The organism is Bacillus cereus group sp. MG1, from assembly GCF_040460035.1.
Taxonomy (GTDB): domain Bacteria; phylum Bacillota; class Bacilli; order Bacillales; family Bacillaceae_G; genus Bacillus_A; species Bacillus_A cereus.
The window spans coordinates 346,029-403,699 of the sequence record NZ_JARVGY010000002.1 but is presented as its reverse complement, the minus strand read 5'-3'; the positions used below and the strand labels follow the sequence as shown (position 1 = coordinate 403,699).

The following is a 57,671-nucleotide window of genomic DNA, read 5'->3' as shown; positions in this document are numbered from 1 at the left end:
GTAATTTTAGCGCTTCTACATCTTCTGGTTGTGGTAACTGCTTTAATATACTCTCTACCTTCTCTTCATAATGAGATTCAATATGTTTTATTTTTTCTTCTAACTGTTTGGTTACCATTTTTTCAATAATTTCTGCAGTAGCTTGAAGGTTTAATTCAGTGGATACCTCATTTGTTTGATGTTCTGGTGACACTGGTCTTAAATCAAACTGGTGAGGTAAAAGGTCAATAATTGCATCTAAAGACCATTTCTCATCCCTTTTCTGCTTTATAAATAGAGCAATTTCAAGATCTAAAGCATTATAGAGTTTTTCATTTGTATTTTGAGTTCTTAAAGTTTCATGAAGTCCCTTTTCTTCTAGGATATTGAACCAATTATAAACTGTATTATGATGACGTCCTACTAGTTTTGAGAATTCTGTTATCCGCCATGCTTTTTCGAAAATATTATCATCTAATATATCATCATCGTTAATTTGATGGTCTTGTTTTTCATTTTTTTGCTCAATCATTGTAACTACCTCCTCAAAAATCAACTCATAAATAACTAATTATAATTAACATGTGATCTGAAATTAACATGTTAGCTAGTATTTCGATAATATTTGTGAAAATCCCTACTAATTCAGTGAATTACATGAAATATGAAATTGACATGTAAACATATACTTGTTAACAAAACGTTAACCTTCAGTATAAAATTCGGTTAAATTAGCAACTTTAGTACCAATTTGAAATATATAATTGGTAATGTTTTGTTAATGGGAATATATATATTATGTTAGTAGCACTACTGATAGTTGCTATGAGATTAACAAATTAGGCTACTTAATATTAATGATAAGGAAATAAAGCTATTTTGTAAATAAGTTATAAGGATATAATCCAGGTATATAACGGAAAATACTCATAGTAACGTCCAAAATGTAATTATCACGTATAAAAACTAGTAAAAAGTAAATAATATTAATGTAGATTTAGTATTGTTCAATAAACAAAACGGTATTTAAGGATATAGGAGCACAATCATAATACTTTGAAGAGGTTCGTTCCTGCTCCCTATTTACGTACTACATATAAGTTAGGATATACTTATGTATATTAAATTAGTATAGAATGTACAATTTAAGTTGCATATTGCATGTCATGATAGAAATCTATGTAGTTAGTATCAACAAAACGATCTTCATCAGTATTTAAGAGTAAAATGAGCCCGTGAATTAACATTGACATAAAACGCGACATTGACATGAAATCGACACTAAAACAACCTGCCAGCAACACACAAATACATATTGTTAATGTCTTGTTAACTATAATAGACGTATTAGCCCTGTGTTCACATGTTGAACTAAAAAGATTACCTTTTAACATGAAATGTGAATCGTAAACGAAGGGTTTTATGGGTAATTTTGAGGAAGTTTTTAAGATACTAAAGTTTGACGTAGAATAATCCTGATGATGTGTTTTTGTAGATATCCGATCTCTGGTACATACTTGTATATATTAATAAGATCATAAACAAGATGATGAGATTGATATGTGAACTGAAATTAAATAAGTATACGTCGAATACCCACGAAGATAACATTGACATGAAATGAGAAATCGCTATGAGATCAATATAACATTAACAAAGATTATTCAAACTAAGAACGGATCACCCTAGTTGTTAATGTCATGTCGATCAGAGATAAAAACTACCATTTAGACTTAGAGATACTAGTTATTCTAATGGGTGTTTATGACTTAAACTCCCTTAAAAATTAAATAAAAGTAATTGGTAATAAAATATAGCATGCGCTGGTTTGTTAGTTGTTACATCTCATTAACTAATAATAAATGTAGATCTACAAAATGTTTTTACGTTAATTCACATCTGAGTATCATAGTTTGATATAACATGTAAAATATTGATATGAAATTAACATCTATATATTTTTATCTCGTTTCATATCAATGTTAATTGATATATCAATTTCAATCAGGTGGATTAGTATCAGCTAATTGTTTATATGACATTAACAAATCTGGTTATGTACTTCAAATTGTGTTAAAAATTAAATGAAGATAGATTTTCTTTGAAACCTTCTTGATCAAGGCGGTTTATAAAAAGAATGGTGTAGCATATTTGAAATTTAGTTGTAAATAACAGTTGTAATGTTCAGGTATTAGACTTATTTAGTTGGGCATACTATAAGTATGAGTTCTTTTTTTTGATAAAAAGTACAGCTAATATCTTTACAATCTATAAATATAGATTGTAGTTTTTATAGTATTTAAGTGGAAGAAATGGTTTTGTACATCATTCAAATTTAAGTATGCACAAACTAAAAGTCATTTTAATTCTTATGAGGAAAACATGTTATGGATGTATATTCATCATTAGCATGCTCTTTTGTCTAATAGTTACATTAGAAACTCAAAAGCTATTTTATAATTTTTGTTTGCGAAATATGTAATTACTAAGTTGGCTTAGGTATGAACTGGATGAGTTAGTTTTACCTATATTCATCTCTCAATATGAAATTTCATGTCAATGTCAGTTGATATGTTAATATCAACTGAACGTGTTTGTACCACCTTATTGTTTACATAACATTAATATGTTTTAGTCGTTTGCTGTTAGTTATGCTATGAGTACTATAAAGATTGTTTTGTATCTAAAGTTCTCTAAGGTAAGGAATATATTAAATGAATGTTTTTTTACTTTTGAAATTTAGTTGTAAATATAAATCGGAATTTTGGTATGAAAACCCTGTACTTAGATATACTAATAGTATTACCTGAATTAGGTGATTAAATGACATATGCAAAAAAAGAAAAAGGTTAATCAATTAGAAGCATTATTTTTGTGACTTTAATTAATAATTGCGAAGTAGTATTGACATTTAGATATTATAGAGATAATCTTGTACATAAGTCTTATTGATTAAAATTAATATACGAATCGAGAGATATTTAATTCTTGCTAAACGGACACACCGAGGGCATATACCTGCCATTGGTGTGTCTTTTTTTTATTTAATAACTAGAAAATGATAAGGAGAGTATTAAAGAATGAATGAAATTATTAGTGAAAGCAAAAGAAGATTTGATAAATATTGTAAAGATAATCAAGTTTTTGAGGAGAGAATTAATTCTCTTATTAACTACTATTTTTTACTGCTTGCTGATCGTGTAAACATTTTACAAGATAGAGAATTTAATAACGAGGTCGAAGAGAAGCAATTTAAAAGCAATCTCAAAAGATTTGAAACATTATTTCCAGCTGCTGCTAAGAATGCATTTCTAAAAGGATATCAGCTTGGTTTAGAGTTTTTCAAACATCCAGAGACAGTGATTCCGGATTCTCTATTTATAAATCCTAATTTTGTACAAGATATTCCTTTTGCGATTGTAAATGCAGCGGAATTTAGCATTTATGAATTAGTTCGAACGGATGAAACACAGGAATTTAGTGTATTTGCTGTTCGAACGTATGAAGGCATTAAACCCATAATGGAGCAAGTATTTTGTGAAATTGCATTGTTTGGTGCGGAAATTTCGCTTGAGCATGAACGTGAGGAAAGAGGACTGAAAGTAGTTGAAGGAAAAACAACTACTTTTACAAATGTTCCAGTAGATCGTTTATTTACAATTACTCCATCTGTAGCTGCTAATGTTGTGCATGCGGACGGCCGCTGTGAAATCTGGAGTCTAAACTGGAATACAAAATTAACTTTAGATAATCCTTTTATTGAATTAGCACAAGTAACCATTGTTTACAAAGACAAGACAGAAATACAAAAAAATCTTCGGGATGGATTTATATATGAACAAAGTTTATTTAGTGCGATACCGTTAGAAGAAATAGAGGATCGTTTAGAGGTTAGAGTCAAATATAACCTTATTGATAATATGCCATGTAATTTGGAGGGGTTTGAAATAGAATCACTTCTCACCGAACTATTAACAAAAATACAAAACGCAACAAAAGTGCCTTTTGAAAACATGCTATTACTTTAAAGTGATTTTCTATCAAAGAGGAGTTTTTCATAATGAAAAAGATTGTATTAGCTATTAGTGATACTGTGTATACGGCATATTTACGTGAGGATTTTGTTGGTGCAGGATTTGAAGTAGCTGATAGTGATGTCATGCACATAAAGTATTTAGATGAAATTCTAGATACGGAGCAACCTGATATTCTATGTATTAATGACAAACGATTAAATATTGATGCGGGACACGAAGATAAGCGAGAATTAATTATTTTACAGAAGTTAAGAGACATTCGCTTTCAGCGGGATATTCGCATTGTAGTATTTACAGAGCGTGAAAATAATGATGAATTTTTAGCGAAACTGATTTATCTAGGTATCTATGACATTTTTAACTCTCGTAAAATTGATATTGATAATAAAGTCATCCCGCAGCTGCTACAGGAATCGGGTATTAAAAATGTGGTGGAAATTGTAGGAGCAAGTCAAGCACCGCAACATACGAAATTGCCTGAAGTTCCTTTTGATGAGGAAGAAGAGAAAGTATCAAGTGAATTAGAGGAAGGTAACAACAGTGAATCACACTCTACTTTAAAATTATTTAAAAACAAACAAAAGCGTAAGTCTATTCAGGAAGAAACGCCAAAAGCGCCAATTATAAAAAAACAGTATAAATTGGCTTTTGAGCCAGTATATGAGAAACAAATTGGTATTGCTATTCCAAGAAGAACAATTGTTGTGGCCAACATGAATAGGAGAAGTGGTGCCACTTTTGTTTCACATCTTTTAGCCGCTTACTTAAATGAACTACAGATTGATGTGAATTATATAGAGAATCTATATGATGATGGTTATACGTATCCGTTATTAAAGGGATATACAGAAGCGCCAGAAAACTATCGTAGTGAATTTATGTTGCAGCGATATAAAGAGATGCTACAGAAGGAATCTGATATATTATTAATTCCAAAATGGAAGCAAGGAAGAATAAATTATATTGTAAAGAATCCTATAGTTGACCAAGAGCTTCAAAACGAAACAGAGCAGGACTTCGACCATTTTATTAAGGTTTTATTGGCCAACCAAGAAGCACCTATATCTATTATTGATGCAGGGAGCGATTGGGATAAAGATTTATACCATGAGATATGTGAAATGGCGGATTACATATTCTTTGTAGCGGAACCAGATCTGCATCAATTGCTAAAGATAGCGCATCCTCTTACATCAAAAGAGAGAAAGCTCGTTTCTTACTTAGCTTTAGAGAAAACGAGAATCATTGGGAATAAGTTTTCTTCTACTCTTTTAAAGCATGAAGTAGTAGAAGAATGTTTTGGAGATAAGGTATTAACTGCCCTACCACCATATGAGATAGAAGATGTATTTGAATCTCAATTAAATAGTAGTACGTTACTATCTAGTCGGAACTATTACAAAGAGCTAGAAGGAATAATGAAGGAAATAGCAGAGGTATTGATACCAAATGAATTATTGAAGCAGAAGAAAAGTTCTATATTAAGTGGATTTCGATTTCGAAAGTCTGAAAGTTAAGGAAGGATGAAGAGGGATGCAAAAGTTTATTGTTGCAGCAAGCATGTTGTTGTTATTTGTAGGTTGTCTATTTTTTGTAACTGATATGGTGATTGGAGATACAACACATACTGATAATAAATCGTCTTTAGAAAGAGGTGGCGAGATAGCTTTGGCTAAGTCTGTAAAAATAGGTACTCTTCGTGCAGAAGAAGAAATAGCTATTGATGCAGAAAAAGCGAAAAAAGAATTTGAAAAAGCGTATAACAGTAATGCGGATTTTAAAGATCCTGCTTCAAAACGTAACTTCACTGTCCATGATGTACAGGAGAAACCAGCAATGGTTGCTGTCGAAGGTGATGCAGAAGCTGCTAGTTATTTTAGACAATTTGATGAGAAAAAAGAAACAATAAAGAGTAAAGCAAGAAGTATTATTATCTACGATACAAATGCAAAAGAAAAACAATTAGGTGGAAACGTAAAATAAAGAAAAAGAGTAGGTGCATTAAGAATGCAAAATACAGTAACTACAGCTCTATTCCTTACCCTTTCTTTATTATTAATCAGCCTTTTACCCGAAGGTGTTTTGTATGGAATACAGTTAGTGAAAGCACATAACTTTGCTTCTGATATGGTTGGAATCGCAGAGAATAATGGGGGATTTCAATATGATTACAATGGAAAAAGGGTTGATTTAATCCCAGGGATAGAGAAAAGGATGAAGGAAGAAAAGATGGATGGTTGGAAGTATGAGTATACAAAGGGACGTATTGATCATAATCAATCCCTTTCTTTTAAGGTTAAGGCAGAACACCATTTCTTCATATTTAAGCTGATTGGGGTAGATGGTATAAAGGCTCCAATATGGGCGAGTAAAGATGGAATGGGACAAGTGTATTTTAAGTAATAATAATTCAAAGATTTTCACTATAAAAGACTATACTGAAAAGTATAGTTTTTTTGCTAGAAAAATATATTTAAAAATAAATATATAAAAATACTTTACAAGCCTATTTCTATATGGTAATATTTTCCATATAGAACAGCGGTTATAAAAAAACGCTAATTAATAAATTAATATGTTAAAGTATCTGGATTTTATGTTTAAATTCGGTACAATAAAAGAATCTATAAAAAAACTAATATATTTGGAGGAACAAACAATGGCAAACAAATTTTTAAAAACAGCAACAGCATTAACAATTATGGGTACATCATTACTAGGAGCAGGAGCATTTACTGCTAAGGCTGATAACACAGATTCACTAAAGTTCAATGATGTCCCAGCAAATCATTGGTCTACAAAAGCAATTTATGATTTAACAAACCGTAAAGTAGTGCAAGGGTACGGAAATAATATCTTTGGCTTTGGTGACAATGTAACTCGTGGGCAAGTTGCTCGTATGATTTATATGTACGTTAAGCCAGCAGATGCAGATGCTAGCTTCAAAAATCCTTTTACTGATATTAAAGGACACTTGTTTGAAAAAGAAATCAGAGCACTTGCTAAAGCAGGACTTGTAAATGGATTTGGTGATGGAAAATATGGTCCAGATGATATTTTAACTCGTGAACAAATGGCACAAGTACTTACAAATGCTTTCAAATTCAAAGCTACTAAGACAACATCGTTTACTGACATTGATAAAAACTCATGGGCATTAAAAGCAATTAGTGCATTAGAAGAAAATGGCGTTACTATTGGTACTGGAGGTAATATGTATTCACCATATACACATGTAACCCGTGAACAATATAGCCAATTCTTATATAACTCTATTAATGCAGTAGAAAAAGAAACAAAACCAGAAGTGAAACCAGACCCGAAACCTGAAGAAAAACCAGAAGTGAAGCCAGACTCGAAACCTGAAGAAAAACCAGAAGTGAAGCCAGACCCGAAACCTGAAGAAAAACCAGAAGTGAAGCCAGACCCGAAACCTGAAGAAAAACCAGAGGTGAAGCCAGACCCAAAACCTGAAGAAAAACCAGAAGTGAAGCCAGACCCGAAACCTGAAGAAAAACCAGAAGTGAAGCCAGACCCAAAACCTGAGGAAAAACCAGAAGTGAAGCCAGATCCAAAACCTGAAGTACCAGCTGGGGTAGATGCAAATCTTGTACAACCAAATTTCAAATACAATCCTACGGTTCTTGAGAATCCAAATGTAAAACAGCAACTAGCTCCAGAGGCTCAAAATCTATTAAAAGAAATAAATAATAAATATAATACAAATCTAAAATATGATAATTTAAATGGTGCTGTGACTATACTAGATAAAGACATGTACTATCCAGAAGGTTCATATATTGGTGGTCAATTTGTAATAGAGGGTGGGGGGAATAAGTTTAAAATCGGATTCCTAGATAATAATGAAGCAACGGTAGAGTTAACTAAAAGATGGGTTACTTACTTAACGGGCCTAAACGTAGACCAAGAAATTCAAGAAACAATTAATGCAAAGGGAATTAACAACTATGTAAAAGGAAATTATAAGGTTCGTATAGGACAAACTATGGTACAAAATACAATGTATATTTACGTAGAAGCTAAATAATGATATAATTTCTGTAAAATGTTAAAAACTTAATATTATATTTAATAAAGATGCGGAAAGGACACACCTAACGTACCAGACTATGGTATAGGTGTGTCCTTTTTGTGTTTTAGGAGGAAAAACAATGAAATTAAAAAGAGGTTTATTGGTGCTTTGTACTTCTACCGCTCTAATTTATCCAAGTATAGTAAATGCAAAGAATAATGATGTGCCTTTTTATGATGGGAAAAATGATACCTTTCTTTCATCTAAGTATTTACAACTTCCTGGTAAATACTTTCGTCCTGGTAGTGGATATGCACCCAAAGAATCTTTATATAGAGCTGACATACATTTCCCTGCTGTATACAATGGTTCTTTTAATTGGGGTAATCCTAAAGAAAATTTGGTTCAAGCTGAAGATTCTTCAGAACCTTATATTCGAATTGCAAATGAGGGTTATTTAAACGGTTCAGTACCGGCCGGTGACCGCATGGTGACTGAAGTAGAACGGGTAAATAAGTATGTTATATCTGATAAGTATTGGGGTAATCCGGATTTTGTTTTAGACAATATAGATAACCACTCGATAAATACCTATGAAACTTATAAGGAACTAGGACAGTTTTATTGGATTCGTGATATTGCTTATCTTTCTGGTGGTTATGCGGGAGCGGGTGCTGTAGAGGGGATTGTGCGCCCATAAGGGCCTTGTAAACTCTGATTTAGTAAATCAGCGGGTGAAGTGAAACAAGATAACAACCCGACACCGGTAGCCTTATCCGTAATCGAAAGTGAGCGGGGAGTGTAGCATGGCTGCAACGGGATAAGTCACTCTAATGTCATGAGTGCGACTGAATTTCTAGGTGTACCGTGGTAAACAAGGTTGAATGCTAAACTGCGTGAAGGATAAATCAAGGGGTCTTATCGACGACCATATCGAAATAGACATTGAAACGATATGTCTCTAGTTCAGCTCATCTATTTTTTGTGGAGAGAGGTGTGTTTCACACTAGAGAACCAACTAAAGTACATTAGTAAAGATTGAAAGTCCCAACCGACATTACTACAAACTATTTACAAGGTACTAAATGGGGATTACCTAAGTGGAAGCGCCATTTATGGCTATAGAGGATGATTTCAAGGTAAAAACCAAGAAATGTGGCTCTTGAATATTCCATATGGTAACGGAGCCTTCGTAGTAGTCAGAGATAGGGAAAGCCTATCACACTAACGTATGACAAATTACGTTAGGTCATGGTTGTGAAATCAGGATGGCGAAGGAAGGTAGTCAATTAGTTCATGATGATAATAAACAGGAAGGAAGCGAGATGCTGATGAGAAATCCAGTTTATGTATTGAACACCTTGTCGAAGAATACTATTAAAGAAAACTATAAGTTCAAAAGATTATATAGAAATCTTTATAATCCAGAATTCTACTATAAAGGTTATCAAGAAATATATGCCAATCCAGGTAATATGACCAGAGGAACCATAAATAAAACTGTTGATGGCTTCTCAAAAAATAGAGTATCTAAAATCATCAACAACATTAAAAATGGTAACTATAAACCTACTCCTGTTAAGCGAGTATATATTGATAAAAAAGGGAGTAAGAAAAAACGTCCTCTTGGGGTACCGACATTTGACGATAAACTTGTCCAATTAGTAATAAAGTATATCTTAGAAGCAATTTATGAACCAAACTTCTCTGAGAACTCACATGGATTCAGGAAAAATAGGGGTTGTCATACAGCTTTGAAACAAATTAAAAAGAGTGGTAATGGAACTAAATGGTTTATTGAAGGTGATATTCAAGGTTTCTTTGACAATATCGACCACCATATCCTAATTAACCTACTAAGAAAACGTATCAATGACGAAACACTCATCGGATTAATATGGAAGTTCCTAAGAGCTGGGTACATGGAGGATTGGCAATTCCACAAAACATTCAGTGGAACACCACAAGGAGGGATTCTCAGTCCTCTTCTTGCCAACATATATCTAAACGAACTAGATATATACATGGAAAAATACGCTGAAAAGTTCGGAAAAGGTCAACCAAAAGACAGAGAAGTTGATAAAAGATATCAATACTTACACCTCAAAATAAAAAGAGGGCGTAAGAAAGCAGACTTACTAAGAGAACAAGGTAAACACAATGAAGCTCAGGAATTAATCGAGCAAGTCAACGAATGGGTTAAGGAAAGGGGACAACGTCCCTACTACAATCCAATGTCGGATAAATTTAAGTCACTAAAATATGTTAGATATGCTGATGACTTTATTGTAATGATAATCGGCAGTAAAGATGATGCCAAAGCCATTAAATCTGATATAGCTCAATTTCTCAATGAAGAATTAAAATTAACTTTATCAGAAGAAAAAACACTTATCACCCACTCTAGCAAGAAAGCAACATTTCTTGGGTACAACGTCAATATCACTAGAAACGAGTTATTTACCAAATACTCGGTGAAAGGTGCAAAAAGAAGACATCACAATCTAAAAGTAAGACTTGAAATCCCCCATGAAACATGGCGAAATAAATTACTTGCCCTGAATGTTTTAGAAATGAAGTATGTGAATGGGAAAGAAACTTGGAAACCAAAGCATAGACCGGAAATGGCACACCTAGATGATTTGGAAATACTACATAATTATGTATTACAGATCAGAGGGATGTACAACTACTACAAATATGCAGTTAATTCAACGGTACTCCAAAAATTCAGTTACGTTCTAGAATACAGCATGTATAAAACATTCGCCAATAAATATAAAAGCTCAATCGGAAAAATTAAGGGGAAATATTGCAAAAACGGTGTATTCATAGTCAATTACAAAGATAAAAAAGGCAAACAACACTCTCATTCTTTCTACAGGGAAGGATTTAGAACGGTTGATATAACTAAGATGAAAACACAAGAAAATAACATCGACAACTTGTTAGCCTCAAGAGTTCATATGTCAACAACTAGTCTTATGGATAGGTTGTCAGCCAACAAATGTGAACATTGTGGTAAAACCGATTCTAACTTAGTAATGCACCATGTCCGAAAAATGAAAGATGTTGAGAAAGGCAAAGCCAAATGGCAAAAATTAATGATTGCCCGTAGACGCAAAACATTAGCCGTATGTGAGGATTGCCATAATGAAATTCACTATGATATGAGAGTAGAACTTATAGCGAAAAACAGAAAAAAATAACTTTGACAAGCAATTGATGGAGAGCCGTATACTCTGAGAGGAGTACGTACGGTTCGGTGAGGGGTTTTGAGAAACCTATCATAGCAATATGACAAGGCGCTCGCTTCCTACTCTACAATAAGTACAGTTTATGGTATGTACGCACAAATAAGCCGGAATTAAAAGATTTCAAAGCTTCAAGTAGTACAAAGGATGTACCAGTTAAATTCACATTTAATGGTTTTGAATATGTAAGTAAAAATAAAGGATATAATGATCGGGATCCAAGTGGCACAACAGTAAATCCATATCAAGCAGCTGCAGGTGAACGGAACCGAGTTAAATGGATGTTAGATATTACGAAAGATGGTGAAACTGTGCATCATCAAGAAAATTACTTGCGTTCAACTCCACAAAAAGATAATGAAAGGTCCAATGAAGGAGATGCTGGAAAGTTTGTAAAAGATGATGTGAAATGGCAGCCGCAAATGTGTGGGCAATATACTGCGAAAATTAAAGTGCTTGATGCTGTTCAGAGGGAATCGAACGAGAAAAACGTTGATTTCACCATAGATGGTAACTGTGGTACAGAAGTAACACCTAATCCAGATCCAGGTGATGAAGATGATTTTAAATATAAAATTGATTTCTCAGCTGACAGAATTGAAGGAGAAACAGCAAGAGAAGGAAAGAATATTAAAACAAGAGTAGATGTATCACGTGATAATTTTAAACCAGAGCGTGATCAATATAGAGTAAAGGTAAACAACAACATTAATAAGTCTCAACAAGAAATAAATAGCTCTGAATTGGAAAGAGATGGCGCTCAATCTAGTCTAAGTTACTGTCGCCGCAATCCAATTCATGAAGTAGATGCCGAGGGAAAGGATCACTATTATGATAGAGACTGCTCTTGGGAAGAAAATAAACTAGATAGTGCGGCAAGTAAGCTAGATAATGCAAGACAGAAGTTCGAAAAAGAGAAGAATAAACTTAAAAAGTTAGATATTTTAGAAGAAAAATATACGAATCCTGAAACAGTAGTTGTGTTAAAACATAACGGACAACAAGTATCATCACAAAAGGTAAGATTAACTGAGGGAGAAAAGAAAACCTTAAACCTTGATTGGCAACATAAAGGGAAAGGAACAATTCAGGCAGAAATTAACCCTGCGGGTAATCGCATAGACATAGAGGAAACTACGTATAAAAATAATCCTATTAAAACAGCAATCTATGAACCTTCAAAAGAAAAGGCAATATGTGGTGTGACGAGTGTAAAAGGTGTAGTAGAAACAGTAAGTGAACGCGTATCAAAAGAAGATATAGTTGGGAAAATGTATTATGAAACCTTGACAGGGAGTATTGATAATTTAGCTCCTTCTAAGCTGCATTCTGGTTATGGATTTTCGTATGAAGTAAACGGAAAATATAAAAATGACTGGAATGAAAATTACCCTGGTGTATTTGCTGCTGCTAAGGCACAATATCCATTTGCAGACGAAGGATTAAAGTCTACTCAAGATTTAGAGAAGAAAGAACTTAAAGATAATACAGCGAAGTTCCTACCTAAAAATATGTATTTATCTGAAGCGACAGGACATGTTTTTGATAGTAAAAGACCAACTAAGTCTTTATATTGGGATGGACAAGAGAAAATTATTGATGGTGGCCAAAAATGGTATTCACCACTAAAGACAAAAGACGGTGTATATACCTTTAATGTAGAAACAGCTTCAGCAGGTATCAATGAAATGAGTTTATGTTTAACTGGGCAGGTAGAGATTAAGGGTGTTGCGTACGATGATTTCATAAAAAGAAGAGTATTTCCTGATGATCCATTCCCTGGAGGAAGTGGAGTAGGATGGAATTGGGTAGGGAATGAGGAACTACTTCATAAACTGACGGATTGGTATTACATGAAGACTGGGAAATAAACATAAAATATAGTATAATTAGGTGGGTCGACAAAATAATATATCCATCTTAACTAGTAGCTGAATGGATAAACCAAAGGCACATTCCTTAATGGGATGTGCCTTTTTTTTTCATAGAAAGGGGAAATTAGAGTGGATAAAAAGAAGAAACAACGTGTTAGACGTGTAATTATTATGGGGATTGTTGCAATGATTGCATCGCTTTACATTGGAAACGAATTTCAAGATCGGAATGGGAAAAGCTATGCTCCTGCAAAGTATTTTGAAACAGGAACGAAATTGATTTCGTATTAAAAGTACTTTGCTTTGTTTCATTAACTATAGTAGATGAATATACATGACATGTACTATAGTTGATGTTATAATATGTGTAGAAGTATTATAACAATAGTTTTTGCATAAACTAAAGAAGACGAAGTGCTGGTAACACTTCGTCTTATGTAACTGCTACCGCAAGGTGGATGGTTGCTAAAAAAGAGTTTATTTTTTCTTAGAATCACCCTTCAAACGCTTGCCGGCATTGTGGGTGGTTCTTTTCGTTTTTCGTCGCTTTTTTTGTATTTGCTTCCAAGACGTTGATAGGTATTTACCTACTCGTTTTGCAAAAAATACAGCGACTTCTCTAGCAATTACTTTCAGTATCTCAATTGCTATCGTGAAAAGTATATCCATTCGATCACCTCCTTTCTCCATAAAATGAAAGAGAAAGGATAGCAACCGACCACCCTGAAATATTCAGTTACGTTATATTCATTATACCATATTTATAGTTGGGTTAATAGCTTAAAAACCTTGATATGACAACGTTTTTAAGGTTTTTCAAGTTTTGGGATCAGAGATTTGAAATGGTAAAAATAATATTTTTTTTAGAAATGATTGACATGAAACTCTATATATCATAATATTGAAATTGTAATATTAAAGAAATCAAATCCAACATTTTCATATAGACTTTAGATTAGCTAAAAGGACACACCTAAGGCGCATTATGCCATAGGTGTGTCCTTTTTTTGCGTTTAAAGGCTACATAAGGAGGAATACAAACATTGAAGCCATCTAAGTTTCAAAAGAAGCAGATTGTTGCGGTAGGTCTAGCCGCTGCAACAGTAGCGGGTATCTATGGATACAATCATTTTGCAGTCGAAAATGCAGTAAAACCAACAAAGATCGTTGTAGCCGCAAAGGATATACCTGCACATACAGAGATTAAAGAAGACATGCTAGTGGAACGAACATTACCTGGTGATGCCATTCCACCAAATGCATTACGTGTAAATAAAAAAGAGGTTGTAGGTAAGTGGACAAATGATGGGCAGCCCATTACAGAAAATAGCTATCTCTTTAAAAACAAAGTAGTAAAGAAAGAAGAGTTACCGGACTCTGCTATTTTAAATTTGAAAGATGGAGAAGTTGCTTTCCCGTTACTCGTTGATTTGGAAACAAGTTCAGGGAATAGTATTATCCCAAATACGTATGTGGACTTGTATTTCAAACAAGTTGTGAAAGAAGGAGACAATGAGAAGGTTGTTTTTGGTGGTCTGTTCCAACGTGTACGTGTTACGGCTGCAAAAGATAGCAATACAGAAGATGCATTTGTGTTAGAAAAGAAAGAATCAAAAGAGGAACAAGAAGGAAAACAAAAGCCAAAAGTAACGCGATTATATACACTGGCTGTTTCACCTGAACAACTTCAATATCTAAACCGTGCGAAAACGCTTGGAGATGTCATTCCAGTTGCAGTTGGACAAAAAGTAGAACAAACAGGGAAAGAACTAGAACCTGCTGAAGGATTCTCGCAAATATCTGATCAAAAGAACATTTTAGACTATGTAGAGAAGTATTCGACCAATCCCATATCTAAAAACGTAAAAGAGTATGTAGCGCAGTATCTGAACGAATCTAAGTAAGAGAGGAGTTTTTAAGATGGATCGGCAAGTAAGAATCATTGCCTTTTATGCCACAAACGAAAACGTAGGAAAAAGTACGTTAAGTATTACGATGGCAAATGAGTTAGCTCATCTAGGGAAAAAGGTGCTTTATGTAGAAGCGGACCAGGTAAGACCAAGTTTTGCGGTTGGAACTGGTCTTAGCCATGAGAGTAAAAACATGTTAGAGCTTGTAAGAAAAGAAAATGAATACAATCTCTTGCAGTATATTTGTACGAAGCAAGATTTACTAGAGAAAAAAGTAAATCCAAGGTTGATACAAAAATTACACGATAAGATGGATTTTCTTGTATTTCCATCAGGATATAACCTAGCTCAATTCCCTGAGATTCAAAACAAAGAATTGTTTGTAACGACATTTATTGAATCACTTGTAGACACAGAATACGATTATATCATTCTATCGGTGCCGACTGAACTATCGGAGGTGTTGAGTTATCCAATCCTATACCAAGCAGACCTTGTTGTTCATGTGCTAAATGGCAATCCTCGTGGTGCATTAGCTATCAAACGTGAATTACAACTAATAGAAGATGCAAAGTTAACATTACCTCAAATGATTCATGTGCTAAATATGGCAGATGAGAATTATGTAGAAGATATTGAAAAGCTTTCTTCCCAAAAAATTGCGGTGACAATTCCGTATGACAGGGATCGTACGAGTTATGAATGGGGGATGCAATTTGGTTCCCCGCAAATTAATACAAAGGTCCATCACATTATGGAAGTAGCTGGTCTTAATATTCCATCTCAGCATACATCCTCTATGAAAAAGGGTCTCTTTGGTTTACGAAGTTAAAAGGGGGGACAAGGAGTATGTGGGGCTATGTACAGGAAAAACAAGTCGCCTTAAAGCGCAATCGAGTGGATTTATATCATTTTGGTTATAGGATTCGTGCCAAAACAGCTCGAAAGTTAGGTACAACTACAGCTCAGCAAATAAAAGATATAACGGATGAAATTCGTGCATTTTTGGTGAAAGACCATCGTGATATCTTAAGTGAATCTTTTATGAATAAAGAAAAGAGAACAGCTGTAGAACAAATTGTTAAAAGCTTTCTATTAAGCAATCAAGTCGTCATTTCAGAGGTACCTTCTGAACAGTTACTAAATATGGTGTGTGACGATATTGTGGGGTTTGGGATTATAGAACCTTTAAAAGAAGATCAGGATGTCACCGATATTTATATCAATGGCACAAAAGAAATCATTTACGAAAAAATTGGAGAGGGAGAATGTACCTTCCCTTACCGATTTGAGACGGAAGAAGAAGTGAAAGCTCTGGCTTATAAGATGGTAAACAGTACATCAGAGTCATTAAATACAGCAAAGCCATATGTTGACTGCGTGTTTCCGTATATCCGTATCAATATTGCGTTAGATGAACTTGGGGGACTTGGAACAACAATAACGGTTCGTAAGAATGCAGATCACCTCCGTGCCTCTGAAGAACGTATGTTAACTACCAATCAAGCATCAAAAGAAATGCTGAACTTTTTGGCCGCAGCTGTGAAAGCCAAAATGAATATTCTAGTTGCTGGAGCTACAGGTACCGGAAAATCAGAGTTTATGAAATATCTTGCCTCTCACATTCCGAAAGGAAAGAAAAAAGAACGTACTCTTGTAGTAGAAGATAACCCTGAATTATATTTGCATCGCATTTTTCCGGAACATCATTTTGTTCCGATGCAGTGTAGGGCATCCGAAGTTGAAGAAAATGTAATCGATTTTGATAGGTTGTTAACAAATGCTTTACGTCAAGGACCAAAACGTTTAATTGTAGGGGAATCGAGGGGGAAAGAAGCATTGAAAATGATTAACTTCTTCCAAACAGGACATCCTGGCTTTACCTCTGTCCATGCAAGAAGTGCAAAAGAAGCAGTTAGACGTTTAATGCTCATGTGTCTGCAGAGTGGTGCGAATATCGATGCTCAGTATTTATATGAATTAATTTCTCAGACATTTGATGTGATTGTCTTTTTAGAAAAGAAAGATGATGGGAATCGCTATATTACAGAGATGATTGAATTGTTGGATTATCAAGGCGATATACAGTTCAATCAGCTTTCTCAATTTATTCCATCGGGTGAGGAATACGATGAAATGAATGAGAGAGTAGGGAAGATTCATGGAGATCATATCATTACAGCAAAAATGTCAGCCGAAATGGAGAAGAAATTCCGTTCTTCTACTGTAAATCCAGCTCTTTATGCGCCATTCCTTTCACAACAGGAGGTGCAGTATGCATAGTTTGTTGGCTTATGGATGTATATTTTTAATCTTTATCAGTGTAGGATTGCTCGTTTTACTTTTTTCAAAATCTAAGGGTTCTGCTCTTTCCCAATTTGTACATGAAAATGAGAAAGAAGAAAGGCGCTTGGAATTAAGAAATATTAAAGGCATACGAATGTATCTACCGCAATCCGTTATCCAAGAAGCTCAAAAGTACGAATGGAAATTGACGAAGAGTATGTACTGGATATATACGATTCTTTCTGGGATGAGTGTTGCAGCGGTGTTCTATTTTTCATTTGGACAAGATCCTTATACACTGATTACCGTTTTATGCGGCTTTTTAGTTCCAAGATTTCTTCTTTATCGAAGAAAAAAACGTTACTACTTGGTTGTCATAGACCGTCTTTCTATTTATATGAAGGCAGTTGCAAATGCACTTCAAATTAGTAACAATGCAAAACGGGTGTTAGTTCAGGTGAAGCCAATGATGCATGAAAGCATTCAAGAAGAAATAGAGAAAGTTTCTCTTTTATTAGAAGGTGGAACCACAATGCATCGTGCATTTAGAGGATTCAATGAAACGTTTAACTTTAGAGAATTGGTATTCTTTCATGAAATGTTGGAAGTGTGTAGCCGAGAAGGTGGTGCAAATTCGGTGCAAGTCTTACTGGATATTGCAGAAGATTTCGAAAAACAAAAGCTATACCTGGCAAGGTTACGTTCTAGTTTGTCGCAAGCACAACGTGCTTTTGTACAGAACTGCTTAATCGTTATTGCCATGCCGATTGTGATTATGTTGATGTCAAAAGAAGCATATGGATTTTTAGCAGGTTCTATGATGGGTAAAATCGCATTAGCGGTAAATATGTTCATTGTCTTTTTCTTAGCAACCCGTGTAGAAAAGATTGCAAATTATAACCCAACAGAAAGAGGGGAATAAGGTGGCTACGATTTTAGTTGTAGTGGTATTCGTTGTCATGTACTGGGTATTCTCTACCTTTCTACAAAGTAAAAAAGACAGCGGTAGCTTACTTACGAACTATGTAGAAAATGCAAAACGAATTGAAAAGAAGAATTTAAATCAGATGATGCTCGCGCCCTTCCAGTCGTTATCACATAAGTACCTGACAGAAGAAAAGAAAGAGCAGATTCAGAAAAAATTAGAAGAAGCTGGCCTGGATACGAAACCAGAAGAATATTTAAAGATGAAGGTAGCATATCCCATCATTTTCACCTCTGTTTTCTTGATATGTACGGTGTTCCATGATTACTACTTATTTAAAGTGGGAGTTTTGATTTCACCACTGCTTTATTTCTATCCTGATTATCTATTAAAGAGAAGAATCAAGCAGGCCATAGAAGCTAGGAAGTTTGAATTACCAGAGTATCTAATACCTATGCTGCAGCTGTTAAAAACACATACAACATTAGAAGCAGTAAAAAAGGCAGAGATATATGCTGGAAGACATCTTCGTCCGTATGTATCTACACTCACTGCGGAGTTAGAAATGTATGCGGGCTCGGATCAACCATTTCGAAACTTTGCTGCTGCTTTAAATAGTCCAGAAGTAAACACCTTTACGATTGCGTTGCAACAAGCGCAAAAAACGGACAAGGTACAAAGTCTTCGTATTATGGACGCACAGATTAAAATGATGCGTGAGTTAAAACATGAGAACTATAACCGTCTCATTCAAAATAAACCAATGGAAATGAATAAATTTAACGTCGCAGTTATTGGATGTATTGTAATTTATCCAATGGTGATTGTGATTCAATCTTTAATGCAAGGATTTGCAAGTTTATAGAAGACATTATCAAAAATGGAATAGGTAAAGGAGCAAAATACATGTTAACGAAAATGAAGAATTGGTTAAGAAATGAAGACTCACAATTATCATCAGAAAATGGTATGTTAATCGCCTTGGCGGTGATTATCGTATTAGTAATTGGCCCGTTTGTATGGAAAGCAATCCAAGGTGGTTATGACTCAATTCTAGCTCGATTTACAAAAGCATCAAGCAATGCAGATGTGAATTCTTGGAACAAGTAATAGAAGTTTTAAATGAACGATGTTTATTACGTATAGCTCAAATAAATGGATAAGGGAGATTCAATCATGTTAGCAAAAATGAAGAGTTGGTTAAAAAATGAGGATTCACAGTTATCATCAGAAAACGGTATGTTAATTGCTTTAGCGGTCATTATCGTATTAGTCATCGGCCCGTTTGTATGGAAAGCAATCCAAGGTGGTTATGATACGATCCTGGCAAGATTCACAAAAGCATCAAGCAATGCAGACGTAAATTCTTGGAATAAGTAATTAAAGATTTAAATAGATAAGTTCTAATTTTAATAGATTCTTAAAATCGCTATATAAAGGAGACGAAATGAAATGTTAGCAAAGATGAAAAGTTGGTTAAAAAATGAGGATTCACAGTTATCATCAGAAAACGGTATGTTAATCGCTCTGGCGGTAATTATCGTATTAGTCATTGGCCCATTTGTATGGAAGGCAATCCAAGGTGGCTATGATACGATCCTGGCACGATTCACAAAAGCATCAAGCAATGCAGATATTGATTCTTGGAATAAAAAATAAATGTAAAAATAAACGAGGGGGCTACTCTAAAAGTGGTTCCCTTTTTTACACAGCATTTTTTATGAAATTAAGAGGGGAGTAAAGAAAATGGGTCTGTATATTGTGGGATTATTACTAAGTTACATGTTCCTAAATGTATTTACTGATTTGAAATATAGAAAAACAAAGAATATGTGGCATCTACTATTCTTAATATTAGGGATAGGAATTACGTACCTTGCCGGAATAAGAACAGGGAAAGAGATTGCAATTGTACTAGTCATGGCCTTAGCGTGTGGTTTATTGCTAGAGACATTTAAATTCTCTTCACCTGGTGATACCAAGATGCTTGTGGTGGTAGCTTTATATATTAGCAATGTAGTAGAAGAATCGGCTATGCTTACTGCCATTACATTAACAGCTTTCCATTTGCTATTCTTTTGGATTGCTAGTGTGTATCGATTAATTAAAATTTTAGGGTTTGTGGGAGCGATTAAAGACCAATTGGAGCATGCTGCTTCTATATTTGGGGCAAAACTACCAAAGAAAGAAATAAAGCTGATACAGAGCTTTCCTGGGGCTTGTTCTATTTTACTAGGGGCAATGGTGTATATTTCGTTCACTATCTATCAAAACGGAGGTATGTTAGCTTGAATAGTAGAATTATTCATCAAAGAGAAACATATATTTATTTCACGATATTCGTACTAGTAGGGGTGCTTATTGCAAATATGTTTATTCATATGGTGTTTGTATTAGCGTATCCGTTACTTATTGGATTAATTGTGCAGGTTATCTTGTTGCAGAAGATAAAGAAGCCATTTTATCGGAGCGGAAAAGAATTAACGGAACAATTAAAACTAAAAAATATATTTCTAGTAGAATCAAATATTTTAGGAGATGAAGAAGGAGCTGTTTATGAGGTGCATCAAATGCCTTTTGGATTCTCTAATGGATTAATTAATAAAGATAAGAGTTATAAAGTCATAAAACAAGAGTATGATAGAAAAGTCAAAGAGGATTTAACGAAAATTGCAAAATGGCAAGTTATAACAAAAGCTAGACTTGTTACGACAACACACTTTCGTTTATATACAATTTGGCAGAAAAATAGTACAGGTTATCAATTGAAAAAATTAGAGGATTGTGTTGATCCGTATGCAAAAATGAATCTCATACAATGGATGATTGCATCATTCTGTACGACTGGTCGTATCAAATATGATAAGAAACCAAAAGAGTGGGAAAGCTACGAATGGATTGCGTTAAAATAAAAAGACAAAAGTACATAACTTTTGTCTTTTTATTAATTTATACAGCTCAATGAACTATGCATTTTTTTTAGCTAGTTCTAAATATGCTTCATGTTTAGTTATTTCACTGATATCAAGTCCGAAATCAAAATCATCCTGTTTTGATTGGTAACCATAAGATACTAAACCGGAATCTTTATGATTCTCAGGGAAGTAAATTAGTACTTTTGCATTTTTATAGTCTTTTAAATGCAATAATTCGTACAGTTTTTCAATTAAATATTCGCTAATTAGGTTAATAGCACTTGTTCCGCCAACAATAGTATAAAGGTCATCATAAATGTGCAATGCATGATTTTTTCTATCAACGAATAGTAAAAAGTGATTGTAACCTACGTGGAAGTTTTCTATTACTAAATGGTATTGCTCCTCATGGCTAGTAGGAAATAAGAAAATATCAAATGAATCTTTAGTTACCAAAATAGCTGTTTCTTCATTTTTTGGGTCCTTTTTGAACATTTTAAACATGAAAATCCTCCTCTAAAGAACGTGTGTTTGTTCTGATTGTAACACGAATTGGATTTAGTTAATAGTAAATAAAGGAAGAATAAAAAATAAGGCCTTATTTTTTATATAGGCCTTATTAAATGACGAATGAGATATGACTCAATATCTCGTGTAGGATAATTTTATTATACATAATTTTCGAAAAAAATAAAATAAATAAGTTCAATTTTGTGATAAAATATAAAGTTATTGAAATTTAGATGCGAATTGATTAATATAAATATATATTTAATGTTTAATTGATTCCGTTTATTCCCACACCTTATTGTGTTGTGGTTGAGTTGTAGAAGCAAGTTGCGTCTTGTTTCATTTTTGAAAGGGCTTCTTTGAGCCGATTAGTGTATATATAGCTTATTTTGCTATGCACATTTTTAATCGACTTGAAGGAGCCCTTTTTGTGTTGTTTTCAAGTTAGGAATCACTTGTAAAAGGTATTTAGATTTAGGTATACAAATAAAAAACACTGTGAGAAAAACACAAGATTTGTGCTTTTTTGCTTTGGAAGGGGATCATTATAATGAAATACGAACATGCCATTACACTAGATAAACCATTACTATCATTAGACGAGATAATAAAAATTTTTCAGAGGAATGAAGTTACTAAACCAATTCGAGAGCGTGATTCTAGCATTAGCTATGATACAGAAGATTATATCGCAGATAAAATGACAGCCTTACACATCAACTCTGATGAGTATTACAATACGATTTTTTTACCAATTTTAAACCATGATTGTGAAGAAGATTGTTATTTTCCATTTGAAAGGAAGTACTGTTTAGAGGTGTATGGCTATCCATGTACGTTAGAAGATGCGTTTAAGGAATGGGGTCTTTATATTATTAACAAAATGGATTGTACATTAGAAACAGTAATGTTTGAGTATGTAGAGGTTACAAATCCTTTATTTGATCCGACTGTAGAAGAATTGGCCAGAATTATTAAATATAACAAAGAGCGTACTAAGGAGTGTAGTAGATTATTTAATATTTCTCTTGAACCATTGAAGAAATTATTAAAGGAGTCCCCCCATACCGTTATTGAGATCATTCAAAACATTGAAATGGAGGACATATCAAAACTTCCTACACACTTAGGTGTTCAATTTGCTTATAGAAGGGAAACGAAAGAACTTTACATGTATTATGGAGAAAAACATTTGCCGTGGCTTTATCGAGTATTACTTTTTCTTCATATTTTTGAGTTATCTATTCTAAGTGTAAAGTAATCAATTGTTGTGAAGTAGAAAAATAATAAATATATAACCAGGGGGAACCTTAAATGAAAATGAGTTATGAAGTATCTATATTTTGTTCTGCACATCCAGATGATTTTATGCCAAATTTGCGTGCATTACGAATGAGAGTTACAAAGGAAGGAGCATTTTGGGAACGAGATTGTTATCAGTTTTCCATTAAACCATCAAACTTGTCACAGCGAGCAGCCAAACAAGCAGGGGAAATCTATTTGTATCATGTCTATTTCAATGGATGTATACGAGATTTCCTTTTTTTATTGGAGCGATGTTTCAGGGGGACAAGTTATCGCTTTACTGCGATCCGCGGTTTCTTAGAAATGGAAGGGTATTCCCTAAAGAAATGGAAGCCAATTTTACGTAGTCATCATATAAACTCTACTGATGAAGATTGTATTTTCAAGAAAAATGATCTTACAATGATTGTACATCACCATGGAGGTTTAGAGGTGGTTAAGCGTGCGGAGAAAGGCGAGCAATTAAAAAAAGTAAACTTTCTAACGGTAGATAGTTGGTTACAGGCACTTAACCCCACAAAAGAAGATCTATTCTCTTTAACAGGTGTGAGTGTATCTTAATGAGTAATTTGCAAAAACGTTTGAAAGTATACAGGCAGAGGAAAAGACAGAAATCCGTAGTTAAAACGACTATGAATTTCTGTCTTTTTATTTTAATAAGGAGGATTTTAGCATGGATTTATTTGAACTTTTTGATTTAGAGGTAAGAGAAAACATAATGGTACAAGATGTGAGGACAGATAAACAAGTTCGCAATCGATACAGCTATGATGTTGGTGAGAAATTAGTAGGAGCTAAGAAAGAGCTACGAGCCTTAAAAGAATCATTTTTAGTATCATTTTCTTTAGATGTTTTAGCGGAAATTGAAAAAGAATCTCCAGTAGAAGCGCTCAATACATTGGATCGAAATACATTGATTCCATTTTCTTTTGAACTAGAAAAAGAAAATGATATCCCGGCACGTGTTGCAAAGCTAAAGCAATTACTAGTGGGCAGGATTGATAAGAAGCCAATTGTAGATACACCGACTGCAAGGAAACTGTATGTGCAAGCATGTAGAAGAATATGGCATGATATACAGTTAATACATACCTCAGAACAATGGATAGATCATGTTGGTTCTTACGGTAAGGAAATGCAAAACGGTTGGTATGCATTTAAAAAAGATAAGAATGTCACATACACATTTAAAAGAATGGTAGAAGAATATTTTGATGAGTTTGTTGATGCAGATGGTATGGAGTTATTAATATTAGGAAAGAAATTCATATCACTTTGTACAAATTCAAAAAGTATTAATTCTACATACCTTCGTGTATCACATGAACTAACATGGAATGATTTACTTGCGAAAAAGGTTACGACTCGTAAGAAATCCGCAGCTGCTTGGAGTAGGAAACTGCCAGATACCCTCCAAAGAAAAGGACCAGAAGTAGAATTTGCTACCAAACCTGAAGACGTAGTTACTATGTTTGGATTGAAGGGAATGCAATTTGGACATTATTGCACCGAACAATATGCAAAAGAACATATTGAGCATGTATCTGAGGCGTTACATGATGTAGCCCGTATATTGGGGATTCCACCTGAGTATATAGGGCTAGGAGGACGCTTAGGGCTTGCAATTGGTGCGAGAGGAAGCGGCAATGCATTAGCGCATTATGAACCTTCTACCAAAGTCATTAATTTAACTCGTGATAATGGAGTCGGGGCATTGTGTCATGAATGGGGACATTCACTGGATCATTTCTTATATGATTGTAGTCATGATTTTAAAAATGGTAGTCTTGCTTTCCTATCAAGTGGGAAGAGTATCGGAAATATTTTGCCTGCTATTATCAAGGAAAAGATACAAGCTGTGTTAGATGCTTGTAAACAAGGAAAAGTGGCCAGAGTCATCAACGTGGAAAATGCCTACAGTAGAAAGTGGTATTTCTATGGTGGTGTTATCGATAGTTATGATGTGTTTAAAGGAAATATTTCAAATATTTTAGAATCACATCATACTAGTTTGTGTAGGAAGCTTGATACTTTATCAGGAGCAACAAAGACGCGTATGGAGCGTGAAATTGAAAAAGAATTTGAGAAAACCGCACAAATGTTAGCTGCATATCATTATAAAAAAACAGGTGAAAAACTTAGTGAAATACCCTATCAAGTGAAGGGGTCTGTATACTTTGATACAGCCATTCAGTTAGATAAGAAGAGAACTAAAAAGTATTGGTCTACAAATCATGAGATGTTTGCTAGAGCATTTGAAGCATATGTAGAATCAGCTTTGCTAGATCAAGAACATAGAAATGATTATTTAGTTTGTGATACATATTCTTTTGTATATCCGTTAGGAGAACAAAGAGAATATCTGAATAGGAGTATAAAGAGTTTAACGGAAGTAGTAATTCCATATATAATAAACAGTATACAAGGAGTGGGGAATAATGAATTATAACATTCAAAAAGGTCAATTTCGTTTAACAAGTGCTTATCCAAGAGGTAGCTGGTGGGAATTTTACCGTGTTACGTGTCCGATTTGTCATGATACAGGTAATTGCATGCTTCATATTTCGCAAGAGAAGGTAGCATGTACGCGTGTAGAAAGTAAATGGATTTATGGAAAAAATACGGTAAATCCAAGCTACATTCACTACATAAATGAAAAAGATAAGTATCAATTGCCTGAGGCGGATGAAGTTCAGATTCATGATAAGAAAAGCAATGAGAAATTAGATGTGTTTAATCGTAAGTTAATGGATTTCATACCATTACAGGAGCATCATCATACACATTTATTACGAGATAGAAAAATGACTGAAGAACAAATACAAGTACGTCAATATCGATCTTTCTTAAAACAACAAATTGTGCTAGAGGAGGATAATACGTATACGACTGTTTGGGAGCAGCTATTTAAACAGATGGGGAATAAAAACTGTTGGCAGGGGGTTCCGGGTTTTTATGAGATGAGGAAAGGTCAACTTTCTCTTCGTTTGATGTCAGGATCTCCAGGTATACTGATTCCTTTTCGAAACCAGTACAATCAAATTGTTGGATGGCAGGTTCGTGTGGATGAAGTGAAAAACTCCGTTCATGTGAAATCGGCACCTACTGGAGTTCAAGCGGAATTAATCGAACAGCCTAATGTTGTAAAGATAACTAAAGATGGTGATTGTATCTTTGAAGGCGAACTAGAAGTGAGCAAAAAGGTAGAGATTCCATTTCAAGAGGGACAAATTGTTGTAAAGATTCATAAAGGACAAAAGTATCTGTGGCGTGCGACTCGTTTCCATATAAGCTGAAGTAAACAACCCAAATATATAGGGTTCACTAATAAAACGAAAATGGAGAGATTAACAACTTTGTTATAAAGAATGATAATCTACAACTGAATTTTCGAAAGTAGGAATGAAAGCCGTCATGTTGAGCTGAAACTACTTCCTTAATACTCCTACATGCTGAAATCAGTAATAGATGAATTTGGTATGAAGCTAGGTGAAGTCGGTTGAAGGTAACCTAAAATGATAAATCATGGTTACTGATAAATCGGAGGGCTGAAAAGCAACCCATGGTTAGAATGTGAATAGGTCACTGACGAAATGGCGAATGTAAGGGTCTATAGATACGCCTACTGGGAAACCATAGGAGCTCCAGTTCGGAGTGTAATTTACCGAAAAGTAAGATTGTCATATATGAAATTCGGGATACTTAACAAAGAAAGTATAAAATTACAGGCTCAAAGTCATGACCTAAAGGTTTGCATGGATAGCTAGAAAATTCGGAACGAGGAAAGCATTAGACATTCACTTTCAACGTCTATTAGCGGAATGGTTGATATAAGAACAATGACAACAAACGAAGTTGTTCGAAATTCATTTACTAATGTGAGAGTAGGGACACAGTACCGTTGATATTATGGAAACATAGTGGAGGGATAGTCCCAAGTCGAGTTATAAAGTCAACAGAGGAAAATATTATTCAAACATTGGATTCGAGTAGGACAAATAGAAGCACTTCTCCTAAAAATTTAAAGGGGGAGGCTGACCAATGAATACCAAAGAACTTAAAAAGAGGAAACTCAGAAATAACGAATATTACGATATGCAATATACCTTTGATACTTTATACAAACAAAGTAGAGATGGAAAAAGATTCAAAGAAATAATAAGTATTATCTCATCAGAAGATAACATCAAACTAGCTTACCGAAATATCAAAAAGAACAAAGGTAGTTTGACAAGAGGTATCAACAAGCACAACATAATGCACCTTGCTGAAAAGGATAACAAACAGTTCATTGAATATATTCAAAGAAGACTGAATAACTTCCTACCCCACAGTGTTAAGAGAGTCTTGATACCCAAAACCAATGGAGACAAGAGACCTCTAGGGATACCAACAATAGAGGATAGAATCATACAACAATGTGTAAAGCAAGTACTAGAACCCATTCTAGAAGCCAAATTTCATAATAATAGCTATGGGTTTAGACCAAATCGAACAGCCCATCAAGCGATAGCTAAGGCTAAACACATCATGAACGTAAATGGCTTGCATTATGTAGTTGATATCGACATTAAAGGCTTCTTTGATAACATTAACCATAACAAACTTATTAAACAACTATGGGCTAATGGGATCAGGGACAAACAACTTATCTGCATCATACAGAAAATGTTAAAAGCGAACATCCACGAAATTGGAACTCCAAACAAAGGAGTTCCACAAGGTGGCATATTATCACCATTACTATCAAACCTAGCATTGAATGAGCTAGATTGGTGGGTTAGTTCCCAATGGGAGACATTTAAATGTAACTATGAATATAGTGCGCAGAATAAGAAGATTAGAGCCTTGAAAACTACAAGACTAAAAGAGATGTATATTGTAAGATACGCCGATGATTTCAAAATCTTTTGCAGAACTCATAATCAAGCAAAACGCATATTTTATGCCACAAACCAGTGGTTGAGGGAAAGGCTTGGCTTGGAGATAAGCGAAGAGAAATCATCGATAACGAATCTGAAAAAGAAATATACAGAATTCCTTGGATTTAAACTGAAGGTTGTTAAGAAACCTAAAAGTAGAAGAGGATATGTCGCCGTAAGTGATATTTGCGGAAAAGCAGTTACTAAAATCAAGAAGAATCTAAAAGACAATATCAAAAGTATTCAATTATCTAAAGAGAATAAGCATAGGGAAGTGCAAAGATACAACGAAAAAGTAATAGGTTATCATAACTATTACCAAGTGGCCACTAGAGTTAATCCAACTCTAAGTAAGGTTGCCTACGTTTTATCACGAATCCAATACAACAGGCTTAAAAATCTCATAGAGGAAAATGGAAAACCAAACAGAACATATAAAAAATTATATGGTAATTACAACTTCAAAATTGTAAATATCGCTGGCATCACTTTATTTCCGTTAGCTGGGATTAAATTTGCTATACCAAATTTAATAAATCCCAAAATCAACAACTATACTATTGAAGGACGAAAATTAGTACATGCACAATTGAAGAGATTTAATAGTCGAGATATTTCCATCTTGTTCAAAAGTCATATTCAGGGCAGCACAATAGAATTCAATGATAACCGTATCTCTTTGTTTATAGCACAACAAGGTAAATGTGCCATAACAAAGACTGCGCTAAGTAGTGGAGATATTCATTGTCATCATAAACTCCCAAAAAATTTAGGGGGGACAGATAAATACGAAAATCTCATAATTGTCACGAAAAAAGTCCATAAATTAATACACGCAAAGATGGAAGATACAATATCAAAACTATTAAATGAACTGAAATTAGCAGATATACAATTAAAAAGAGTTAATACATTACGTAAACTGTTAGGTAACAAAACCATCACTCTATAGAAAGTATCTTAAGTAGGGAATAATATTTAACCAGAGTTATATAACTCGATGGAACGCCGTATGAGGTGAAAGTCTCACGTACGGTGTGGACCGGGGGAAAAGGTGGAGATAACTTCAAAACCTTACCTATCGGTATTCTCATCAGCAAACAAAAATCAAGGGACTGGGGCAGGCGGTAGTGAAAATCCACTTCCTGTGCATGTTGCGGTACCGAGTTCTCATTTGAAACATTGGAATTCTGGTATTCTTCATCGAACTAAATCAGTAATGATTACAGAGGGAGCTATGAAAGCAGATCTGGTTGCTGATTTGCTTCCAGAGAGATTTAATAAAGAGGAGCTTTCTGAAATAGGAACAACGGTTCTTGCGATTCCTGGTGTAAATGCTTGGCGAATTACTATGCCTGTATTAAAGGATATGGGTGTAGAAAATGTCTATTTAGCGTTTGATGCGGATTTAGTAGAGAATCAAAAAGTAAGGAAAGCTCTTATAGATTTTGCGACAGAGTTAAAGCGAGTGGGCTATAATGTAATCATAGCTGCATGGAACCCAGCGCAAGGTAAGGGGCTGGATGATACAATGCAAGCGGGATTTAAACCTGTATTTCAGAGATTGTGAAAGTCATAAAGTAGGTTGATATTTTCATAAATAGGTAGATTGAAAAAGATAGAGTTTTTAATTCTATCTTTTTCTTATATCCAATTAACTAAAAGAAGGGTAGAAGAGAATATGAATACATCTATGAAAAAAAATCTAGTGAATTTACGAGTTGATTTTGCTTTCAAGCGCTTGTTTGGAGTAGAAGGAAACGAGGAGATACTCATTGGTTTTCTTAATGCGGTATTACAATCCTCTTTAGATGAGGAAATTATTTCTTTGCATTTAGATGATCCGCATCTTCCAAGGGAGCAAAAGGATGATAAATTGTCTATTTTAGATTTGCGAGCTACTCTGAATAATGGTATAAAATTAAATATAGAGATACAGGTTCGCGACAAAAAAGATATGATTGAGCGATCTTTGTTCTACTGGGCTGGTATGTATTATTCCCAAATGACTCAGGGGATGAAGTATACAGAATTAAGACCAACCATATGTATTAATATAGTGGATTTCATTCTGTTTCCAGGAGAAGAAGACTTTCATAATGTCGGTGTAGTCATGAACAAAAAATCGAAACACATAATTTCAGAGAATATGCAATTGCACTTTCTTGAGATTCCAAAAGTAATTCGAGAATGGCAAGAAGATCGAATGGATCCATGGGAGGATATATTAGCACGTTGGCTATTATTATTTCCTGCTTATGAAGATGAGAAATTAACTACAATCCTGGAGGGAATCGCGATGGAAAAAGATCCAGTTTTGAAAAAAGCAATAGAGGATTGGGAGCGTCTAAGTAGCGATAAGGACTTTTTACGCTTATATGAAGCGAGAGAAAAGGCAATAAAAGATAGAATATCAGAAATAGAGACGGCAGAAGAAAAGGCCGCGGAAAAAGCAGCAAAAGAAGCAGCGAAAGAAGCTAGAATAGCAACTAAGATAGAGATGATTCACAATTTAATTAATGTCGGTGTACCTATAGAGAAGATAGCGGAAGCTACTGAATTAAGTGTGGAAGAGGTTAATGAAATTTTAAAAAATAAAGAGTAAATATAAATGATAAAGAACAGGTAATTGTGATTACAAACAATTACCTGTTCTTTTTATTCGTTTTGATTGATGCCCATTTTGTGATTACAATTATATCTTTTCTTGCTTTAGGATTCCCTCTAATTCATAACGAAATTCATTAGTCTTCTTAACATTCTTTAAGATTTCCTCAAGATCCTCTTTTTTACAAATGCTCTAATGGAATAGTTAAATACCATTAATCTACCGTATCTTTGTTCAATCTCTTTAAACCACGTTTCTTTTTGTTTGCGGCAAAGATATAGTTCTAAAAATAAAATGTAACAAGAAGCATAAGATAGTTGTTTTGTTTAGATTATGCTTCCTATAACAAAACTTAAACTTACCAGTAAAACCGTATAAAATACAAAAAATGTTTCAGGAAAATTTTTGTTGATATAGTAAGATTTTTGAGAATTTAAAGTGAAAAACACTCTTAAATCTTACAATTTAAGAGTGTTTTTTTGTAAATATATTTTCCGGTCAGAGTTATTTAATTTTATTTTAACGAACACCGTACTTTACGAACGGTGTTCGTTGTGTTAGAGTTAATGTGCGAGAGAGAACAAACATTAAAAAATAAAATTAACAAGGAGGTTTGAGGTTTGATAACCCAGCAAAAACTTCAACAAACTGAATTTTCATTAAAAAAAATTCTTCCAGTATTACTATCCGTTGCACTTGGTATGTTCTTAGTAATTTTAGATAGTACGATAATGAATGTCGCTGTTCCGAAATTAATGAGTGCATTTAATGTCAGCCTCAGTGAAATTCAATGGGTAATTACTGCCTATACTTTGGCTCTTTCAGCCGTCATTCCGTTGGCTGGATGGTTTTCTGATCGATTTACAGCAAAGAAAATGTTTATCGTTAGTATTGTTCTCTTTGTGGTAGCATCTATGCTTTGTGCACTTGCCCAAACTGCAGAACAGTTAATTATTTTTCGTATTATCCAAGGTCTTGGCGGAGGCATGGTAGCTCCAATAGGAATAGCAATGGTATTCAAAGTTGCTCCTCCTGAGAAGCGGGGTTCCATTATGGGAATTCTCGGTCTTCCTATGCTGCTAGCACCAATTCTTGGACCGTTACTATCTGGTTGGCTAATTGAATATATAAATTGGCATTGGATATTTCTTATTAATCTTCCGGTTGGTGTAATTGCATTTTTTATGGCGAAAAAATATCTACCCGAATCTAAGCCTGGTCATGGAATGAAATTAGATGTACTAGGTTCTATTTTAGCTCCAATTGCCTTTGCTTCCTTAGTCTTTGGTGTTCATGAAGCAGGTACTAACGGCTGGCTAAATAATTGGACTCTTTCATCATTGGGATTAGGGATTATTACCTTAATGCTATTCGTTTGGAATGAGCTTAGACAAAAAAATCCACTTCTTGAATTAAGGGTATTTCGTTCTCGAACATTTACTCACGGAATAATTCTTGCCTGGATGAACCAAATTGCATTGTTCGGAAGTATTTTGCTTTTCCCTATATTTTTACAGCAAGTTAAAGGTTTATCGCCTATGGAGGCTGGTCTTTATGTAATTCCACAGGCAATACTATCAACAATTGGAATTAATATAGGTGGTAAGCTATTTGACCGATATGGCGTACGTTTGGTTGCAATTCTTGGAACGCTTTCTTTATCATCTGCTTTGTTTGCCTTGACTTATATAAATGTTCACTCAAGCAGTATCTTTATCATGTGTAGTTTTGCTTTTGTAGGCCTCGGCCAAGGATTAACGATGATGCAAATTAATACTCATGTGCTTAGATCAGCTCCAAAAGAACTTGTAAGTCGTGTAACGCCAATCACTACTTCTATGCAACAGATTATGTCTTCCTTTGGGATAACTATCACTACAGGATATCTTGCAAGTCAGATTAAAAATCTTCCTGGGAAACACACTATTGAACAAGTAGGTAGTGCTTTTGGTCACACGTTTTGGATAACCTTTGCTTTTGGAATCGCTGCTCTATTGTTAAGTTTATTTTTAAAAGGTTCAAAAAGTGAAAAGAAATCAAAAGGTGGAAAACATTAGAGTTTTGAGTTTCACATTCCTTTCACTTTTCCTTTTTTGAAATACTAACGTCAATATCATGCTGAGTTAAGGTACATCGTAGAGTGATGTATTAAAAATCTTGAAAATAGTTCGTTAAATAAACTACAAGCTGAAAATAGATTATAAAATTAAGGAGTGTTTATAATGTCAACTTTATCTACAGAACAAAAACGTATCGCAATTATTGGTGGAGGACCAGGAGGGTTAACACTTGCTCTACTTTTACAAAAAAATGGTATGGAACCTGTAATTTATGAAAGAGAACTACTTGATATGAACAAGCAAAGAGGCGGCTCTCTAGATATTCATGAAGAATCGGGACAAATGGCATTAAAAGAAGCTGGTCTTTACGAGAAGTTCCAGGAAATAGCTCGTTATGAAGGTGAAGACTTCCGTCTTCTAGATAAAGATGGAAAGAGTTTTATTGACGAAATAACTGCGCCTGATGAAAAAGGGGATCGACCTGAGATTGATCGAGGTGTGCTTTGTGATCTTCTTTTAAACGCTCTTGATACAAGCTGCATTAAATATGGATATAAGTTAGAAAAAGCCATTTCAATTGAAAACGGTAGGACACAACTTCACTTTGAAAACGGATTTGTGGATACAGTTCATGGTCTTGTTGGAGCAGATGGGGCATTTTCACGTGTCCGTCCTTTGCTAACAAATACCGATATTGAGTATACAGATCTAACTTTCTTTGAACTTAATATACTAAATGTAGCTGAGAATCATCCGGATTTATTCGAATTCAACAGACGTGGTAAAGTGTTCGCTTTAGGTGATAACAAGGGAATTCTTGCTCAACTAAATGGGGATGGGAGAATTAAAGTATACGCTAGTTTGAAAGTTGAAAAAGACTGGCCAGAAAAAAATGGTATTTCTACAGATAAGCCTTTAGAAGCGAAAGCTAAATTATTAGAGTTATTTAATGACTGGGATGAAGACCTAAAGAAATACATTCATTATGCGGAAGATTCAATCATACAAAGACGAATTTATATGCTACCAATTCATTTTAAGTGGAAACGTAATCCTGGTGTTACTTTGATTGGAGATGCAGCTCATGTAATGTCACCATTTGCAGGTGAAGGCGTTAACTTGGCGATGTTTGATGCATTGAATCTGGCTCTTGCAATCATCAAAAATAACGATTTTGCCAGTGCGATTGAGGAATACGAAGAAAAAATGTATGCTTATTCATCAGAAAAAGCACAGGAGTCACATGATAATCTAGAGTTAAGTTTCTCTGATGATGCAGCTGCTAAGCTTGCAGAATTAATGAATTCATTCCATGAGCAATACAATATTGAACTTGAAAATCTTTAATATATTTACTAATATATTTGACCATGATATAAAGTAATTATGGAAAATTCACATCGAAAAATCATTAGTCGCAGGGATCGTCCAGCTAAAGAACCTTTAAGTCATGAACTTATCGTAAAAACTGCATATGAATTACTTAAAGAGCAGGGTATTGCAGGTATGAGCATGCGTAAGGTCGCAAAAGAACTGGATACTGGTCCATCATCATTGTATGTTTATGTTAAAAATTTTCAAGAATTAAGTTCATTAGTATTGGACTATGGCCTTGGTCAATTGGTATTACCCGAACCAAAGCAAGACTCATGGAAGGAAAATTTGATTGGAACACTAAGTGCATATTTCTTATTACTATACGAAGAGCCTGGTATCGCTGAACTTACTTTCACGTCTATTCCGAAGGGGACAAATTTTCTTAAATTGACAGAATACATTCTTGCTACATTGCAGGATGGTGGAATTAATTCTAGATCCGCAGCATGGGGAGTAGATCTTTTATTACTATACGTTTCTTCAATAGCATATGAACATACTTCTAGGAAAAAGCATGGGAATATGCAAATATCTGATATAAAAGAAACTTTCCAAAATGTTGACCCAGTTCTATTTCCAGTTCTTTTCAGCCTAAGAGAGGAGATGTTCTCCGGAGACATGGAGTCAATGGAACGTTTCCATTGGGGACTTGAAGTCTTATTACACGGTATTCAACATTTTAGTAAATAGTAAGTTCAATCAAATTTTTATCAAGACAACAAGCATCCAATTCATTGTGGCTGCTTGTTCATTTTTTACGAAAAATTTTCAATTGTATAAGGTATTTCCAATGTAAAAATATTTGATTTAAAATGTTTGAGATGGATTACTACTTTTTTTGAGGCAAGTTTATGTTGCAATTATTACAAGAATGTTCTCTAAAAATAATGCTTCATGGCAATATTATGGTTCAATTTGTGGCGGATTTATGATTCAAATCACACTTTTTTCAATAACCTAAAGTTTTTACGAATCGTTACATCACTGATTAAGTCACCCATGAAGAAGTCTCATTTTTCCTTTATTGTACCATTCAGGAAAAACGATATGTCTTAAAAAATTGAATATAGCTAGTTATTTAGAATACAGTTTACTGATTCATTTTGTTTTTTGATGTAAATAAGGGGTTGTATTTTAGAAATCGTATTGCTATAATATAAACGTAATAAGATTTTACAATAAAATATAAAATTAATCAGTTCGCATATAAGAGAAGACCTCAATATGCGCCATGTCCTTAGGGGACGTGTGCGTGTATTGGGGTCTTTTTGCGTTTTGCGAGCAAAAACACCCGGAGGTGCAGGAATTATGTTGAATTGGTTGTCTGCAAAACTTATGACAACATCAGTAGGAGATTTCTTACTGGCAAAAAGTAGTTTTTCGAAAGGGCTTGGTGGTAATGGTGGTGGCGGTAATGCTGAAACCGTTCAAAAAAGCATGAACACTTTGGTGAAAACCTTAATTGGTTTTGGGGGAATTTGGGTAGCAGCTTGCGTTGTGTTTGCAGCTATTAAACTATCTGGAGCACAAGGGAAGAACCCTGAAAACCGTACACAAGCTATGATTGGTTTAGCTTGCGCGGCAATTGGAGGCTTTGTCATGATTAAAGCGTACGATATCGCTGCTTGGGTTACGACAATCTAACATAAGAGTTTGTACAAGCTCTCCTCGATGTGGGGAGAGCTTCTCTTATACAAGGGAGGAAAAAGAATGAGAAAAGTAACCGTTCCTGTTGATATGACTTCGGAACAAAAAACACTATTAGGTGTGCTGAGCAAACGCCAATTGATTTATCTATTGGGTGGCGGAGCATCCCTTTATTTATATGTACCATTTTTATGGCGACTATTTGCACCTATTGATGCGGTAGTAGCATTTTTTATTTGCTTAATTTTAGCACTACCAACGGTAATAGGTGTTATAGCGTTTGCTTTTATTTATAAAGAAAAACAACACATGTATCTAGATAGATTTTTACTTATCAAAATGCGTAGCCGCTCCGAAAAAGGCAAGTGGAGAAAAGGGTACGAGCCAACTACATGGGCAAAGGAGAATTTGTAAATGTTAGAAATGATATATTTTGCGGCGATAGCCATTGTAGGGTTTTTCTTTTATCGGAAAATGAATGGGAAACCGCTGTTTGGTTCTAAGAAAAAGGGGAAAAAGCAAGGTGGAATAGAGAAACATACTGCTGAAAAATCTGGAAAGAAAAACAAAAAGAATACGCCTGCTGAATCGGAAATTGATGAGGATAATGTTGATTTCTTTCGAGATTTTGTAGAAGACATTAAAGAAATTGATAATCATATGATTCGGTATCATGATGACACATTTGTCCTAATTGCGGAAGCGCATCCGGTTAACTATTACTTACTTTCCAATATGGAACAAGAAGCGATTGATATCAAAATTGAATCATGGTTAACCACATTAGAGTTTAATACGAAAGTATATATTCAGAGTAAGTTCGTAGATTTAACAGATCCTGTACGAAAAATGACAGAAACGATGAAAGGTGCGAAGGACCTTACACCAGAGACGGTTCTATATGGACAAGAAGTTATCGATAACTTAGAGTACTGGCAACGTTCGCAACCTCGATATGAACAAAAACGTTATTTAATTTACCCATACAAGGTTGATATTAGTACGATTACGGCTGATACAGAGGAAGAGTTGGAAGAAAAGATTGTGGATAAGGCGTTTAACGAATTATATCGCCGTTATAATGCTTCTCGAAATCTACTATCGAAAGCAAAAATTAATGTAGAAATGTTAACGAAAGATAAATTAATAGAACTTTTATATGTAGCGTTTAACCGTCGGAAAGCCGTAAAAGCTCGTTTCCAGGATTTAATTGAAAACGAGAATTTCTCGCTCTATTCAACAGGGGAAACAAATGAAAGAAAACTAGAGTTAATGAAGAAAGTGCTAGCAGAAGAAAAAGCAGAAAAATCAAATAATGGGGTGGCATAAACATGAAGTTATTCGGAAAAAAGAAAAAGGAAAAGAAAAAAGAAAAGAAAAAAGTAGAAGCTGAAGAGAAGGATGAATTGGAGCTAGAGGAGGAAGAGCTGGAAGAAGAAGTACCGACGCAATTAGACAATCAAACAACAGTGTTTGATGTTATTGCTCCAGAAGGTATGAAAATTGATGCAGAAGATTATGGAGTTATTAAACAATCTTTAGGAAGTAATACGTTCTTCCGTCCGTTTTATATTCCACGTGATGGGTACCCACGTATGATGCAAACCAATTGGCTCAACATGTTAACTTCGGCTGGGGAAGTGGATGTCATGATTGATATTCATAAAGAGCCAAAAGCTAAGGCAATGCGATCATTAGATATGCAGCTGACAATGTTACGTTCCAATCTTTCTTTCCAACGTACACGAGGAAACATTGACCAAGAAAAAGACTTAGATGCAAAAATTCAAGATACAAACAATTTAATGGATGAAATCCAGTTCAATGAAAACGACTCTTATATGGTGAGTACGATGGCTGTTGCGTATGCAGAATCAAAGAAAGAATTAGACGTTTTATGTGAATATCTTGAAGATGAAATGCAAGCATCTCACTTTAAGATAGCGAGTACTTGGAACCGTGTGAAGAGTGGTTTGAAAGCGGTTATGCCATTAGGCGCACCAAATACCTTACAAGATACCTATCGAAATATCGATAGACGTGCATTATGTACGTTTGCACCATTTGTATCAGGATCCGGGAGATTTAATGGTGGCATACCAATAGGAAAGAATAAAATTACTGGGCAAGTAGAATTTTTGAATTCATTTGGTAATGCAGATTATCGCCCGCCAAACTATAACATTGGTGTAACGGGGATCTCAGGTTCCGGAAAAAGTTTACTTTTAAAAATGAAGTTAGCTCGTGAAACGTCACTTGCAGATACGCATGCAATGATTATCGATCCAGAAGGAGGCGCGACACGTTCCTAAGTGAAAAGCTTGGGCATTGTCGAACTTACAGTTCTACAGTGAACTATCATTCCGAGAAGTCAAACGATAGGGTAACGCCTTGAAGGGCTTCCTTTAATCCTTCGACATGCAGTGAAGTTAGCAAGAACCTTACTGTATGAAGCTCGGTGAAGTCGGCTGAGAGTTACCGTAAGTCTTAGAGACACGAAAGCCGTCCAGAGGTGGACGGTGTAACCTATAAGCCGGAAGTCTATAAAACACTTATGGTTAGGATGCACGATAAACTATTAGCGAGTTTTTAGTAGTGCAGACGAATCTCTGATGGTACGGGCCTATATCGGGAGCATATCGAAAGGTATGCTGACACAATTAGTGTCGCTACTGTGGATGAGTAAAACTCTCCTTTATGAAAGTCCATATATTGTTATAGGCAATATCAAGGTAGCAGGCTCATAGGGGAAACCTAACAGTGTATGTACAGATAGGAATGATGGAACGTGGTAAGCTGCCGACACCGAGGGCTTGCATCCCTGTGAAGTGGTTCTAGGGAAAACACTAATGATATTAGTTAGATGTATAACCTAGATTTATGGCAGTGAAAGTGGTGGCACAGTACCTGTGAAGCGTGTAATGAACGCAGAGGGATAGCCACTAGTCGATTGAAGACTGACAGTTACTTACGGTTAACATGGTTTCGAGTAAGACTAAAGAGATGTAATTCTCCCGAAACTGAAAGGAGGTTACAGTCCATGTTAAAGAAAACCAAACTAAGACACAATGAATATTACAACATGCAAAGTAAGTATGATGAATTATATTCCAGTAGTCTTAACGGTAACAATTTTTACAAATTGATTAACATTATCGGTTCTGAAGAAAATATTCGATTAGCATATCGCAACATTAAAACCAATAAGGGGAGTAAAACTCCTGGAGTTGATAATTTAACTATTAAAGATATTTGGCATTTAAATGATACAAAGATTATTCATGAAGTCAGAAAACGTTTAGGTGATTACAAACCACAAGCTGTTAAAAGAGTTTTTATTTCTAAAGAGGGAAGTGACAAAAAGCGACCTCTGGGTATTCCTACAATTTGGGACAGGTTGGTACAACAATCTATTCTCCAAGTATTAGAACCTATTTATGAAGCGAAATTCCATAACCATAGTTATGGTTTTAGACCAAACAGAAGTGCCCATCATGCTCTTAGTAGAGTGGTAAGCCTAATCAACATAGGGAACCAACATTACTGTGTTGACATTGATATTAAAGGTTTCTTTGATAACGTTGACCACGGAAAATTGCTAAAACAAATGTGGACACTGGGAATAAGAGATAAATCGCTTTTATGTGTTATTTCGAAAATCCTAAAATCTGAAATTGAAGGAGAGGGTATTCCTAGTAAAGGAACTCCGCAAGGAGGGATTATTTCTCCCTTACTTTCAAATATCGTTCTAAACGAACTGGACTGGTGGGTTAGTAGTCAATGGGAAACCTATAAACCTCATAGAATTTCTACTAAGCATTTAGGATTTCGGCAGTATGCCAGGAAATATACAAACTTAAAATGTGGTTACATCGTACGCTATGCTGATGACTTCAAAATAATGTGCCGAACTTATGAGGAAGCACAACGCTTTTATCATGCGACTGTTGACTTTCTTCAATCCCGTTTGGGATTGGAAATCAATCCAGATAAATCTAAAGTAGTTAATCTTAAGAAGAATGCATCGGATTTTCTTGGCTTTAAAATCAAAGTTGTACAACAAGGTAAAGCCAAATTCGGATATATTGCTAAAACCAGTATGTCTGACAAGGCTGTTACTAAAACGAAACGACTATTGAAAGAGAAAATCAAAGATATTCAAAAAGTACCTACTTCAGAAAGTGTTAACAAGTTTAACATAGCTCTTATTGGTGTACAGAATTATTATAAATACGCAGTCACAATTTATATGGATTTAACAGTGGTGAAGTATACTCTTTGGAAAACCATAAGAGTCAGACTTAGGTATAAAATGAAGCACATAAAATTTTGTAACACATCTGCTAATTTCAAAAAGAAAGCCAGAGGAATACAACCAAATTCTAAAATTTACGTTGTGCAAAGAACTCCGCTCTTACCAATTACAGGTGTGCATCATAAAAATCCGTGGAATTTCTCACAGGTTGTCTGTAATTATACAGAGAAAGGACGTAACAAAGTGCATAGTAATTTGAGAGCAATACCAAAAGATGTTCTTAATCAAGTTATGAACACCTACTCGAAGAGTAGAAGTATTGAGTACAACGATAATCGGATATCTAAATACGTTGCTCAATATGGAAAGTGTTATATAACCGGTGAAGAAATCGGTGTTGATCGTGTACATTGTCACCATATTATTCCCATTAACCAAGGTGGGAACGACAAGTACAACAACTTGGTTATTGTAGATTGGTTTATACACAAGCTAATACACATGACAAATCACACCAAGATTAAACGATACCTTCGGTCTTTCAATCTTAACGAGAAGCAAATGGATAAATTAAATGTGCTAAGAACCAAAGCTGGCAATGAACCGATAGTAATATAAATTAATTTATAGAGTCAGTTGGATACGATGGAACGCCGTATGCTAGGAAACTAGCACGTACGGTGTGAGGTGGGGGAAAAGGTGGAGATTACATCAAAGCTTTACCTATCATCATAATTCGTAAAAATTACAAAACGTCTAGGTGGTATTAATTTAAATATTTCACCTGAAAGTAATATTATTATCAACCCTTGTGCAATCGCTGTAACAGAACTTCAGATTACGGATAAAGATGAAGAACTAGAAGCACTTGAACAATACGATAAGAAAGAACTCGTAGAGCGTGATGGCGTGAAGTATGTAAGATTTGTACCGATTCTAGAGAAAATCAATGAAATACTCGGATTCTTTGACATTATTATACGCGGACAAGATTTTGATCAACCAGGATTAAATGTATTCCAACGTACAATGCTAGAAGATGCAATCCGTGAAGTGTTTGATAAACATGGTATTACTTCACATCCTTCTTCTTTATATACAGATGAAGTGAAGAAGGTGGATGGACAATTAATTCAGTCTCAAGTAAGAAAGCCAGAGCCAGAGTTAAAAGAAATCTACGATGTCATAGTAGAACATCATGGAGACGATGTGAAGGCAGAAGAGTTAATTGCTGCGATTCGACCATTCTTACGCGATGGTTCAAAACCATTATTTGATGGACAAAGTCATTTTTGTCGTGGTGTAGAAACACAGTTAAATGAATCTCGTGTTGTTAATTTTAATATTAGTCATTTAGAAGAAGGATTCTTAAAACCAATCGCTTTCCACGTTATCTTGAACTATATTTGGGAGCATTGGATTAAGAGTCCAGAACACGCTATCAAGCGAAAAGTATTATATGTCGATGAGATGTGGCAGTTTATCGACTATGAACAAACGGTTAACTTCCTGGAAAAAGTAGCACGTCGTTCACGTAAAAGAAATGCTGGTATGTGTTGGGCGAGTCAGGACTTCGTTCGTATTTTAGAAAATGTAAAAGCTCGTGGTATCTTGCAATCTACTTTCTCTTATTTCTTCTTAGAACAAAATAAGATTGATAAGAAAAAGATCCAGGAGAACTTTAACCTAACTGCTGGGGAGCTTGATATTATTCTCAACAACCCTGGAAAAGGAGAAGGGATTTTCCGAGTAGGAGATAGTTCGGTTTGGATTCAAACTGATCCATCTGACAAAGAAATGATGTTCATTGAATCGAATGAAGCGGTACTACAAGAGCTTTTAAACAATATGAAGAAAGTACAAGGGTACGCAGGATAGTAGCGTACCTTTGTAAAGGAAGGTGAAATTATGCTTGAGAAAATAATAGATTGGGTCGGTGGCCTTATTATCCATATGGTAAAGGCCCTACTAGCGCCTATTTATGGATTTATGGATACTATTCCAGTTATAGTCTTTGGTGGAGATAAATCTAATCTAGATTTTTTATATGCGAAGAATGCAGTTACGAATGTATTAGATACCGGTATGCCTGTCATGTTTAAGTTTGTTGCTTTTTGTGTCCTCGTCAGTGTAGTGATTACAGCAGCAAAATATTCAGCAACGACTCTGAATCCAAATAATCGCACGGCATTAATTGAATATGCAAAAGACTTAATGATTATCTCGATTTGCCTCTGGCATTTAGATTTCTTTTATAATTTTATTTTTGATCTAAATTCTTGGATTATATTAGAGTTTAAAGAGGCGTTAGGGAATTTTAACCCAGATCAGCAAATACCTCTATTGAAGAATGGACTGTCTGACAATAAGACGATTACAGAACTTTCAATGAAAGACCATAAAAATGATTATATGTTTATCATATTTGGCCTATTTATTGAAGCTGGATTAATGATTTGGGCAAACTTTTATTATTTAATGCGTGCTGTGACACTATACGTATTAATGTTACTAGGCCCTGTAATGGTAGGAATGTGGTTGTTCCCACAAAAGAAACAACAGACGTTATATTGGATTCGTGAGTTTATGGGAGCCGTATTAATTCAAGCGATTCACGCAATTACCCTATGGTTAGTTATTACACTTATTGGGGGTGCGCAAAATCCTATCATAAAATTAATATTGCTTGCGATGTTTATCCCAGTTGGTGAAATTGTGAAAAGCTTTATTGGCCTTAGTACCAATGCATCAGGTGGTATTCATAGAGCAGGTACTATGCTTGGAATGGGTGCTTTAGCGAGTGTGGCTGGACTGGTTAAAGGTGTTCGTGATGACTACCGTAGTGCAAAAGATAAAGGGAAAGAAAAGAAAGATGGAGAGAAAGATAATAAAGAAGATGCGGATAATCCGAAAAATGCATTAGGAGCGAATTTAGGAACAGATGTTGGTACAACATCTCGTGCAGCTCGTATGTTAAAAGCTGGTCAAATTGGAAGTTCAATTGGTAAAGCAGCGACAGGACTTGCAGGTATGGCAACGGGAGCTGGTCTTGGACCGGGAGCGATGGTAGCAGGATCTCAAGTTGGAAGTGCATTAGGTAGTGCTCCAGGTGCAGTGGCTGGTAGAAGTGTTGCTGCAGTTGGTGAAGGGGCTGTAGCCTTAGGAAAACATATTGGTTCGAGTGTAAAGAAGGGTGCGGATACCTATTCAAATCTAAATGGCGAACCGTATCCGGAATTAACCGATGAAGATATCGCACAGGATTTAGCTACAAAAGACTTTGAAAATTGGAAAGCAGATAATCCTGATTCTGCAGTTGCAAGTCGTTTAAAACAAGCATTCCCTGGTGCTTCCGATGCAGAGATTGCTAAAAAAGTAGCGAAAACAAATAGTGATCAAATGTCTCGTTTCTCAAATCAGCGGAAACAAGATTTACAAAATATGAAGAAAACCGCTACACCATATGGTAACGCTAGAGACTTAGTTAACGCTGCAACGAATGCATTCCAAAAGGGATATGAGGGAGACCATAAAGATACGTTTATGAGTCAGTTACCAGAAAATATGTCAGCGGAAGAGAAAGAGAAACACTGGAACGACCATCTGAACACAAAAGTACAAGGATTTAGAAACCACGCAGAACAAGCGGCAACAAAAGCAGGAGCTATGCCAGTTGATGCGAAGGACAAACAAGGGAACAATCTGTTTGATAAGTCCTATGTGAATAAAGATGCGTTTGCTTCTCGGCTTGCATTAGGAAAAGTCGGAAAAGCAGTCGAGGATGTAAAAGGAGAAACGTTAGAAAGTGGCCATCAAAATATGGGACAAGTCGGTGCTCTTGTCGGTGCTTCTACTGCTGCATTTAAGAAAGCATATAGTGCAGACCATAAGGCAGGATTTATGAAACAATTCCCTGCAGATATGCCGCAACAAGAAAAAGAAGCAGCATGGAATAAGCATTTAGATCAAAAAGTACAAGGATTTCAAAATCATGCGCAACAAGCGGCGGAATCAGCTGGTATTGTACAGCAAAAAGACGGTATAAACTATACGAATAAAAAAGCTTTCGCTTCTCATTTATCACAACAGTTACAAAAAAATCCTGGCTTAAATGCAATGGGGATATCCAGTACAGCAGGCATTCAGCAGGCAGTCAACGGTGTGAAAACGCACGGTTTGACAAGTGGAACAGGAAGTCAGCAAGCAAAACCAGTAAGTAATGTTGGGAACCTGGTACAAGCCTCTACAGAATCCTTTAAACAAGGCTATGCAGCAGAACAACAGGCAAGCTTTATGAAAAACTTGTCCCCAACTATGTCTCAACCACAAAAAGAGCAAGCTTGGCAGTCTCACCTGAATGAAAAAGGAAATGAATTTAAAGCAGTCGCACAACAAGCGGCAGTACAAGCGGGAGCAATGCCTGTACAGGCAAAAGATACGAGTGGTAAGAGTCTACATAATCAATCGTATATTAATAAAGATGCGTTTGCTTCGCAATTAACGAAAGGTTTACAAAGCCATGCAAGTCTTGGAACGGTGAGCCAACAAGTAGGTTCTGGAATTACTAGTGCGATTCAAGGTGTTCGTTCACATGGCGTTGCAACAGGTGGCGCAATCAATAAAGCTGTATATGCTGCGACACAAACGCAAGCGAGTATCGCACGTGCGGGAGATCTTTCCGTTGCGGAAATTGAACGCTCTTATGCCGATGCATCAACAAGTGTAGCAAATATTGCACAAAGCGCTGGTAAAATGTCTATCCCAACTTCAGCAGTGGGACGTATGACGCAGCAAAGTACAAAACTTGGCATGAGTGTAATGGAAGGTGCGAAACACCTTATGCTTGCGGATCGCATTGATACGGTATCAAATGCGTACTTTAGTGCTGCGAGTGCTGTACAACAATCCGGAGGAAATGCAGTACAAAGAGTGATAAGTGGGACTACTGCTGCTGTTAATACATCATTAGGTGGGAATGCAGCAGAGCGTCATTATAATGTGACAAAAGGCTTAAGTTACGCCGCAGGTGTGATTGGTGGTGCAGGTGCTTATCAAGCGACTGCACGTATGGTAAGTAAACATAATCCGTATAACAGTGCAGTTCGTACAGAAGCAAAAGAGATTCAGGAAATTCAACAGATGGTACCGACAACAACAGATCATACAGGCACGCAATCGGTTGTAAAAGGTGCAGTACGTCTTGTGACGACAAATAATAAATCTTGGATTGAAGCAAAAGATTTGAGTGGTATGACGCAAGTGGTATCTCGTTATGGTAGTGGAGATAGTAGTAGACGCTCTGGACAAGTGGTATATCAGGACTTAAATATTTCAGACGGACAATTAACGCAGTATCGTAATGGTACGAAAGCATCTCCAGCCTATATACAAGATTCAAGTGGTGGCAAAATCAATATCAATCGCTCAATCAATGTAAATCCAAATCAATTAGTAGGAAACCAAAATCAAAGACCGTTACAACAGAAACCGGTATTTAATGAACCACCACTTACGGTCAATCACAAGGTAGACAATGGTCACTTCTATATGTCTGATTTAGACCAAGGTGGCTATAAGAATGTACAAATGGTGGTAGAAAGAGATCGTAGTTATATGGTTGCGACAACAACAGACGGTACAGTGTCACGTATTTCGCCGTTCGGAAAAGGAGATACGCGCTTACAAGCAAACCAAAGGATTGAAAGAGCTTGTGAAGTGAAAGACAGTAGTATTAAGCCAAGAGAAGAAATGTTAGTAACACATACACAGGACGAAGTTGTTCGTACAGAGACGCATCTGAATTTATCAGAACATGACCCACAAAATCTGATTCCATTTGCGCCAAATCCTCGCTTAGCACAGCGAAGAGGAAGAAATTCTCAAAATGGAAAATATGGTGTGATAAGTCTATGAGTCAAAATCCTAACGATCCAAATGAACAGAAAAAAAGTAACCCTTTAAAAGATATAGCTTCCCACTTTATTAAGAAAAAAGGGATGCAAGCGCGCGGGAAGATGGCAAAATTGGCAGGAAAAGCAGGAAAGGCGGCAGCGAAAGCTGCTGCCAAAATGCTAAAAGCAGGTATACTAAAAATTGTGGGTGCTGTTGTGGCAGCGGTTGGAGTACCTGCTGCTTTGGTAATGGGAGTAATTATTGCTGTGTGTGTGATTTTAGTCTCTTTTGTACCTTTTACCGATGATGAAGATAAGACAGAGGAACAAGTAAAAAAATATATGGAAGTTTCAATGGCTCTAAATGTGGATTGGAAAGAGGTTGTCGCTTTTGACATGGCGCGATATGATAATGATTTGACTGGTAAAGATCCACATGATGCTATATCATATTTCTTGGATATCCAATATGAAGAATATACGGAAAAAGAGGTATGCGAGGTAGGACCGAATGGTCCTTGTGAAAAAAAGAAAAAAGAGATGCAAAAAACCAAATCTGAAAGTTACTCCGGACCAGATGTAAAAAAGATATTAGGAGATACAGATTTTAAGAAAAAAATAGATGAGATTAATGCAAGTGGAAGTAAAAAAGTGACAACATCTTCTCATGGGCTAGAGAAAGCCATGGAACTCGCAAAGTTTAGTAAAAGTCAAAAAGAGCGGGCTCGTGAGATATTAGAAGCCGGGATGTTAGAAGGAATGTATGGACATCTTGCTCCTACTACTGGTGGATTTATTGGTGGTATGTGTGTAGGTAATGTGAGTCCTGGCGGAGAGCCTGTAAACCTTAATGCAAAAGTTACAGGATACCTTCCTAAAATTAAAGAAATGGCAGAAAAACATGGTGTTGCTCAATATGTTGGTATTTTGGCTGCCCAAATGATGCAGGAATCAGGTGGAGCAGGAAATGACCCGATGCAGGCTTCAGGCGCGACACGTTTCTCTATAAGCGTTTAGACGTGAAGTGAGAGTGTTGCTGAAATTTATCTTAAGCAACAATAACTAATATATCGAGAGTTGGAATGAAAATCGTCATGTTGAATTGAAACAACTCCATTAATACTCCTACATGCATGATTTGTTAGTAGACAGATTGTGTATGAAGCTAGGTGAAGTCGGCTGAACGAGCCTAAGTGATTTTTAATCATATGGTGTAGGATAGGTCGGATGGCTGAAAAGATAACTATGGTGAGAATGTCCCTTATGGGTCTGACGAATTTGCGAAGGTACGGGTCTAAAATTGCACTATACCGAAAGGTATAGCACACAAGAGTGTGGTAGGGTACCGAGAAGTACGAATCTGACGGTAGGAAATCGGGATAAGCAACGATGAGCTTATAAACTCTACAGGCTTATAGCAAACACCTACGGTTATCATGAATAGCTAGATATATTGGAACGTGGGAAGCAAAAAACTGCTAAATGAAAACAGCTACTACTGGGCAGGTGGATATAAGGTAATTAGCCGAAATTCCTTTATTTTTGTGAAGGTAGGGGCACAGTACCGTTGAAGCGTCTAATGAACGTGGAGGGATGGCCCCAAGTCTAGTTTGTTTTATGTTTAATTTTAAGAAAATGAAGCTCAATGGTCAGGTAGGAATGTGGGCAAAAACCTAGGAGGTTTCCACAGTTGAGCACAACAATGAGATATTGGGAATATTACAATATGCAAGAAACATTTGATAGGTTATATGAAGAAAGTCAAGGAAATAAATCATTCCATGGTCTATATGAATTGATTACTTCGGAGAACAATATTCTTTTAGCATACCGAACAATAAAATCTAACAAGGGGTCCAAAACCGCTGGCACGGATTTGTTCACGATAGATAATTATAAACCAATGTATAAAAAGGAATTCTTATCATTGGTTTGTAAACAACTAGAGATATACAAACCAAAAGCAGTAAAGAGAGTTTTTATTCCTAAGTCCAATGGAGATAAAAGACCTTTAGGAATTCCAACAATGTTTGATCGGTTAATTCAACAAATGATTAGGCAAATTTTGGAGCCGATTTGCGAGGCGAAATTTTACGAACATAGTTATGGATTTCGTCCGATGAGAGGAACAAAACATGCCATTTCTAGAGTAATGTTTTTGATAAGCAGAAATACTTTTCATTACGCGGTAGATATAGATATAAAAGGATTCTTTGACAATGTTAATCACACATTACTTCTAAAACAATTGTGGAATATGGGTATTAAAGATAAGCGAGTGTTAAAACTTATCTATTTAATTCTAAAAGCACCAATTAAGGGATTTGGAATTCCAAAAAAGGGAACACCACAAGGTGGAATACTCTCGCCATTACTATCCAATATAGTTTTAAATGATTTAGACCAATGGATAGCAAGCCAATGGCACTATTTTGAAACATCATATCCATATACAAATAATGCAAATCAAAAGCGAGCAATGAAAGGTACCAAATTGAAACAAGGATTTATTGTTCGTTATGCAGATGATTTTAAAATTATGGCAAAGGATTTCCGAACGGCACAAAAATGGTTTTTCGCGACAAAAATGTATCTCAAGGAACGATTAAAGTTGGACATTTCACCAGAAAAATCCAGAATAATCAACCTTAGAAAAAACAAATCTGAGTTCTTAGGATATTTATTATATGTAGTACCCAAAAGAAACAAATGGGTTTGTAACTCTAGGATATCAAATAAGAAAAAGAAGCAAATCAAACTTGAGATCAAAAAGCGAATAAAAGCTATTCAGTTGTCATCAACTCGGAAAAATGTGCAATTATATAATGCCTATGTACTTGGACTGCGTAACTATTTTAGGTATGTTACACATGTAAATATTGAAATGAAACAGCTTGCATTTAACCTATCATTAGTAATATTCAATCGATTAAAAAGTGTCGGGAAATATGAAGTTCCAATCAATGCACCTCCGGTGTTTACAAAATTCTTTAAAAATAATTATCGAACATTTAAAGTATGTGGTATTTACTTATTTCCACTAGCGGATATACAAACAGCAACTATATGGAATTACACGCAAACCCAAACACCTTACAATCAAAAAGGCCGAAAGATTGCCAAACATATTGAGTTAAATAAATTGGTATTAGGCGAAATTAAGAAACTACTAACTGCAAATATCCCTAATGAAAGTATAGAGTACTTGGATAATCGAATGGCAAGGTATTCTATGTTGAATGGAAAATGTGAGATACTTAAAGAATTTTTACCAGCAAGTGAGCTACATTGCCACCACTATATTCCGAAGGGATTAGGCGGAACAGATGAGTATGAAAATCTTAGAATCATTCATAAAGAAATTCATAGATTAATTCACATGACAAATAAACAAACGATTGAATCCTACTTTCAAAAACACTCGTTGACTGTGGAACAAGTTAAACGAATAAACCAATATCGAAGAGCTTGTAATTTAGAAAAAATTAAACAATAAACAAATTAGATGGAGCGCCGTATGAGGTGAAAGTCTCACGTACGGTGTGGAGTGGGGGAAAAGGTAGAGATAACTTCAAATCCTTACCTATCACTAACAGGGGCATTATGGAGACATGAGCCCATCTTGTGTAGGTGTCAAGGGGAACGCACGTGTAGGATGTATTAAAGATCCCAACATTTCTATTGAAGCAGGCGTACAAGAATTTAAAGATGTGTTAGCAAAGGCGAATGGAGATATAGCCCTAGCCTTACAATCGTATAATTTTGGATCAGGATTCATTAGCTATGCTTTAGCAAAGGGTGGATATTCAGAAGAAACAGCCATTGAGTTCTCAAGAAGTAAGAATCATTTAAACCCAGCAGGTTGCTCCGATCCGAATAATTTCAGGACAAAGGTTAATGCGTGCTATGGGGATTATGTGCGCCCATAAGGGAGCAAAGAAACACAGTGATTGCAAGCTGTTAGGTCAACCCTAAAAGACCTAGTATCACTTGGCTAACCTTGGAGGGAAACTGAAGGGGGACAACAGCATGCCAAGAAAGCCGTAAGTTGACTAAGCATCGAGTCAAGACTGAATGGCAAGATATAAAGTATAGATAAGGATGAAGGCTAAACTGCTTGAACGATAGCACAAGGGAGGCCACCGTAACTGGACTCGGAAGATGCTTACAGACGAGACTCAACAGATATCATAAGGGTAGTAGTAGTCATCCTATATGAGTAGGGTTATCTGTTGCCCACTTCTATATGGAAGGAACGTGTGAACGTCGCATCCGAAACTATACGTGCAAGTTCTTTGTTTACTAAATGGGGATTGTCTAAGTTGGAACGCCCATTGGGCTATTGAGGATAACTTCAAGATACAGAAATCAAGAAGTATGGCTCATGAATATCTAATATGACAACGGAGCCTTCGTAGTAGTCAGAGCTAGGGAAAGCCTAGTACAAGGCGAAGGAAGGCAGTCTGTCAGCTTATTACCAAATTGGGGAGGTGCGAAAGGCACTATGCAATGTCCAAAAATAGTACTAAGCAATCTGCGAACGAAGAGTCTTAATAAGGAATATCAATATACAAGACTTTATCGTAATTTATATAACCCAGATTTCTTTTTATTAGCATACGATAATCTAAGTAAAAATGATGGCGCATTAACAATAGGAGTAGACCAAAGGTCTATTGATGGTTTTTCTATGAAGGAAGTGGAAGGCTTGATAAGTGTTTTAAAAAGTAAAAGCTATCAACCATATCCATCTAGAAGAACCTATATTGAAAAGAAAAATGGCAAGAAAAGACCATTAGGAATTCCTAGCTTTTATGATAAATTAGTCCAAGAAGTTATACGTATGATACTAGAAGCGATATACGATTCAAGCTTTTCTAGTTCATCACATGGATACCGAAAAGGAAAGGGATGCCATAGTGCGTTATTAGAGATAAAGCGCACATTTACAGGTAGTAAATGGTTTATCGAAGGAGATATTAAAGGATTTTTCGACAATATTGAACATCATACTCTAGTTACAATTCTTAAAAGAAGAATAAAAGATGAGGCGTTTATAGAGTTGATTTGGAAATTCTTACGGGCTGGATATTTAGAAGAATGGAAATTTCATAATACCTATAGTGGAGCACCTCAAGGTGGAATCATTAGTCCAATACTTTCTAATATTTATCTAAACGAATTAGATGCTTATATGAAAAAGTATCAAGATAGATTTGAATCAGGGAAAAAGCGACAAATAAATAAAGAGTATAGTAATTTACAGTATAAAGTGCGGAAGATTCAAGAGAAAATCGATACTGCCTATCTAAATGGAGAAGTAACACGAATTAAGGAACTAAAAGAACAACAAAAGGTCCTGAAAAGGAAGTTGTTACAAACACCTTATAATAATCCAATGGATGAAAATTATAGAAGGCTCAAATATGTAAGATATGCGGATGACTTTCTTATTGGAGTAATAGGTTCTAAAGAGGATGCAATTCTTATTAAAAATGAGATAGCTTCATTTTTGAAAGAAGAGCTAAAACTAGAATTATCTATGGAAAAGACTCTGATAACAAATGCCTTCAAGAAACACGCTAAATTTCTAGGATTTGAAATTAAAGTGTTTAAAAGTGAAGCAACACGCATTAACAGTCTTGGGAGAGCTTCTAGGGTTCTTAACGGTAAAATTCAATTAAAAATGCCACATGAGGCATGGATAAAGAAACTTCAAAAGTATCAGGCCATTAAAATGTGTGCCGATGGCACTTGGAAACCTCAGCCAAGAGGATATTTCCAACACAATGAAGATCTAGAGATTATCACGCAATATAATAGCGAAATTCGAGGGTTATATAATTACTATCGACTAGCTGAAAATGTGAGCAATCACATGCACCGCTTTGCATATTTCATGTATTACTCAATGTTAAAAACTTTTGCGTCAAAATACAGAACACGTACGAAACAAATTCGAAAGAAATACGAAAAGTACGGACAATTTACTGTACAGTATGAGACAAAGAAGGGAATGAATAAAGTTCATTTCATTGAAAGAAAGTTTCCAATGACAAGAAATTTATCGCTAGAAGGAACAGATATTTTACCAAATACTCGGCATGTAATGAGTACGACTAAATTGTCAGATAGAATCAAGGCGGAAACATGTGAACTATGCGGAGCTAGCAATGTTGTGATACATATGCACCACATTAGGAGATTAAAGAATCTACGAGCAAAGTCAAATAAATCATATATTGAACAACAAATGATAGCGAGAAATCGAAAGACTATCGCACTTTGTAAAGAGTGTCATATGAAAAGACACAAGGGCGAGATATAAAATGCAGAAGACAGATGGAGAGCCGGATACATTGAGAGATGTAAGTCCGGTTCGGGGAGGAACATTTGGAAACCTATCACAGGAATGTAATAAGGCGCTGGATGTTTACTCTACACGTACGTTTCCAAAGTTTTGAAATATTACAAAGATTTGGGATGTGTGGCGGATGTATCTGGAGAATGGATTTCTGATAAAGGTTGGAAATGGCCAACGAAATCAGTTCGTATTACAGATACGTTTGATGCAGTTCGTGGTGGAAAACAACATAATGCTGTAGATATTGGGGCCATGACTGCCGGAAAAGCTGGGGACCCCGTATGGTCGATGGAAGCGGGTATTGTAACAAACCAAACAGGAAATGTAAACGGTGGCGGTCTAGGTGTCTATGTAGACCATGGAAATGGTATTGTATCTCGTTACTTACATTTGAGTAAAATATCAGTTGCACCAGGAACTATGGTGACAAAAGGACAGATTATTGGGGAAATGGGCGGTTCTAACTTTGATAGAGATTCAGGTTTCCTTAATATGAATGGATACGCTGTCCATTTAGATTTCCAAATTCGTATTAATGACCAACCAACAGATCCAATGAAATTCTTTAAGAAAAATGATGATCCAGGGTTATCATCTGGTGGCTCTCCTACAATGACAAATGCTAAACGACAAAAGGTACTGGAAGAAGCGAAAAAATGGCTTGGGCAAGGGAAAGTAAGCTATGTATCCGGTGCTAGAAATCCAGCTGCAGGTAGTGCAGATTGTTCTGGATTCACACAATATGTGTTTAAAACTAGTATAGGTGTCCAGCTTGGAGATTGGACAGGTGCTCAAATTGGACAAGGAAAACAGGTGCCAGATATCGGACGTGCACAACCAGGAGATTTAATTTTCTATGAAAATCCGAACCATGTATCTATTTATTTAGGGAATCAGAAAATGATTCATATTGGTGATAATAAGGGTGTACAAATTACAGGTCTAAACTATACGGCAAGAGGACAACATATGTCGCAAATCCGTAATGTAATAGACTGATAAGGGATGAGAGTAGATGAAGAAAATAATCAGCATTTTATCCAATATACCTCGTAAGTACTTGGTCATTTTAGGGATTGTCGTACTAGTGGCAGGTGTTGCTACTTATAATACTATCCATCGTTATATAATGAAATCACAAGTGCAAGAGGAAGAGCAAGTAAATCAAGATGAAATCGAGATGCTTGGAGATAAGCCAAAGGGATTTGATACAAAAGAAGAGGAATATATCGCAAAGACAAAAACTGTAGAGGATTTACTACGAAAAATTTCTAATAGTAGTTATGATGTACCGTACTTGTTTACAAAGGCTGGATTTGGTATTGAACCGATGAAAATGACCAGTAATGAGCGTATGCTTGCTACAGAAGCTGTTCAACGATATTTCCTAAATGGGGATCAGTTTTACAATGCGCGAATTACAAAAATTGAACGTGGGAAAAAAGTTGATACGTTTCATATTGAAGTTTTAATTCAACAGGTAAACTTTTTGGAACCACGACAATTTAAAGTGCAGGTAAACAAATATGCACAAATTGTAACACCAATTGCACAAATTCCACATGGACAAGAAGAAGTACCTGTGGATTAAGAAGAAAATGAGGGTTGTGGAAGAAAAAACACAACCCTTTTATAAAAAATAAAGAGTACCTAAAATTATTTATTTAATATTCATAATTTTCTGATATAATAAAACCATGGTTAAAGGAAATTTGTATATAACGCTAAAATGAGATGGATATGGAGGAATACAAATGAGAATGTTAATTGGAACAGCTGCGAATTTTGTTTCGGGATATTATATAGGACGAAATTCTGGATTATTAGGAACGTTGCTTGGATGGGCTTTTTTGTTGGGTGGTGGCTATCTGTTAATAGAAAATTGGGATAGCATCACAGCATGGATGCATAGTTTGAATATTGTACAAGGGCTAGATGGTTACGAAGATATGAGCAATGGCTTCATTTTCATCTGTTTGGTAGTAAGTGGCTTTATTTTTATCTTGTTGTCCCCGATTTTCATTATTTTAATAATAGTTTGTTTCGTTTTAATGAATATTGTAGCTTGTACACTTGTGTTATTAACATCACCAAGTACATACATAAAGAAGAAAGATAAGGAGAGTGAATGGGAATGAGTACAATTCTAGTTTTAGGTGGATCAAATGGAAGAACGTTAGAGAAGTTGGCAAAAAAAAGAGACTGCCAGGTTATTTTCCATGATGGGAAAAATCACGGAGGCGTAAAGAAAACGTTTCGTAGTGTGATAAAAAAATGCGATGTTATTGTCATTCAAAAAGGTGCATGTGGCCATGTATCTATTGATGTAGCAAAAGAGTATGCAAAGAAGTATGATGTCCCACTATTATTTAATCCGGGATTTGGTGGAACTGGTGCGCTTGAAATGGGATTAAAGCATTTGAAGGTTGCATGAGGTTTGGTACATATCTGCGGAAATAAAATTGTTAAATCAATATATAGCATTAAAAAGAGTGGGGGAAGATAGTGTTTAAAGATATATATGTGATATTTCCACCAGATGGGAAAAAAAGAATCGAATTTCAATTCTTTTTAGATATAGAGGGAGAGAAGTTTTACGAATTTTATAAGAAAAAATTTAAAGACCCTATGTCCGATGTATCTGTCTATTTCCCAATGTTTCAAGATACGTATAAATCCTATTTAGAGGGATTTTTGTACCCGTATGTAAGCAGCTTTAAAGAAATTCGATTAGGACGGGATACATGGAACAATGAAGGCGTTTGGTTTGGTATTCATCAAGACGGAAGAGAACTGGGGATTCTTTTACCCAGAGTCGATTTTGCGTATTATAAAGGAGCTTTATCCTATAAAAATTGGCGAATAAAATAAATGAACAAAGTCTTTATTTACATTCAAAAAAGGAGAAAAATGAGAATGACACAAACAGCAGTATATCGTTATACAGTTCCGTCAGTAGATGGAGAAGGCTGGGGGGTATTTCTATTCGATCAATCCGGAGTATTTACAGCTGTTACAGACTTCGGTAACTTTGCCCATTGGTTTTCTTTAGGAAGAAATGAAAGTATAGAAAAATGTTTAATTAGCCGTAGACCGGATCAGATACTTTGCAAAATCGCAAAAGAAGATGTAGTTGATATTGAAGGAACCATTACATATATCAAAAAGAATTTGCTATATGATCGTAGAGAAGGACGCTTTACAGAAGATGATGCAAGGACAGAATGGAAGCTTATTGAGGAATTACAGGTAGATTTGGAAGAGTATTCAAATGAAATAGCATTTCAATATTGGTACGACCAAACAAAAATACAATTTGACGACGGTTATTTTCAGTACAAATATCCAGGTGCAGCTGTTCGATTTTCAAATGAAACATTTGTGAGATTTCAAGAGAAATTGAAGATGGAGTTAAAAGAGGCAAAAGCATAAAACGGGGGTGAGCTTATGAAAGAAGGTCTTTATTACGAAGATATCAGAAACGGTGAGATCTTAAAATGTAAGACGTTTACAAGATCTTGTTATCTATTTGAAAAGTGTAATGGTGAACTAATTGAACGTGTAAAAACAAACCACTATAAGAGAATAACAAGTAAGAAGAAAATTGCGATATTTGAAGGTAATAACAGTGAAAAGAAAATAAAAAAGCCAAGAAACAGGAAGGAAAGGGTAGAGTTTCTTATCCGAAAAATGGGTTTTGATGTCATCGGTCGATCATTAGGATCTATGACGGATAGGGATGTTAAATATCTATTTGAAGGAGCATATCTAACGTACAAAGATAAGGAAGACTATCAAATTCCTGAATATATACTTCCTGAATGCCTGGTTTGCGGTTCTGAAACGGTCATTCATTGGGATTGTTGTTGTGGCCATGCAATCATTGATGAAAACGATACATCATTACAAGAATTAAAAGATAGTGGAGAATATGACGAAATACGAAAGAGTCTCAATACTAAATAAAATAAGAAAACTAGATTTTTAACGAAAGTATTATTTGGATACAACAGGAGGATTCGTGAATGAATAGTTACAAATTGTGGTTAGATGGTGACGAGGAATTTAAACATACAGAATTAGCAAAAACGCCAGGTAAAGCAAAGTATCAATTTTATAAGTACTTACAAGATGGGATTTGGGAAACGGATTTTAAAACATTTGTGAAATATGTGAGGTGTAGAAAAGTAAAAACTGCTGATATTACGTGTATGTTTGGTGACAAAGAGCAATTTGAACGTATGTGTGAGTTAAGAGGTATCAATTTTGCTTATCAAGGCATGAAAGTTGAAGTATGTGGTCAAGTGGGAATTATTGTTGGAAGTACATCGGGTTTAAATTTACAGGTCTCTTATTATAGTGATCCGTGGGCTTCATACAATTGTCATCCGCATTATGAAACAGTTTATTACGATAAGAATGGAAATATAGTAGCTGATTATCGCAAAGAAGTAGTAACAGTTTAATCAAAAAGGAGGAATGAGGTGGAAGAAGAGTGTTATTGTAATGCAGAGGAAGCCGAAAAATGATTATAAAAAGAATATTGCATACCCAAATGCCACTAATATAATCCAACCAATTATGAGAGCGATATATTTAATAATTTTCAAGTGTTACTCCTTTTTGACTATAGATTACTTTATCTGTCAGAAGTTTATTGTTATTTTAAAATTCCATTAGAAATGAATATGAAACTGCGATATTTTGATTTTGAAAGGCTAATAAAAATTAAAAGGACCTGAAATGGACGACAGGTCCTTTTATAACAAGTGCATAAGAGGAAAACAATGACTATTTATATAGTATCATGAAAGTAATTTAATTCTAGGTTCCAGATATTGAGAAATAAATATTAGAAATGCTGTTAGCATAGCGGATGTAAAAATCATAATGAAAGAAATATTCTTACCTTATGGACGGATATTTTGGGGGCAAGTAAAAAAGAGCGCTTTTGAACAACGCTCTTTCTCGGAGTGTGTAGAGAGTTGACCGAATAAAGTAGGTTTCATGTGTGTATGATAATCCCGCCCAGTATAGAGTATGAAATTTCAAAAAGAAGGTTACAAAAAAACTTATAAAAGTATTTTTTTACCTCTGGATGCTGTAATCAGCAGTATCGAAAACATAATGAAAGTGGAGGATGAAAGCAAGAATATGAGTAATGGTATTAGATATAAATCGGGTTTCGTCATTTTGATTTATTTTGTTATGACACAATTTGTAGGGATAATAGGTGTACAATTGCTAGCGAAGACAGGTTGGTATGATATTCACGGAAATCAACAGCAAGCAATTCAACAACTTCTTGTGCATTGGGAACTAATAGGGTTTTCACTCATGCTGATAATCATCTTTCTTATATATAGTAAGGAATTAATAAATGATCTAAAGTTATCGATTAAATTATCAAGAAATTCATTCATATGGATTTTAGTTGGGATCATATTCGTATTTCTTGCGCAGATGGTTGGTAGTGTATTAGATAAGAGTGTATTTCAGCTAACTACGCAATCAGCAAA

Annotated in this window: 45 protein-coding genes and 9 pseudogenes (2 of these 54 cut by a window edge); 50 read left to right on the top strand and 4 right to left on the bottom strand. The window is 35.3% G+C overall.

Translation table 11 applies throughout. From position 1 onward, the window contains the following. Window positions 1-511: the 5' portion of a MerR family transcriptional regulator gene (locus QCI79_RS29785; protein ID WP_021728017.1), read on the bottom strand. It extends 230 nt beyond the left edge of the window; 511 of the gene's 741 nt are visible here — the first part of the coding sequence; its start codon is at window positions 509-511; its stop codon lies beyond the left edge, outside the window. A 2,548-nt stretch (window positions 512-3,059) separates the two neighbouring features. Between QCI79_RS29785 and QCI79_RS29780 the strand changes: the two genes are divergently transcribed. The 9 genes and pseudogenes from QCI79_RS29780 to QCI79_RS29740 all read left to right on the top strand — a co-directional run bounded on the left by QCI79_RS29780 (window position 3,060) and on the right by QCI79_RS29740 (window position 13,468). Further along, window positions 3,060-4,007, top strand: a complete 948-nt coding sequence (locus QCI79_RS29780) for a hypothetical protein (protein WP_001002555.1) — start codon at window positions 3,060-3,062, stop codon at window positions 4,005-4,007. 32 nt (window positions 4,008-4,039) lie between these two features. Next, on the top strand, window positions 4,040-5,533 hold the full coding sequence (locus QCI79_RS29775) for a hypothetical protein (RefSeq protein ID WP_021728018.1): 1,494 nt from the start codon (window positions 4,040-4,042) through the stop codon (window positions 5,531-5,533). A gap of 16 nt (window positions 5,534-5,549) precedes the next feature. Continuing rightward, complete coding sequence (locus tag QCI79_RS29770; protein ID WP_048549432.1) at window positions 5,550-5,999, top strand: DUF5411 family protein; 450 nt, start codon at window positions 5,550-5,552, stop codon at window positions 5,997-5,999. 24 nt (window positions 6,000-6,023) lie between these two features. Continuing rightward, on the top strand, window positions 6,024-6,419 hold the full coding sequence (locus QCI79_RS29765) for a DUF4320 family protein (RefSeq protein WP_048556165.1): 396 nt from the start codon (window positions 6,024-6,026) through the stop codon (window positions 6,417-6,419). A gap of 193 nt (window positions 6,420-6,612) precedes the next feature. Continuing rightward, complete coding sequence (locus tag QCI79_RS29760; protein ID WP_080350647.1) at window positions 6,613-8,064, top strand: S-layer homology domain-containing protein; 1,452 nt, start codon at window positions 6,613-6,615, stop codon at window positions 8,062-8,064. A 124-nt stretch (window positions 8,065-8,188) separates the two neighbouring features. Beyond that, window positions 8,189-8,737 (top strand): annotated as a pseudogene (locus QCI79_RS29755) (hypothetical protein); the annotation flags it as partial. A gap of 643 nt (window positions 8,738-9,380) precedes the next feature. Next, on the top strand, window positions 9,381-11,258 hold the full coding sequence (locus tag QCI79_RS29750; RefSeq protein WP_031310562.1) for a reverse transcriptase domain-containing protein: 1,878 nt from the start codon (window positions 9,381-9,383) through the stop codon (window positions 11,256-11,258). A gap of 326 nt (window positions 11,259-11,584) precedes the next feature. Further along, window positions 11,585-13,174, top strand: coding sequence for a hypothetical protein (locus QCI79_RS29745; protein WP_228220196.1), 1,590 nt, complete (start codon window positions 11,585-11,587; stop codon window positions 13,172-13,174). A gap of 132 nt (window positions 13,175-13,306) precedes the next feature. Further along, complete coding sequence (locus tag QCI79_RS29740; protein WP_021728198.1) at window positions 13,307-13,468, top strand: hypothetical protein; 162 nt, start codon at window positions 13,307-13,309, stop codon at window positions 13,466-13,468. A gap of 186 nt (window positions 13,469-13,654) precedes the next feature. Here the strand turns inward: QCI79_RS29740 and QCI79_RS29735 are convergent, their stop codons facing one another. Continuing rightward, window positions 13,655-13,846 (bottom strand): hypothetical protein, encoded by a 192-nt coding sequence (locus QCI79_RS29735; RefSeq protein ID WP_000353181.1) that lies wholly within the window; start codon window positions 13,844-13,846, stop codon window positions 13,655-13,657. Window positions 13,847-14,220: 374 nt separating this feature from the next. On the opposite strand from QCI79_RS29735, the gene cpaB reads away from it, so the two are divergent. From cpaB to QCI79_RS29685, 10 genes are all read left to right on the top strand, one after another. After that, window positions 14,221-15,081: a Flp pilus assembly protein CpaB gene (gene cpaB, locus QCI79_RS29730; RefSeq protein WP_050062468.1), complete on the top strand. Its 861-nt coding sequence runs from the start codon at window positions 14,221-14,223 to the stop codon at window positions 15,079-15,081. A 16-nt stretch (window positions 15,082-15,097) separates the two neighbouring features. After that, a complete protein-coding gene (locus tag QCI79_RS29725; RefSeq protein WP_021728075.1) occupies window positions 15,098-15,919 on the top strand; it encodes an AAA family ATPase in 822 nt (273 codons plus the stop codon). 17 nt (window positions 15,920-15,936) lie between these two features. Continuing rightward, window positions 15,937-17,370, top strand: a complete 1,434-nt coding sequence (locus QCI79_RS29720; protein ID WP_093998172.1) for a TadA family conjugal transfer-associated ATPase — start codon at window positions 15,937-15,939, stop codon at window positions 17,368-17,370. Further along, the gene (locus tag QCI79_RS29715; RefSeq protein WP_071700042.1) at window positions 17,363-18,295 is read left to right on the top strand and encodes a type II secretion system F family protein; all 933 of its coding nucleotides are present in this window, start codon (window positions 17,363-17,365) and stop codon (window positions 18,293-18,295) included. Before QCI79_RS29720 ends, QCI79_RS29715 begins: the two co-directional genes overlap by 8 nt. 1 nt (window position 18,296) lies before the next feature. Further along, window positions 18,297-19,163, top strand: coding sequence for a hypothetical protein (locus tag QCI79_RS29710; protein ID WP_003319455.1), 867 nt, complete (start codon window positions 18,297-18,299; stop codon window positions 19,161-19,163). A 41-nt stretch (window positions 19,164-19,204) separates the two neighbouring features. After that, window positions 19,205-19,408 carry a hypothetical protein gene (locus tag QCI79_RS29705; protein WP_000956363.1) on the top strand — a complete coding sequence of 68 codons (204 nt, stop codon included), beginning with the start codon at window positions 19,205-19,207 and terminating at the stop codon, window positions 19,406-19,408. 66 nt (window positions 19,409-19,474) lie between these two features. Further along, the gene (locus QCI79_RS29700) at window positions 19,475-19,678 is read left to right on the top strand and encodes a hypothetical protein (RefSeq protein ID WP_000879962.1); all 204 of its coding nucleotides are present in this window, start codon (window positions 19,475-19,477) and stop codon (window positions 19,676-19,678) included. Between the two features lie 72 nt (window positions 19,679-19,750). After that, window positions 19,751-19,957 carry a hypothetical protein gene (locus QCI79_RS29695; RefSeq protein WP_000879959.1) on the top strand — a complete coding sequence of 69 codons (207 nt, stop codon included), beginning with the start codon at window positions 19,751-19,753 and terminating at the stop codon, window positions 19,955-19,957. Window positions 19,958-20,044: 87 nt separating this feature from the next. After that, window positions 20,045-20,590 (top strand): hypothetical protein, encoded by a 546-nt coding sequence (locus QCI79_RS29690; RefSeq protein WP_061885142.1) that lies wholly within the window; start codon window positions 20,045-20,047, stop codon window positions 20,588-20,590. Continuing rightward, window positions 20,587-21,210: a hypothetical protein gene (locus tag QCI79_RS29685; protein ID WP_209291801.1), complete on the top strand. Its 624-nt coding sequence runs from the start codon at window positions 20,587-20,589 to the stop codon at window positions 21,208-21,210. The genes QCI79_RS29690 and QCI79_RS29685 overlap by 4 nt, the downstream gene beginning before the upstream one ends. Window positions 21,211-21,264: 54 nt before the next feature. On the opposite strand, the gene QCI79_RS29680 is transcribed toward QCI79_RS29685, so the two are convergent. Further along, the gene (locus tag QCI79_RS29680; RefSeq protein ID WP_093998154.1) at window positions 21,265-21,717 is read right to left on the bottom strand and encodes a hypothetical protein; all 453 of its coding nucleotides are present in this window, start codon (window positions 21,715-21,717) and stop codon (window positions 21,265-21,267) included. Between the two features lie 556 nt (window positions 21,718-22,273). Between QCI79_RS29680 and QCI79_RS29675 the strand changes: the two genes are divergently transcribed. The 7 genes and pseudogenes from QCI79_RS29675 (at window position 22,274) to QCI79_RS29645 (ending at window position 30,555) form a co-directional block, all read left to right on the top strand. Continuing rightward, window positions 22,274-22,984, top strand: a complete 711-nt coding sequence (locus QCI79_RS29675; protein ID WP_071700038.1) for a hypothetical protein — start codon at window positions 22,274-22,276, stop codon at window positions 22,982-22,984. Window positions 22,985-23,037: 53 nt separating this feature from the next. After that, window positions 23,038-23,589: a hypothetical protein gene (locus QCI79_RS29670; RefSeq protein WP_093998153.1), complete on the top strand. Its 552-nt coding sequence runs from the start codon at window positions 23,038-23,040 to the stop codon at window positions 23,587-23,589. Window positions 23,590-23,701: 112 nt separating this feature from the next. Beyond that, a complete protein-coding gene (locus QCI79_RS29665; RefSeq protein WP_021728129.1) occupies window positions 23,702-25,477 on the top strand; it encodes an LPD1 domain-containing protein in 1,776 nt (591 codons plus the stop codon). Further along, window positions 25,467-26,297: pseudogene (locus QCI79_RS29660) on the top strand (DUF3854 domain-containing protein); the annotation flags it as partial. The gene QCI79_RS29665 and the pseudogene QCI79_RS29660, both read left to right, overlap by 11 nt. Window positions 26,298-27,069: 772 nt before the next feature. After that, window positions 27,070-28,902, top strand: coding sequence for a group II intron reverse transcriptase/maturase (gene ltrA / locus QCI79_RS29655; protein WP_021728127.1), 1,833 nt, complete (start codon window positions 27,070-27,072; stop codon window positions 28,900-28,902). A gap of 138 nt (window positions 28,903-29,040) precedes the next feature. Beyond that, window positions 29,041-29,520, top strand: a pseudogene (locus tag QCI79_RS29650) (DUF3854 domain-containing protein); the annotation flags it as partial. A 111-nt stretch (window positions 29,521-29,631) separates the two neighbouring features. Then, window positions 29,632-30,555 (top strand): Rpn family recombination-promoting nuclease/putative transposase, encoded by a 924-nt coding sequence (locus tag QCI79_RS29645; protein WP_021728125.1) that lies wholly within the window; start codon window positions 29,632-29,634, stop codon window positions 30,553-30,555. Between the two features lie 90 nt (window positions 30,556-30,645). Here the strand turns inward: QCI79_RS29645 and QCI79_RS29640 are convergent. Next, window positions 30,646-30,854 (bottom strand): annotated as a pseudogene (locus QCI79_RS29640) (hypothetical protein). Between the two features lie 324 nt (window positions 30,855-31,178). On the opposite strand from QCI79_RS29640, the gene QCI79_RS29635 reads away from it, so the two are divergent. The 24 genes and pseudogenes from QCI79_RS29635 to QCI79_RS29520 all read left to right on the top strand — a co-directional run. Then, window positions 31,179-32,615 (top strand): MDR family MFS transporter, encoded by a 1,437-nt coding sequence (locus QCI79_RS29635; protein ID WP_021728124.1) that lies wholly within the window; start codon window positions 31,179-31,181, stop codon window positions 32,613-32,615. A gap of 165 nt (window positions 32,616-32,780) precedes the next feature. After that, on the top strand, window positions 32,781-33,965 hold the full coding sequence (locus QCI79_RS29630) for an FAD-dependent oxidoreductase (protein ID WP_021728123.1): 1,185 nt from the start codon (window positions 32,781-32,783) through the stop codon (window positions 33,963-33,965). Window positions 33,966-34,004: 39 nt separating this feature from the next. Further along, complete coding sequence (locus QCI79_RS29625) at window positions 34,005-34,685, top strand: TetR/AcrR family transcriptional regulator (protein ID WP_021728122.1); 681 nt, start codon at window positions 34,005-34,007, stop codon at window positions 34,683-34,685. Window positions 34,686-35,219: 534 nt separating this feature from the next. Then, entirely contained in the window at window positions 35,220-35,639 is a 420-nt protein-coding gene (locus QCI79_RS29620; protein ID WP_044798332.1) for a hypothetical protein, read from the top strand. Between the two features lie 66 nt (window positions 35,640-35,705). Next, window positions 35,706-36,056 (top strand): PrgI family protein, encoded by a 351-nt coding sequence (locus QCI79_RS29615; RefSeq protein ID WP_021728120.1) that lies wholly within the window; start codon window positions 35,706-35,708, stop codon window positions 36,054-36,056. Further along, window positions 36,057-36,971 carry a hypothetical protein gene (locus tag QCI79_RS29610; protein WP_000891999.1) on the top strand — a complete coding sequence of 305 codons (915 nt, stop codon included), beginning with the start codon at window positions 36,057-36,059 and terminating at the stop codon, window positions 36,969-36,971. Window positions 36,972-37,069: 98 nt separating this feature from the next. Beyond that, a pseudogene (locus QCI79_RS29605) lies at window positions 37,070-37,936 on the top strand (hypothetical protein); the annotation flags it as partial. A 746-nt stretch (window positions 37,937-38,682) separates the two neighbouring features. Next, window positions 38,683-40,515, top strand: coding sequence for a group II intron reverse transcriptase/maturase (gene ltrA, locus QCI79_RS29600; protein WP_021728119.1), 1,833 nt, complete (start codon window positions 38,683-38,685; stop codon window positions 40,513-40,515). 117 nt (window positions 40,516-40,632) lie between these two features. Then, a pseudogene (locus QCI79_RS29595) lies at window positions 40,633-41,775 on the top strand (VirB4 family type IV secretion system protein); the annotation flags it as partial. 30 nt (window positions 41,776-41,805) lie between these two features. Next, window positions 41,806-45,810 carry a TrbL/VirB6 family protein gene (locus QCI79_RS29590; protein WP_087997929.1) on the top strand — a complete coding sequence of 1,335 codons (4,005 nt, stop codon included), beginning with the start codon at window positions 41,806-41,808 and terminating at the stop codon, window positions 45,808-45,810. Beyond that, window positions 45,807-46,775: pseudogene (locus tag QCI79_RS29585) on the top strand (lysozyme family protein); the annotation flags it as partial. The gene QCI79_RS29590 and the pseudogene QCI79_RS29585, both read left to right, overlap by 4 nt. Before the next feature lie 703 nt (window positions 46,776-47,478). Beyond that, complete coding sequence (gene ltrA / locus QCI79_RS29580) at window positions 47,479-49,284, top strand: group II intron reverse transcriptase/maturase (protein WP_000108316.1); 1,806 nt, start codon at window positions 47,479-47,481, stop codon at window positions 49,282-49,284. 97 nt (window positions 49,285-49,381) lie between these two features. Continuing rightward, window positions 49,382-49,705 (top strand): annotated as a pseudogene (locus QCI79_RS29575) (lysozyme family protein); the annotation flags it as partial. 587 nt (window positions 49,706-50,292) lie between these two features. Then, on the top strand, window positions 50,293-52,116 hold the full coding sequence (locus QCI79_RS29570) for a reverse transcriptase/maturase family protein (RefSeq protein WP_021728157.1): 1,824 nt from the start codon (window positions 50,293-50,295) through the stop codon (window positions 52,114-52,116). A gap of 1 nt (window position 52,117) precedes the next feature. Next, window positions 52,118-52,252 carry a hypothetical protein gene (locus QCI79_RS29565; protein ID WP_023901800.1) on the top strand — a complete coding sequence of 45 codons (135 nt, stop codon included), beginning with the start codon at window positions 52,118-52,120 and terminating at the stop codon, window positions 52,250-52,252. After that, window positions 52,228-53,151 (top strand): annotated as a pseudogene (locus QCI79_RS29560) (NlpC/P60 family protein); the annotation flags it as partial. The gene QCI79_RS29565 and the pseudogene QCI79_RS29560, both read left to right, overlap by 25 nt. Window positions 53,152-53,167: 16 nt before the next feature. After that, window positions 53,168-53,743, top strand: a complete 576-nt coding sequence (locus QCI79_RS29555; protein ID WP_021728159.1) for a hypothetical protein — start codon at window positions 53,168-53,170, stop codon at window positions 53,741-53,743. Window positions 53,744-53,906: 163 nt separating this feature from the next. Further along, window positions 53,907-54,290, top strand: coding sequence for a hypothetical protein (locus QCI79_RS29550; RefSeq protein ID WP_001242514.1), 384 nt, complete (start codon window positions 53,907-53,909; stop codon window positions 54,288-54,290). Continuing rightward, window positions 54,281-54,586 carry a DUF2325 domain-containing protein gene (locus QCI79_RS29545; protein WP_050062572.1) on the top strand — a complete coding sequence of 102 codons (306 nt, stop codon included), beginning with the start codon at window positions 54,281-54,283 and terminating at the stop codon, window positions 54,584-54,586. The genes QCI79_RS29550 and QCI79_RS29545 overlap by 10 nt, the downstream gene beginning before the upstream one ends. A gap of 71 nt (window positions 54,587-54,657) precedes the next feature. Beyond that, window positions 54,658-55,023, top strand: a complete 366-nt coding sequence (locus QCI79_RS29540; RefSeq protein WP_021728161.1) for a hypothetical protein — start codon at window positions 54,658-54,660, stop codon at window positions 55,021-55,023. Between the two features lie 45 nt (window positions 55,024-55,068). Beyond that, complete coding sequence (locus QCI79_RS29535; protein ID WP_021728162.1) at window positions 55,069-55,584, top strand: phiTE_072 family protein; 516 nt, start codon at window positions 55,069-55,071, stop codon at window positions 55,582-55,584. 15 nt (window positions 55,585-55,599) lie between these two features. Further along, window positions 55,600-56,118, top strand: a complete 519-nt coding sequence (locus QCI79_RS29530; RefSeq protein ID WP_021728163.1) for a hypothetical protein — start codon at window positions 55,600-55,602, stop codon at window positions 56,116-56,118. A gap of 59 nt (window positions 56,119-56,177) precedes the next feature. After that, the gene (locus tag QCI79_RS29525; protein WP_021728164.1) at window positions 56,178-56,618 is read left to right on the top strand and encodes a hypothetical protein; all 441 of its coding nucleotides are present in this window, start codon (window positions 56,178-56,180) and stop codon (window positions 56,616-56,618) included. Between the two features lie 688 nt (window positions 56,619-57,306). Then, window positions 57,307-57,671 carry the 5' portion of a CPBP family intramembrane glutamic endopeptidase gene (locus tag QCI79_RS29520; RefSeq protein ID WP_021728166.1) on the top strand. It continues 319 nt past the right edge of the window, so 365 of the gene's 684 nt are visible here — the first part of the coding sequence; it begins with the start codon at window positions 57,307-57,309; its stop codon lies off the right edge, out of view.

Bases quoted from the DNA above. Each gene is read 5' to 3' on its own strand.
- QCI79_RS29750 (WP_031310562.1), top strand. From the start codon at position 9,381: ATGAGAAATCCAGTTTATGTATTGAACACCTTGTCGAAGAATACTATT.
- QCI79_RS29630 (WP_021728123.1), top strand. From the start codon at position 32,781: ATGTCAACTTTATCTACAGAACAAAAACGTATCGCAATTATTGGTGGA.
- QCI79_RS29625 (WP_021728122.1), top strand. From the start codon at position 34,005: ATGGAAAATTCACATCGAAAAATCATTAGTCGCAGGGATCGTCCAGCT.
- QCI79_RS29645 (WP_021728125.1), top strand. From the start codon at position 29,632: ATGAATACATCTATGAAAAAAAATCTAGTGAATTTACGAGTTGATTTT.
- ltrA (WP_021728119.1), top strand. From the start codon at position 38,683: ATGTTAAAGAAAACCAAACTAAGACACAATGAATATTACAACATGCAA.
- QCI79_RS29765 (WP_048556165.1), top strand. From the start codon at position 6,024: ATGCAAAATACAGTAACTACAGCTCTATTCCTTACCCTTTCTTTATTA.
- QCI79_RS29545 (WP_050062572.1), top strand. From the start codon at position 54,281: ATGGGAATGAGTACAATTCTAGTTTTAGGTGGATCAAATGGAAGAACG.
- QCI79_RS29675 (WP_071700038.1), top strand. From the start codon at position 22,274: ATGAAATACGAACATGCCATTACACTAGATAAACCATTACTATCATTA.
- QCI79_RS29725 (WP_021728075.1), top strand. From the start codon at position 15,098: ATGGATCGGCAAGTAAGAATCATTGCCTTTTATGCCACAAACGAAAAC.
- QCI79_RS29735 (WP_000353181.1), bottom strand. From the start codon at position 13,846: ATGGATATACTTTTCACGATAGCAATTGAGATACTGAAAGTAATTGCT.
- QCI79_RS29530 (WP_021728163.1), top strand. From the start codon at position 55,600: ATGAAAGAAGGTCTTTATTACGAAGATATCAGAAACGGTGAGATCTTA.
- QCI79_RS29615 (WP_021728120.1), top strand. From the start codon at position 35,706: ATGAGAAAAGTAACCGTTCCTGTTGATATGACTTCGGAACAAAAAACA.
- QCI79_RS29745 (WP_228220196.1), top strand. From the start codon at position 11,585: ATGTTAGATATTACGAAAGATGGTGAAACTGTGCATCATCAAGAAAAT.
- QCI79_RS29665 (WP_021728129.1), top strand. From the start codon at position 23,702: ATGGATTTATTTGAACTTTTTGATTTAGAGGTAAGAGAAAACATAATG.
- QCI79_RS29570 (WP_021728157.1), top strand. From the start codon at position 50,293: ATGCAATGTCCAAAAATAGTACTAAGCAATCTGCGAACGAAGAGTCTT.
- QCI79_RS29720 (WP_093998172.1), top strand. From the start codon at position 15,937: ATGTGGGGCTATGTACAGGAAAAACAAGTCGCCTTAAAGCGCAATCGA.
- QCI79_RS29590 (WP_087997929.1), top strand. From the start codon at position 41,806: ATGCTTGAGAAAATAATAGATTGGGTCGGTGGCCTTATTATCCATATG.
- QCI79_RS29550 (WP_001242514.1), top strand. From the start codon at position 53,907: ATGAGAATGTTAATTGGAACAGCTGCGAATTTTGTTTCGGGATATTAT.
- QCI79_RS29555 (WP_021728159.1), top strand. From the start codon at position 53,168: ATGAAGAAAATAATCAGCATTTTATCCAATATACCTCGTAAGTACTTG.
- QCI79_RS29535 (WP_021728162.1), top strand. From the start codon at position 55,069: ATGACACAAACAGCAGTATATCGTTATACAGTTCCGTCAGTAGATGGA.
- QCI79_RS29670 (WP_093998153.1), top strand. From the start codon at position 23,038: ATGAAAATGAGTTATGAAGTATCTATATTTTGTTCTGCACATCCAGAT.
- QCI79_RS29770 (WP_048549432.1), top strand. From the start codon at position 5,550: ATGCAAAAGTTTATTGTTGCAGCAAGCATGTTGTTGTTATTTGTAGGT.
- QCI79_RS29700 (WP_000879962.1), top strand. From the start codon at position 19,475: ATGTTAGCAAAAATGAAGAGTTGGTTAAAAAATGAGGATTCACAGTTA.
- QCI79_RS29565 (WP_023901800.1), top strand. From the start codon at position 52,118: ATGCAGAAGACAGATGGAGAGCCGGATACATTGAGAGATGTAAGTCCG.
- QCI79_RS29690 (WP_061885142.1), top strand. From the start codon at position 20,045: ATGGGTCTGTATATTGTGGGATTATTACTAAGTTACATGTTCCTAAAT.
- QCI79_RS29525 (WP_021728164.1), top strand. From the start codon at position 56,178: ATGAATAGTTACAAATTGTGGTTAGATGGTGACGAGGAATTTAAACAT.
- QCI79_RS29695 (WP_000879959.1), top strand. From the start codon at position 19,751: ATGTTAGCAAAGATGAAAAGTTGGTTAAAAAATGAGGATTCACAGTTA.
- QCI79_RS29775 (WP_021728018.1), top strand. From the start codon at position 4,040: ATGAAAAAGATTGTATTAGCTATTAGTGATACTGTGTATACGGCATAT.
- QCI79_RS29610 (WP_000891999.1), top strand. From the start codon at position 36,057: ATGTTAGAAATGATATATTTTGCGGCGATAGCCATTGTAGGGTTTTTC.
- QCI79_RS29760 (WP_080350647.1), top strand. From the start codon at position 6,613: ATGTTTAAATTCGGTACAATAAAAGAATCTATAAAAAAACTAATATAT.
- QCI79_RS29780 (WP_001002555.1), top strand. From the start codon at position 3,060: ATGAATGAAATTATTAGTGAAAGCAAAAGAAGATTTGATAAATATTGT.
- QCI79_RS29715 (WP_071700042.1), top strand. From the start codon at position 17,363: ATGCATAGTTTGTTGGCTTATGGATGTATATTTTTAATCTTTATCAGT.
- ltrA (WP_021728127.1), top strand. From the start codon at position 27,070: ATGAATACCAAAGAACTTAAAAAGAGGAAACTCAGAAATAACGAATAT.
- QCI79_RS29705 (WP_000956363.1), top strand. From the start codon at position 19,205: ATGTTAACGAAAATGAAGAATTGGTTAAGAAATGAAGACTCACAATTA.
- QCI79_RS29680 (WP_093998154.1), bottom strand. From the start codon at position 21,717: ATGTTTAAAATGTTCAAAAAGGACCCAAAAAATGAAGAAACAGCTATT.
- QCI79_RS29620 (WP_044798332.1), top strand. From the start codon at position 35,220: ATGCGCCATGTCCTTAGGGGACGTGTGCGTGTATTGGGGTCTTTTTGC.